The sequence below is a fragment of the Microbaculum marinum genome (genome assembly GCF_037855135.1).
Classification (GTDB): Bacteria; Pseudomonadota; Alphaproteobacteria; order Rhizobiales; family Tepidamorphaceae; genus Microbaculum; species Microbaculum marinum.
This window is the reverse complement of the sequence record NZ_JAZHOF010000006.1, coordinates 227075-282954: the sequence shown is the minus strand read 5'-3', so window position 1 is coordinate 282954 and position 55880 is coordinate 227075. Positions and strand designations below refer to the sequence as shown.

Below are 55880 nucleotides of genomic sequence, written 5' to 3'. Positions count from 1 at the left end.
TTCACGACGGCCGTCCAGGAAGGCAGCCTGTCGGGCGCCGGGCGGGTTCTCGGCCTGTCGCCGGCCTCGATCTCGCGGCACATCGCCTCGCTGGAGGCGCGGCTGCAGACCCAGCTCCTGAAGCGCTCCAGCCGCTCGCTGGCGCTGACCGAGGCCGGCGAGATCTACTATTCGCAGGTCGAACAGGTGCTGCAGCAGCTGGAGGAGGCCAACGACTCGGTCACCCAGCTCCAGTCGAAGCCGCAGGGCGTGCTGCGGGTGCATTCGCGCATGCTGGTCGGCGAACTGATGATCCTGCCGAACCTGCCGGAGTTCCTTGCCAGCTATCCCGACATCACCGTCGACCTGATGCTGTCCAACAACATCGCCTCGGTGATGGACCAGGGCACCGACGTCGACATCCGCATCGGCCGGCTGGAGGATTCCTCGCTGATCGCCCGCAAGCTGGCCTCCAGCGAGCGCGTCGTCTGCGCCTCGCCCGACTACCTGGCCAAGCACCCGCCGATCCGCGAGCCGGCCGACCTCAGGCATCACAACTGCCTGACCTACCGCACCAATCTCGGCACCCCGGTGTGGCGCTTCAAGGATGCCGCCGACCGCGTCGACGAGGTCCAGATCAAGGGCACGCTGCGCACCGACTTCGGCCACGCGCTGGTGCAGATGGCGCGCGCCGGCGTCGGCGTGGCGCTGCTGCCGGACTGGTCGATCCACCGGGACCTCACCGACGGCGCGCTGGTCCGCCTGTTCCCGGACACCCAGGTCAGCCACATCGACTTCGACAACGGCGTCTACGCGGTCTTCCCCGCCTCGCGCCAGACCTCGATCAAGCTGCGGCTGTTCGTCGACTTCATGGCCGACGTCTTCAAGCGCGAGCTGGGATAGGCGGTTGCCGCAGGTGCCGCCGGCCGCGGAGCTGATGCCGGGGAGACTGAATGCGGCGGCTTCGCCGGGTCGTTGCGTTTGGTCCCGGGTCAAGCCCGGGACGCAGGCAGTGCTGTAGGGCGGGGGCCTTGCCATACGACAGGCTTATGCCCCGGACCTGATCCGGGGCCCAGAGGGGCGGTTGCGGCATCTGCGGCCGATGCGTGGGAACGGGCGCTGACGCGCCCCCGATGCGGCGGCTGCGCCGGGGCTTTACGCTGGGTCCCGGCGCGGAGGCCGGGACGTATGCTGAGGTTGAGGTGACGATCTCGCCATACGATAGGCTTATGCCCCGACCTGATCCGGGGCCTGGCGGCGGCTGCCGCGGTAACGGAGCGTAATAGGCGGTGCGCTCCTCAGGGGTGGACGGCCGGGGGCTCGAAGGCGTAGCCGTCGGAGGTCGGGCGGACGTAGCCGCACATCGGGCCGCAGAAGTGGGCGGGCAGCAGCAGGGCACCCTCGTCGGCGGCGTGGCGGAAGATATTCGCGCGGGTCTCGGTGGCGAGGTCCCTGTTCTCGCAGTACTTGCTGCTCCAGCCGGGATAGTGGATCTGGATCGGCTGGTGCATGGCGTCGGCGATGAAGAAGGCCTCCTTGCCGTCGTCGCGCACGCGGATGCCCATCATGCCGGGGGCGTGGCCGGGAAGCGGGACGAAGTCGATGCCGGGCATCAGGGTCTCGTCGCCCTCGACGATCCGCATCATGCCGGCGTCGAGGATCGGCTTGACGCTGTCGAGATAGGGCCCCCATGAGGCTTCCGGCCGGTCGCGTGCGCCGCGCTCGGGGTCGCGGACCTCGAGTTCGGTGCGGGTCGCGACGTATTCCGCATTCGGGAACATCGGCACCCATGCGCCGTCCTGCAGCTTCGTGTTCCAGCCGACATGGTCGACGTGCAGGTGGGTCAGCAGCACCAGGTCGACGTCCTCCGGATCCACTCCGGCCGCGGCGAGGCGGGTGTCGAAACCGGTCTTCTTCATGTGGAAACGCGGCGACAGGGGCCGGTCCTTGTCGTCGCCGCCGGCGGTGTCGATGACGATCGTCTTGTCCGGCGTACGCAGGATCCAGGCATGGATCATCGTCCGGAAGCAGTTGCGCTCGGGGTTGAAGAAGTCCGGCACCAGCAGATCGCGGTGGCGGGCCAGCACGTCGTGGTCGAATTGCTCCAGGAGACTCGGATCCTCGTCGAGCACCACCTCCTCGACGCGCGATATCTGAAACTTGCCGATCTCGATCAAGAGCGTCCTCCATTTTTTCGTTGTCGGAAGTATATGGCATATTTCCGGGGTGATCGTTGCAGAAGCCGAAACGGTGGTTTGCAGGCGCGGCCCTTATCGGTCCCGGGCGGCTTGGCTAAGGTCCAAATCAACCAGAACAAAGCCCTCACGGGGGAGGAGATGGCAGTGCAAATGGCGTCCGCCCAGCCGGTCGGCCGGTGGCAACCCGACAGTGCCGCCGCCTCTGCCGCGTCGCCCTTCGCGCAGGTCGTCTCCTGAGCAGGCCGATGGGCGGCACCCTGCTCGACATTTCAGGCGTCAGCGTCGCGTTCGGCGGCATCAAGGCGCTGTCGGACGTATCGCTCGGCGTCGCGCCCAACAAGGTGACCGCCGTGATCGGCCCCAACGGCGCCGGCAAGACGACGCTGTTCAATGTCGTGTCGGGCTTCTATCCGGCCAACGAGGGGGCGGTGACCTTCGACGGCGTCGACCTGCTGGCCATGCCGGCCAACCGCCGCTCGGCGACGGGCATCGCCAGGACGTTCCAGAACATCGCGCTGTTTCCGGGCATGACGGTCGCCGAGAACATCAAGCTCGGCGCCCATCACCTGCTGCGAACCGGGCTGCTCGCCGCGGCGATCTACCTGGGACCGGCCAGGGGCGAGGAACGGGACATCACGCGGCGCATCGACGAGACGATCCTGCCGCTGCTCGATCTCGGCGAATACCGCGACCGCTCGGTGTCGGGTCTGCCCTATGGCGTGCAGAAGCGCATCGAGCTCGCCCGCGCGCTGGTCAGCCGGCCGCGGCTGCTGATGCTGGACGAGCCGTTCGCCGGCATGAACACCAACGAGAAGGCGCGGATGTCGCAGTACATCGCACGGATCGTCGCCGAATCCGATCTGACCGCGCTGCTCATCGACCACGACATGGACTCGATCATGACCATGTCGGACCACATCGTGGTGCTCAACTTCGGCCGCGTCATCGCCGCCGGCACGCCGGAGCAGGTCCAGACCGATCCCGCCGTGATCGAAGCCTATCTCGGCGAGGAATAGCGATGAGCCTGTTCCTCGAATTCAGCCTCGTCGGCCTGGCCTCGGGCGGCATCTACGTGCTCGCCGCGCTGAGCTTCGTCATCGTCTTCAAGGCAACCAACGTCTTCAACTTCGCCACCGGCGAGATGATGATGCTGGGCGCCTACCTGTTCCTGTTGTTCGACATCCAGCTCGGGCTGGGATGGGGCGCCGGTCTGCTGGCCGCCCTGGTCGGCTCGGCGCTGCTGGCGATCATCGCCGAGCGGATCGTGCTGCGGCCGCTGATCGGACGGCCGCACATCGTGCTGGTCATGGTCACCTTCGGCCTTGCCAGCGTGTTCCGCGGCTTCGCAGGGCTGATCTGGGGCCCCAACGTGCGCCAACTCACCGAGCTCCTGCCGCGCACGCCGCTGTTCCTCGGCAATATCCTGATCCCCGGCAAGCTGGCCTGGGGCTTCCTCGCCGCGGGCCTGATCAGCGGGGCGTTCATCGTCTACTACCGGTTCTCGCGGGCCGGCACCGCGATCAGGGCGACCTCGACCGACCAGGTGACGGCCGAAAGCCTCGGCATCAACATCCGCATGGTGTTCGCCATGTCGTGGGGCTTCGCAGGCGTGCTGGCCGCAGCCTCGGGGATCATCGCCGGATCGGTCAACGGGGTGACGCCGCAGCTCGGCCTGGTCGCACTGAACGTGCTGGCGGTGGTGATGCTCGCCGGCATGACCAGCGTCGGCGGCGTGGTGGTGGCCGGGCTGTTCATCGGCTGGGTGGAAACCATCGTCGGCGCCTATCTGGGCGCGGCCTGGCAGAGCTTCATCCCCTACCTGATCGTGCTCCTGGTGATGATCGTCAAGCCGACCGGCCTGTTCGGCGAGCAGCGGGTGGAGCGGATATGAGCGGCCCCGTGACCACCGCCGGCGCCGGTTCCGGACGTCCGGCGAAGGCGTTCGCGGTGTCGCCGCGGCTCGAGACGGTGTCCTGGGTGCTGCTCGGCCTCGGGCTGCTGGCGGTGCCGTTCCTCGGGTCGGTCTACGCGCTCTACATGGCCTGCCTGATCGCCATCAACGTGATCGCCACGGTCGGCCTCAACATCACCGTGGGCTACACGGGCCTCCTGTCGATCGGCCATTCAGCCTTCCTCGGCGTCGGCGCCTATGTCAGCGCGCTGATGTGGCTGCACCTGGGAACGCCGCTGGCGCTCAACATGGTCGGCGGCGCGGTGGCCGCGTTCCTGGTCGGGCTGGTCTTCGGCATCCCGGCGCTGCGCATCAAGGGCGTCTACCTGGCGATCGCGACGCTGGCGGCCCAATACATGCTGTATTTCGTGTTCCAGCAGTGGACGCCGGTGACCGGCGGCGACCGCGGCCTGTCGCTGCCCAAGATCGACGTGTTCGGCTTCGGCGACGTCGGCTTCTACTACGTCGTCATGGCCGTGGCGCTGCTGACGACGCTCGCCGCCCGCAACCTGTTCCGCACCCGCGTCGGGCGCTCGTTCATCGCGGTGCGCGAACGCGACTACGCCGCCGAGGTGCTCGGCATCAACGTGGTCTACACCAAGCTCGTCGCCTTCGGGCTCGGCGCCGCCTATGCGGGGGCGGCCGGGGCGCTTCTCGCCGCCTTCCTGCGGATCGTCAATCCCGACCAGTTCACGCTGATGGTGTCGGTGTTCTTCCTGGCCGCCGTCGTGGTCGGCGGGCGCGCCTCCACGCTCGGCTCGATCCTCGGCGCGCTGTTCATGACGATGATGCCGGAGCTGCTGCGGTTCCTGCTGGAGGCAGCCGCCGGTCCCGGCGCCGACATGGCCGGCCTGCTGTCGCCGCTGCGCGAGATCATCTTCGGGGCGCTGATCATCGGCTTCCTGATCTTCGAGCCGCGCGGCCTCGCCGGCCTGCTGCGCCGTGCCCTGGGGCATGTCGAGGAAGTGGAGGCCAAGGCCGAGCACTGACGAAACCGAAGCCAAAGAGACAACCAAGGGAGAAGCAAATGGTCAAACTACCAAGACGGCACTTCATCGCCGGGGCAGCCGGCCTGGCGCTGGCCGCCGCAGCCGGGTTCGGCCCGGCCGCGGCGCAAGACAAGGAGGCGCTGCACTACTGGATCCCGCTGCCGCTCACCGGCCCGCTGGCGGTGACCGGGCAGGCCCAGCAGGTCGGCTGGGAGCACGCCATCGACTGGATCAACAAGAACGGCGGCATCGAGGGCCATCCGATCGAGGCCGAGTTCTACGACGACGAGTACAAGGTCGAGCTCGGCGTCTCCGGCTTCAAGAAGGCGGTCGCCGACCAGGACCTGGCCTTCTCGGCCGCCAACGGCACGCCGTTCATCCGGGCGATCTCGCCGGAGAACAACGAGACCCACAAGGTGCTGATGTCGAGCACCGGCGGGGCGTCGGACCTCGTCGAGACCGACAAGTACAAGTATCACTTCCTGGTCGGCCCGACCTATTCCGACCAGGTCAAGCTGCTGTTCGACTACATCAAGGAGAACTTCAAGGGTGAGGGCGAGCCGAAGGTCGCGATCGTCTACTCGGCCTCCGAGTTCGGCCGCGATCCGCTGGAGAACGCCCGCCGGATGGCCGACGAGATGGGCATCGACATCGTCCTCGAGCAGGAGACCAAGTGGGTCGAGGTCGACGTAACCTCGCACGCCATCCGCGTCCGCCAGGCGCAGCCCGACTACGTGATCTTCCACGGCTACGCCGCCAACGTCTGGCCGGAGATCGTCAAGCTGGTCCGCGACTACGGCGTCGAGACCCAGTTCATGGGGACGCTGTTCGGCTCGCATCCCGACGTGGTCGGCACCATCGGCGACGCCGCCGACAACTATCTCGGCACGGTGTCGGTGAACCTGCTGGTCGGCGAGGCGAAGACGCCGATGATGGAGACCATCAACGAGTACCTGAAGACCTGGACCGAGAAGCCCTACACCGGCTACGCCAACATCGGCTACATGCAGAGCTGGTCGACCGCGCTGGTGCTCAAGGAGGCGATCGGCTCGGCGCTGAAGAAGGGTCTCGAACTGAACGGCGAGAACCTGATCGCCGAGATCAACGCGATCGAGGACTTCGACGCCGGCGGCGTGTTCGGCATGCCGATCAGCTTCGTCGACAACCGCATCCCCTACGGCGTGATCTATCGCTACAACACCAAGGACGGCAAGCTTTCGGTCACCGAGGCCGCGCCGTGGCAGAGGATCGACTGACGTGGCCGCGGCCCTGGAGATCGCCGACCTCAGCGTCGTCTACGGCGGCGCCAACCTGGCGCTGGAAGGCGTCACGCTCGACGTGCCCGAGGGCGGCTTCGTCGCACTGCTCGGCGCCAACGGCGCCGGCAAGTCGACGACGCTGAAGGCGATCTCCGGGCTGCTCCGCTTCGAGAACGGCCAGATCCGCAAGGGGCACATCCGCTACATGGGGGAGGACATCACCAGGATGCCCTCCCACCAGCTCGCCCGGCGCGGCATCCTGCACGTGCGCGAGGGCCGCTTCGTGTTTCCCTCCATGTCGGTCGAGGAGAACCTCGAGGCGGCGCTGTTTGCGCGCGGCAAGCGCGGTCCGGCGCTGGCCGGCGACCGCTACGAGGAGGTGTTCCACTACTTCCCCGCGCTGCGTGAGCGGCGCAGGTCGCAGGCCGGATACCTGTCCGGCGGCGAGCAGCAGATGCTGGCGATCGGCCGGGCGCTGTTCGCCCAGCCCGAGCTGCTGATGGTCGACGAGGCCTCGCTCGGCCTCGCCCCTAAGATCGCCGCGGAGATCTTCGCCATCCTGAAGCAGATCAACGGCGAACGGCGGCTGTCGATCCTGGTCGTCGAGCAGAACGTTTCGCTTGCCCTGAAGAGCGCCGAATACGGCTATGTTCTGGAAGCCGGGCAGATCACCGAGCAGGGCGACTCGGATACGCTGATGGACCGCGAGAACCTGTCCAGGCGCTATCTCGGCGGCGCCCGCAAGGACACAGAGCACTAGCTACAGAGGACTTCCCGGACGATGGAACTTGAGACCTGCCGCCTCGATGTGGCCGAGGGGATTGCGACCGTGACGCTCGCCCGGCCGCCGGTCAACGCCCAGAACCGGCGCATGCGCGACGAGATGATCTGGCTGTTCGATTCCCTGAGCGACCGCGACGACGTGCGCGTCGTCATCCTGACGGCCGAGGGCAAGGTGTTCTCGGCCGGCGCCGACATCAAGGAGCGCCGGACGCTGGTCAAGCAACCGGGCGACTATCTCGACCACAACCGGGTGACGCGCGAGTTCTTCTTCGGCGTCGCCGACTGCACCAAGCCTGTCATCGCCGCCGTCAACGGCGCGGCGATCGGGGCGGGCTGCGCGCTGATGCTGTATTGCGACATCGTGCTGATGAGCGAGGACGCCTTCATCCGGATGCCGGAGATCGACGTCGGCATGGCCGGCGGAATGCGCCTGATGACGGAGCATTTCGGCCGCTCGATGGCCCGCCAGATCTACTTCACCGGCCGCGACGTGCCGGCTGCCGAACTGTACCGGCTCGGCGTCGTCTCGGCCTGCGTTCCCGGCGGACGACTGATGGACGAGGCAATGGAAATCGCCCGGCAGATCGCCGCCAAGAGCCCGATGGTGGTCAAGCTGATCAAGCGCGGCTTCGAGGTCGCCGAGGGGCTGCCGTTCCGCGACGCCTACCGCTACGAGCAGTCGATCACTCACGACCTGTCCAAGACCGACGTGACGAAGGAAGCCCAGACGGCCTTCGTCGAAAAGCGCAAGGCCGACGTCTCAAAGGACCGGCCATGACCGCCCACCGCTGCGCGATCCTGGACGACTACCAGGACGTGGCGCTGTCGCTGGCGCCCTGGGGCGAACTCGCCGGCGAGGTCGAGATCGCCGTCTTCAACGATCAGATCGCGCCCGACCGGCTGGTCGAGACGCTGCAGCCCTTCGACATCATCGTGGCGATGCGCGAGCGCACGCCGTTCGACGCCGCGCTGCTGCGGCAGCTGCCAAACCTGCGGCTGCTGATCACGACCGGCATGCGCAATGCGGCGATCGACATGCAGGCGGCACGCGACCTCGGCATCGTGGTATCGGGAACCGGCAGCTTCGACGGCACTGCCGCCGAGCTCGCCTGGGCCCTGCTGCTGGCGGTGATGCGGAACATTCCGGCGGAAGCGGCAAACTTCCGCAATGGCGGATCGCAGTGGCAGCTCACCCTCGGCCGCGCGCTGAGGCAGAAGACGCTCGGCATCGTCGGCCTGGGCAAGCTCGGCAAGCTGGTGGCCGGCTACGGCAAGGCCTTCCAGATGGATGTCGTCGGCTGGTCGAAGAACAATTCGCCGCAACGCTGCGCGGAGATCGGCATCGGCTATGCGGAGACGCTGGACGGCCTGCTGTCGGCCGCCGACGTCGTCAGCCTGCATGTGGTGCTGAACGGCGAGACGCGCGGCATCATCGGCGCGCGCGAACTGGAGCTGATGAAGCCGGGCGCGGTGATCGTCAACGCCTCCCGCGGCCCGTTGATCGACGAGGCGGCGCTGATCGCGGCGCTGCGCTCGGGACGGCTCGGCGGCGCCGGGCTCGACGTCTACGACGAGGAACCGCTGCCCGCCGATCATCCGCTGCGCACGCTGCCCAACGTGGTCGCCACCCCCCACCTCGGCTACGTGACGCGGGAGACCTACGACGCCTACTTCTCCGACGCGCTGGACGACGTGCGGGCCTGGCTGAAGGGTGCGCCGGTGCGGGTGCTGAACGCGCCTACCGGCTGAACACCAGGCCCGGTAGCCAAGTGGTGACGCCGGGCACGAAGGAGATGATCAGCAGGCCCGCGATCAGCGGCACGAAGAACGGCAGCGATGCCTTCAGGACGTTCTCCGGCGTCGTTCCGGCCACCTTGGCACCGACGAACAGGCCGATGCCCATCGGCGGCGTGATCATGCCGATCAGCAGGTTGAAGCTCAGCATCACGCCGAACTGTACCGGCCCCATGCCGAGTTCCTGGACTACCGTAAGCAGGATCGGCGCGATGATCAGGATTGCGACCGGGCCCTCCAGGAACATGCCGACCACCAGCAGGAACAGGTTCACCAGAAGGATCCCGACGAACGGGCTGGTGATGTAGGAACTCATCAGTTCGGCTGCGTGGTGGGCGACGCGCTCGCGGGCGATGACGAAGTTCATCGCGGTGGCGATGGCAAACAGGTACATGATCACCGACGTCATCACGACGGTGTTGACCAGCGCCTCGTACAGCCGCCGCCAGGTGATCTGCCGGTAGAGCAGGCCGACGAGCAGCGCGTAGGCGGTGGCGATGGCGCCGAGTTCCGACGGCGTCGTGACGCCGAGGACCAGCGAGCCCAGGATGATCACCGGCGCGAGCAGGGCAGGGGCGCCGTGGATCGCGGTATCGACGACCTTCGAGAACACGAACGGCTCGGGCTTCGCCCATTCCACGCCGGAGATCCGGACGTAGGCGTAGACGAAGATCATCAGCGCCGCGGCGACCACCAGCCCGGCCACGACGCCGCCCAGGAAGAGCTGTCCGATCGAGGTGTTGGTGGCGAGCCCGTAGATCACCAGGATGATGCTCGGCGGGATCAGCGGCCCGATGGTGCACGACGACAGCGTCACGGCCGCGGAGAAGCCTACTGGGTAGCCGTTCTTCTTCATCGCCCGCATCTCGACGGCGCCGAGGCCGGCGAGATCGGCGAGCGCCGAGCCCGACATGCCGGCGAATATGATGCTGGCGACGATGTTGACCTGGGCCAGTCCGCCGGAGATCCAGCCGACCACGGCGCGCGCGAAGGCGAATATGCGCTCGGTGACGCCGCCGGCGTTCATCAGGTTGCCGGCCAGGATGAAGAACGGCACCGCCAGCAGCGCGAAGCCGTCGACGCCGTCGATCATCCGCGACGGGATGACGGTGGCCGGCAGGCCGATCATCAGGAAGCCGACCAGCGTGGCGATGCCGAGCGAAATCGACACCGGAACGCGGACCAGGAACAGCGCCACCGATATGACCAGCATGGTGAGCGAGATCATCGGCGCGGTGTCCCCGGGCCAGCCTCGTCGCACGAGGGTCGACGGGCCGTCGTCACCAGTCCACCTCGTCCATCGGATCGGTGACGATCGCCCGGCGCTCGATCGCCGCGACGCTGGTGATCTCGAAGCCCCGCGACATCACCCAGAGGCCGAACGCCAGGTAGTAGAGGCTGGTCACCACCATCAGCGCGGAGCCGACGGCGAGCGGCAGGGCCGGGATCAGCCCCGACATCGACAGGAGGGGCGTGCGCATTCCCATGAGCGAGGGTGCGAACCTGACGACGAGATATACGGTCGCGCCCGTAAAAAGCACGGTCAGCACCTGAGCGAACACGTAGCACGCCATCTGAACGGAGGGGGGGAAGCGCAGGCTCACGAACTCGATGAGGATGTACTGGCGCGTCTTGAAGACATAGGAGATGCCGAGGAAGTAGGCGACCATGATGGTCGTCTCGGCGACCTCCTGCGCCCACCAGATCGAGCCGCCGACCGAATAGCGCAGCAGCGCCTGGGCGCCGCTCAGCGTCGTGACGACGACCAGGGCGGCAATGGCAAGCGCAAGCTCGGCCTGGCCGACGTGCCGAAGGATCCGGCGGAAGACCGCAAGTCCCTTCGGCAGTGGCAGGTGGCCCGCATCGGCCGTCAGGCCGCTCGTCATGGCGTGCCGCTCAGTCGATGGCCTGGATGCGGCCGATCAGGCCTTCCTCGACCAGGCCGCGCGTCTCGAAATCGGCATGGGCGGGCTTCATCTTCTCGATCCAGGGCCCGATCGGCGGCTGGATGATGGAGACGCCGTATTCCTCCTGCGCCTTGGCGGAGGATTCCGTCAAAGCCTGGTTCATCAGTTCGGCGAAGACGTAGCTCGATTCCTCGACCGCCTGATCGATCGCGGCGCGCTGGCTGTCTGTCAGACTGTCCCAGGTCATCTTGCTCATCCAGGGATGCATGATCTGGAAGTACTCGTGGACGTTGGTCCAGTACGGCGCGTTCTCGAAGTGCTTCATCTCGTAGTTGTCGGTGATCGTGCCCGTCAGGCCGTCGACGACGCCGGTCGCCAGCGACGTGTAGACGTCGGGCCAGGGCACCACCTGGACGTTGGCGCCGAGCGCTTCCCAGGACTTGATCGGGATTTCGGATTCGTACATCCGCAGCTTGAAGCCTGCCAGGTCGTCGGGGCTGAAGATCGGCTTCGTGCTGACCAGGCCGCGGTCGTAGGGCCGGACCCAGTTCTTGGCGACCTCCGGGTTGGCCAGTGCCTCGCGGGCGGGGATGACGATGCCCTTGGATTGAAGCGTGTCCATGAACCCGCCGAAGATGTCGCTGCCGATGAAGGCGGCGAAGTGGTCGCGGTCGCGGAACACCAGCGGCATCGACAGGACGCCGATGCGCGGCTCGAAGGTCACCAGCAGCTCGATCACGTCGAGCTGCATGTCGATGGCGCCGGCCGCCACGCCCTGGACCATTTCCCGGGCGCCGCCGAGCTGCGAGCTCCAGAAGATCTCGACCTCCAGCTCGCCGTCGGACAGCTCGTTGATGCGCTGGGCCAGGAACCGGAAGCCGTCGGCCACGAAGTCGTTGGCGTTATTGTTGGCGCCGAGGCTGAGCGTGCGCGCCGATGCCGGCGCCGTGCCGATCAACCCGGTGGCGAAAAGCGTTGCCGCGACAACCGCCGCGGCCCTGGCGAGATATTTTCCCGGTTTCATCGAGCGTTCCTCCCAGAACACGTGTCGTGAGATGCATGCGGCGGGCGTGGCTGTTGCCTGTTGCGCCGTTCGCCGCGGCTTGCAGGCCCGAAACACGAGCCCGTCGTCGCTGGCCGGTGAGGCCTGTCCGCGTCATTCATGATCGTCGGCCGACCGTTGGCCCGCCAACGGATTCCATGCCTATTTCACTGAATGAAATTCGATCATGACGATCCTTCAGGCGTCGCGCGAAGGACTAAACTGGCGTCTCGCCGATCGCGACAGACGGCAAAGCCCGCGGCATCGGCAGCCGGCGGCTGCGGCCCCGGACCGGGATTGAGCCGGGCCAAACGGTGCCGGAACAGATCGATCCGGCGCACGCTGCCGGGATCCGCGCCAAATCCGGCGGCTTTCCGACCGGCGGTGTGGTATCGGTAACGGTCCGTGGACACGGCGACCGGCCCGGAGTGACGCGCTGCCGGCTCGCCACAAGAACAACAATGCGGCCGATCGTTCGGTAATGAATGGCAATCTTGTCTGGGAGGACAACGCCATGGAGCTATCACCAGTGACGGCACAGACGACCGATGCATCGACCGGCGTGGTCGACACCGCCCAGAGCGGATCCAAGCCCGGGCGGCCCGCCGAATCCGTCCGCTGCCGGACCAATTCCCGTCACGGCCTGACCGACCTGTCCCGCCGATCCTACCCGCCGGTGGAATCGGTGTGCCGGGCGCTCGAGATACTCAACGCGGTCAACAAGCTGCGGATCGCCTCGATCAACGGTCTCTACGAGGAGACGAAGTTTCCGAAATCGACCATCGTGCGGATGCTCGAGACGCTGATGTCGGAAGGCTATGTCGCGCGCGACAACATGTGCGGCGGCTACCGGGTGACGTCGCGGGTGCGTGAGCTCAGCTCCGGCTACGAGGGCATTTCCCGCATCATCGAGGTGGCGCGGCCGCTGGCGATCGACCTGACGCGGCGCACCAAGTGGCCGGTCGCCATCGGCGTCATGGACGGCGACGAGATCGCCATCCAGTTCTGGACCGGCGCCATCAGTCCCTGGAACACCGACTCGATCCTCGGGCTGCGCCCCGACATGGAGCACTCGGCGATGGGGCGGACCTACCTGGCGTTCTGCCCGGCGGCCGAGCGCGAACGCCACCTGGCGCGGTTCCGCGCCGACCCGGAACGCAACTTCGACGACTCCGCCGAGCGGCGCTTCCGGCTGCTGCTCGAGCAGGTGCGCTCGGAGGGCTACGCCCAGCGGGATCCGCGCACCTGGCCCTATCGTCGCACGACGTTCTGCATGCCGATCCGCGAGGGCGACACCGTCCATGCGATGATCAGCACGAGCTACTTCACCACCGCCATACCGAAGCACAAGCTGGCCGAGCAGATCATCGAGCCGTTGCGGTGCACGACGACCAAGATCGAGGAGGCCTTCGCCTTCATGAATTCGGGCGGCGACCTCGTCGACCACAGCGGCGACGAGGTGGAATTCGGTTTCTGACGGCGCGCCGGGCGAACGGGCGGAGCCTCCGGCGATCCGGCCGCGCCTGCCGGATCAGTCGTCGTCGAGGGTCGGATTGGTGGTCGGCGCGCCGCCGGCGAACCATTCCTCGAAGCGGCGATAGGTGACGAGCCAGCCCTTCTGCGGATCCTTGACCAGCCGGTCGGTCATGTAGGCGATCTGGATCGGCGGGTTGGTCGGCAGCACCGGCTTGCCGTCGGCGGCGTACAGGAACAGGAACCAGTGGCAGGTCGCCTTGTCCGATCCTTCCGGCAGGGCCTGGAAGTTCTGGACGCTGTGGACGACGGTGCGGTCGCCGCGGTCCTTGCGCCACTGGTAGAAGGCCCGGATCTTCTCCTTGCCCTCGTAGGAGGCGGCCGGCCCGACGAAGACGCCGTCATCGGTATAGTAGTCCGGCGCGTTGGCACCCCAGTTCGTGTCCACGTCGTGCCAGTAGTCGATCACCAGGGCATGCAGTTCCTGGGTCAGTGCCAGACGGTCGGCCGAAATCTTCATTCCGTTGCTCGCTGCTTGACGGGCACCCCGCAGGATGCGTCCGAGGGAAGGTCTCGGGGCTGGATGCTATAGCAGCGGCGGCGATGGTTCCCCACCGATCGGCAGCGATTTCATTGACCGAAAATGGAGCTCGGACGGTGGGTTGGCGCAGCGGGCTCCTTGTGCCGGCTAGCGTCCCGGCCGCATTATCCCAGACTCACGGGGAGAGCGGTACAGGCGGGGAAACGGTTGGAAGACGACGAGCCACCACTGGTCGACGCGCATCTGCACGTGTGGACGCGCGATCTGCCGCTGACCGACACGGCCTGGCACCGGCCGCCGACCGATGCCTCGGTCGAGCAATGCCTGGAGACCCTCGACGCGCATGGCGTGGTGTTCGCGGTGATCGCGGCGGCGAGCCTGCACGGCGAATACAACGATCACGTCCGCCGCGCGCTGAAGGCGCATCCGCGCCTGCGCGCCACCGCGACGCTCGCGCCGCGCACCGACATCTACCAGATGGAGCAGATGAAGGCGGACGGCTTCGTCGGGGTCCGGCTGATGTGGGCGCTGAGCGACGAGGCGCCGGACATCGACACCGGCGACTACCGGATGTTCCTGCGGCGGATCGCCGACCTCGGCTGGCACGTGCACCTGGTCGAGAAGGCGGACCGCACGGCCCGCGCAATCGCTGCCGTGGAAGCCTCGGGGGCGCGGCTGGTGATCGACCACATGGCGGGCTTCTTCGACGATCCCGAGGGCGTAAACGGCGAAGGCTTCAAGGCGGTGCTGGCGGCCGTCGAGCGGGGCAATACCTGGGTCAAGATGTCCTGCCGGTTCCGGTTCGCGCCGCCGGAGACGGCCGATCCCTACGCCGAGGCGCTGCTTCGCGTCGCCGGGCCGGAGCGGCTCATGTGGGGCAGCGACTGGCCGTTCGCCGACTTCGAGGGCAGGGTGACCTACGGCGACGTGCTCGCCGACCTGAAGCACCTGGTGCCCGACCTGGCGGTCCGCCGAAAGATCACCGGCGAGACGCCGCTGCGCTTCTATTTTACCTGACCTCGGCGCCGGTGCCTGACGCGCGGCGCAGGCGGACCCTGCGCAGGCCGGACCTTCCGGAGAACGCCGAGGCGAAGCCCTTCGGCAGGAACAGCAGCACCACGATCATGGCCGCGGCGATGATCATGTACCGGCCCTCGGCCAGTCCCTCGACACTGGCCAGCCCCTCGGAGAAGAACGTCAGCGCCAGCGCGGCGAAGATCGGCCCGTAGATGCTGGAGGTGCCGCCGACCAGCACCATGCTGAGGATCAGCGACAGGGTGGAGAAGCCGAACACCTCCGGCGAGGCGACGCGCAGGTAGATGGCGAACAGGCCGCCCGCGACGCCGGCGAAGAAGGCGCTGACCACCAGCACCTTGAGGCGCTGAAGCCCGATCGGGATGCCGCGCGACAGGCCGTAGTCCTCGTTGTCGCGCAGCGCCTTCAGCGACAGGCCGAAGTCGGAGCGCACGATCCACCGCATGGCGATGGTGCTGACGACCAGGATCGCAAGCGCCACGTAGTAGTAGCCGAACTTGTAGTCGCGCAGGAAATTGTAGCCGAACAGCTCGATCGTCGGCACGCGCACCAGTCCCTGGGTGCCGCCGGTCACCTCGGACTGGCTGATCACCACCTGCAGCACAAGCTGGCTGAACGCGAACGTCACAAGGACCACGTAGACACCCTGGAGCCGCACGACCGGCAGCGCGATCAGCGCGGCGGCGACCGACGCCCCGAGGCCGCCGATCACCATGGCGAGCCACGGATCGACGCCCAGCAGCTTGGCGCTGAGGCCCGTCGCGTAGACCCCGATCCCGAAGAATGCGACGTGGCCGAAGTTGAATATGCCGGCATATCCCAGGCTCAGGTCCCAGCTTGCCGCGACGATCGCGTAGATGAAGGCGATGATGAACAGGTGGCGGACGTAGGTGTCCTCCACCACCAGCGGTACTGCGAGCGCGACGACCAGCAGCACCGCGATCGCGGCGAGCTTCACCGGACTCCCGAAGGCGGTCATCGCACCACCTTGCCGAACAGGCCCTGCGGGCGGAACAGCAGCACGACGATGAGCAGCACGAAGATCATCGAAGGCGCCCAGTAGATGCCGATCACGAAGATCAGTGCGGCTTCAAGGATGCCGATGAGATAGGACGCGGCGACGGTGCCGCCGAGAGACCCGAGCCCGCCGAAGATCACGATGATCAGCGCCTTGACCAGCGGCTCGGCGCCGAAGGTCGGGGTGAGCAGCCTGACGGAGCCAAGCAGGATGCCGGTGAGCGCGGCGAGCGCTGCCGACAGCGCGAACGTGACCACGAAGAGCTGCGACACGCCGATGCCGATCAGGCGGGCCGCGTTGGCATTCTGCCCGACCGCGCGGATGCCGCGGCCGATCCGCGACCATCGCAGGAAGGCGCCGAGCGCCACCATCAGGATCGGCGCGACGACGATGATCAGCATCTCCTGGGCCGAAATGGTGGTGCCGAGAAAGTCGACCTGGCCGGGCGCGATGGGAGTGAGCTGCTTGAGGCGGGCGCCCCAGACGAGCTGGATGCCCTTCTCCAGGAAGATCATCACCGCCAGCGTCGTCATGACGGTGATCAGCAGGATGTCGCGGTTGTCGTAGAAGGGCCTCACCACCAGCCGCTCCATCAGGATGCCGACGCCGATGACGGCGGCGATCCCGACGGCGACGCCGGCCCCTATCCAGAGGCCGAGGCCCGCCGCATCGGAGACGGTCCAGGCGACATAAGCGCCGAGCGTCATCAAGACGCCATGCGCGAAGTTGAAGATGCCGAGCGTGCTCCAGACCAGCGACAGGCCGCTCGCCATCAAGGCGTAGACGGAGCCCAGCACGATGCCGCTGACCAGGATGGCGCTCAGGGTGTCCGCGGTCATCGCGCCTCGTGCCCCCCGAAATACATGTCCATGATCTCGTCGTGGTCGACGCCGCTGCGCCGGTCGATCTCGCGGATGATTTCGCCGTGGTCGACGAGGTACATCCGGTCGACGAGGGACAGCACAAAGGTGATGTCCTGCTCGACCAGCAGCAGCGGCATCCGCTGCGAGGAAATCTCGTCGATCGCCGCCGCCAGCTCGTCCTTCAGCTTCGGCGACAGGCCGAGCGTCGGCTCGTCCAGCATCAGCATGCGCGGCGCGCACATCAGGCCGACGCCGATCGACAGCATCTGGCGCTCGCCACCGGACAGCGTCTTGCACTGCTGGCGCCGGCGCTCGGCAAGGCGCGGAAAGAGCTTGAGCACGTAGTCGAGGTTCTTCGCGCGCTGCGAATGGGCCCGCCTGGTATAGGCGGCAAGCTCCAGCGTCTCGAGAATCTCCATGTCGGGAAACAGGTGGTTGGCCTGGGCGACATGAATCAGTCCGCGCTCGACGATCTGTTTGGCCGACAGGCCGCCGAGCGGCTCGCCCAGGAACCGGACCTCGCCGCGGCGCTGCGGGATGATCTTCGAGATCGCGTTGAGGAGAGTGGTCTTGCCGTGGCCGTTCGGCCCGAACAGGCCGACTCGCTCGCCGGGGCCGACATGGATCGAGATGCCCTGGAGGACGTCGTAGGCATCGTAGCCGGCCCGCAGCTCGACGACATCGAGGGCGTTTTCGGCGTCGCTCAATGCGAGACCTCCCGCTTGCCGAGATAGGCCTCGACGACCTGCGGCATCCTGACGACGTCCTTCGGAGTGCCGGAGGCGATGACCGCACCCTGGTTCAGCACCATGAGGTGTTCGGAGACGCTGAGCAGCAGCGGCAGCACATGCTCGATCAGGACGATGGTGATGCCGCGGCGGTGGACGGTGCGGATCAGGTCGGCGAGCTGGGTGACCTCGGGCCTGGTCAGGCCGGCGGCCGGCTCGTCGAGCAGCAGCACCTTCGGCCGGCCGGCGATCGCCGAGGCGATCATCAGCTGCTTGCGCTCGAACACCGAGAGCTCCGAGACCGGCCGGTCGCGCCGGTCGTCGGCCAGCGCGACGTCCTCGAGCGCCTGCATGCTGTCGCGCCGCGCGTCGGCGCCGACCGCGCCGCCGCAGTAGACGGCACTGGTATAGACGTTCTCGAAGGCGGTGAGGGTGTAGAACTCCGCGTCCTTCTGGAAGGTCCGCAGGATGCCGGCCCGGCTGATCTGGTGGGGCCGCAGCCGCTGGATCTCCTCGCCGCGCAGCAGGACGGCGCCGCTGCTCGGCGGAAACGGAATGCCGGTGATGACGTTGAACAGCGTGCTCTTGCCGCTGCCGTTCGGACCGGCGATGCCGAACACCTGGCCCTCGGTGACGGTGAAGGACACGTCGTCGACCGCGACGAGCTCCCCGAACCGCCGGGTGACGTTGCGCACTTCGAGCAGGACGGGCGAGGCGTCTGTCGCGGCCATGGCAGATATCCGGAGTGGATCGGCGGCGTTCACGGCAACGATATGTCCGCCGCGAACGCCAGCCGGGATCCGATGAGCGTCGTTACTGCATCCACGGCGGCATCTGGAACTCGCCCGTCGCGTAGCTGCCCGGGTAGAACAGCACCCGCTCGCCGTCCCAGATCTGGTAGAACTGGATCGGGATGCCGTCGTTGCCCTGTACCGCGAGGTGGGTCTCGGGATCGAACTTCAGCATTCCCGCCGCGATCTGCTTCTCGGAGGCGCCGAGCGCCTCGCCGATCTCCAGGCGCTTGGTCGGGTCACCGACCTTTTCCAGAGCGTCGGCATAGAGGTAGACCTGTTCGTAGAGTGCCGGCCCGTAGGTGCCAGGCTGGTTGCCGTATTTGTCCTCGTACTTCTTGACGACCTCCGCGGCGCGCGGGTTCTTCGGCGTGTTCAGGACGCCGCCGAGCAGGTTGTAGACGACCCCCGTCGCCTGATCCTTGGTGAGGTCGAGGAATTCGGGCACCGACGGCGCGTACTGGATGAACACCAGGCTGTCCGTCGGCTCCTCGAGGAACTGGGTCATGAACTTGGCGGCGTTGCCCGGCAGGTAGTCGGTGTTGATGATCAGGGCAGGGGCATCCTGCCGGACGCCGGCCAGGAAGGCGCGCCAGTCGCTGATCTCGCCGAACGGCAGCAGGTCCGACGAGGTCACCGTCCAGCCGGCCGCCTCGAAGTTCTTCTTCAGGCCCTCCATGATCGTCTTGGAATAGGGGTTGTCGGAGGAGATCAGCGCGACCTTCTTGTTGGGCAGCTTGAGCTTGCCGCTGCTGGCGAGTTCGTCGATCACCGGAACCATTTCGGTCTCGTAGGCATCGTAGGACGGCGTGATCGACCAGACGGTCGGGAAATCGTCCGGGCTGGGCGCGATGATGTCGCGCGTCTGCGCCGAGTTTGCGGAGATGAGGTAGGGCATCTCCTGCTCGGCCATCAGCTCGATCTCGAAGTTGCTGCCGCTGGCATAGCCGGTGACGATCGCGTTGACGTCGCGGTCTCCGGCCAGTCGCTCGAAGGCGCTGGTGACGCTGTCGGCGGCCTGGTCCTGGGTGTCGCCGACCACGACCTCCAGCTTGTAGCCTGCAACGCCGCCGGCGGCGTTGATCTCGTCGACGGCGAGCCTGGCGCCGTTGACCATCTCGGCGCCGTCGGCCGCCGCGCCGCCCGTCAGCGGCGCCAGCACGCCGATCTTGGCGACCTTGTCCTGCGCATGGGCGGGCAGGACCGCGAAAACCGATGCGGCGAACAACGCACCCTTCATCAAACCCTTGAGTTTCATCGTCTTGTTCCCCTGTTGTTGTCTGCTTCGTTCAGCGCACGCCGCACCAGTCGATGATGGCGGCGGCGATAGTCCTGGTGGTTTCCTGCAGCGCGGCGATGTCGACGTACTCGTCGTCGCCGTGGAAGCCGTCGCCGCTCGGGCCGAAGATCACCGAGTCGACGCCGGCGCCTGCGTAATGGGCGGCGTCGGTCACGGCCTCGAAACCCCTGATCTGCGGCGCCTTGCCGACCTGCCCCTTGCGCCTGACCAGCGACTTGACGATCGGATGGTCGAGCGGCGTGTCCATCGGCGGGAAGTAGAGGCCGCCCAGCGACCATTCGATCTTGATGGGGTGATCGCGCAGCCAGCGGTCCTGCTGGCAGAAATGATGGACGAAGTTCTCGAACTCGGCGCGCACCTCGTCCGGCGACTCGTTGGGCAGGAACTTGTAGTCGAGGTCGATCACCGCGACGTCCGGAATGATGGCGGGGTTGGTCATGATGATCGGCAGCCCGTCGGGGCCGAGCCCGGCGCCGGCGCGCATGACGCCCGGGCTGATCGTGTTGAGGCCGGCCGGCACGAGGGGATGGCTGGTGGTGCGGCAGCGGATGCTCTCGAAGTCGCGCAGGGCCGACAGGAAGCGGTTGGCAAGCTCGATGGCGTTGACGCTCTGCTGCAGGCGGCCGGGCTTGTCGTGCTGCGGCCAGACCTCGTTGAAGCGGAAGCCGGCATGGCCCTGGCGGCCGCGCACCGTGACGCGGACCCAGTAGAGCCCGCCTTCGCTCGGCTGGATGTCGCCCCAGGTCGGCTCGGCGACGATCGCCGCCCTGGCGAGCTTGCCCTTCGCCACCGCGTCCATCGCGCCGAAGCCGCCGGCCTCCTCGTCGACGACGGTGTGGATCGACAGGCGGCCTTCCAGCTCGATGCCGGCCTTGCGGATCGCGCGGGCGGCCGCGATGCAGGCGGCGACGCCGCTCTTCATGTCGACGGCGCCGCGGCCGTAGAGCCTGCCGTCCCTGATCTCGCCGCCGAACGGGTCGACCGTCCAGTCCGACCGCTCGCCGATCGGCACCACGTCGACATGGCCGCACAGGATCAGGCTTTTTTCCTCGCTGCCGGCAAGGTCGGAAACGAGGTTCGGCCGGCCTGGAAAGACGTCCCAGCGTTCGCTGGTGAAGCCCAGGCCCTCGACTTCCTGCTGGATGCGGTCCTGGACCTCCGCTTCCCTGTTGATGTCGGGATCGGTGACGAACTTCGGGTTGACCGAGGGAATGCGGACGAGGTCCTGCGTCAGGCCGACGTCGTAATCGGGGTCGTCGTCGAGCGCTTTCCAGGCGGCCTTTACTGCGTCTTCTGCTGCGGGCATCGGCATTCCCCTTGTTGCTGGCGGTGTCGGCCGGGCGGCACTTCGGTCAGCGTCCCGGCTCCGTTTCGGAGCCCTGCTCCAGTTCGCCGATCAGGGCGTCGGTCGTGACCTGTCGGCAGTAGCCGCGGATGGTCTTCAGGGAGTGGTCGTGCCGCTCCTGGCTGTAGGTCGCGCAGGCATCCGGCACGAGGGTGACCAGGTAGCCGAGGTCGCAGGCGTCGCGCACCGCGGATTCAACGCACTGGTCGGTGACCAGCCCGCACAGCACGATCTGCCTCACCCCGAGATTGCGCAGGATGTAGTCGATGTGGGTGGAGACGAAGACGCTGGAGGAGGTCTTCGGCAGCACGATCTCGTCGTCGCCCGGCGCAATCTCGTCGATCACCTTGCCGTCCCAGGATCCCTTCGGCACGTGGAAGCCGGTGATCTTGTAGTCGAGGCTGCGGTCGCGCCCGTCCAGCGTCAGGCTCTCGATCGTCGTGTACATCACCTCGACGCCGGCCTTCCGGCAGGCCACCTGCAGCCTGCGCATGTTGGGAACCGCGACGTTGGCGAGGCGGTCGAAGTAGTAGGCGTACTTGCCGTCGAAGTCGGAAGCAGGCGTGTCCTTGAACTCGCCGCCGTCGCGGCGGGCACAGAAGTTCTGCACGTCGATGAACAGGAGCGCCGACTGGCCGGCATCGAGAGGTACGTCGCGGGTCAACTCGCTCGCCATGGCGCCTATTCCTGCTGTTCCGGCACGGCGTCGCGGATCGCCTCGCCGATGAAGACGGCCCAGTCCGCCTGGCCGGAGGCTGTTGAGATCAGGTCGTTGCGGATCTCGATCAGGACATGCTCGATGCCGCGCCGTTCGCCGTGGATCGGGATCGCGTAGTCGGTCAGGTCGCTGCCGAAATAGGGTTCGTTGAAGGCCGCGTTCAGCTCGGGCCGCAGCGCCTTCATCGACGCCATCAGCCGGCGCGCCAGGCGGTCGTCCCGATTGAACAGGAGGCCGATCTCCCAGGGGCGCTGCAGGCCGTCGGCGGCAAGCCGGGGCGTGAAGCTGTGGATGGAGACGAGGACTGTGGCGCCGCCGTGCGGTCGCGCGTCGAGCACGTCGCTGACCGCCTCGTGGTAGACCGAGTGGATCTCCGCAAACCGCGCCCGCCGGTCCGCTTCGCTGAGGGCCGCGTTGGCGGGGACGACGACGGTGTCGCTGATCTCCGGGAAGCAGTCGGCGACGCCGTAGCTGCGGTTGCAGTCGACCACCAGCCGGCAGTAGGGCTGCGACACCAGCGGCGCATCGAGCAGCGAAGACAGTCGTCGCGATACGGCGTCGGCGCCGATGTCCCAGGCGATGTGGCGGTCGAAATCGGCCGGGGCGATGCCGAGGTCGCCGAGCGCGGCCGGCACGGCGCGACCGGCATGCTCGCACAGCAGCACCACGCGGCCGCGGCCGCCGGGATTGACGATTTCGAACGGCTCGGGATCGTCGGCCGCCAGAAGGCCTGTCGCTATCGGCGCGGTGACTGTCTCCGTGCGCAAGTCGGTCCCCCGTTGCCGCCCGCCGAAGGCGCCGTTTCCGCTCACCCGGCGGGCGAGAATCTGCGACGCTCCGCCATCGTTCCAGGCGCAAACCCTGATCAGGATTGGAACGAAAAATATCCGTCAAAGTCAATCGCATGTTTGTTGTTGATCGGATTTTTTCAGAGTGGGATAGTCGCTCGCAGCATCGGGAGGCCTCGCGGCAATGGGCGAAACCGCCGACCAGGAGAGCTTGAGGGCCGTCATTACCGACGCCATGCCGACGCTCACCGCCAGTGAGCAGAAGGTGGCGAGCGTGGTCCTTGCCGACTATCCCTACGGGGGACTGGCGACCATCCAGGAACTCGCCGCGCGGACCCGCGTCAGCGCGCCGTCGATCACCCGGTTCATTGCCAAGATCGGCTGCAGCGGCTACCAGGACTTCCAGCGCCGCCTGATCGGCGAACTGAAGCAGCGCGAGCTGTCGCCGATCGAGCTGAAGCTGACCGAAGCGCCGTCGCGCGACACCCATTTCCTGACCGACTACACCTACCGGCTGGTCGGCCAGATGAAGTACATGGCCGAGAGCATCCCGCCGCAGCAGTTCGACAAGGTCTGCGGGCTGATCGCCGACCCGTCGCGCAACATATTCATCCTGGGCGGCCGGGTGACGGACAGCATCGCGCAACTCCTGTCGGTGCATCTCCGGCAGATCCGCAGCCGGATCTACCACCTGCCGTCCGATCCGGAGATCTGGCCGGAATACGTGCTGCGGATGCGCAAGCAGGATGTGGTGATATTCTTCGACCTGCGGCGCTACCAGCCGGCCCTCGCCGAACTGGCGCAGGTCATCTCCGAGCAGCGCCAGTCGACCGTGGTGGCAATCACCGACAAGTGGCTGTCGCCGGTTGCCGGTCACAGCACGCACATCTTCGCGCTGCCGATCGAGATGGAGACGGCATGGGATACGCAGGTCTGTCTGGTGACGCTGGTGGAGGCGATGATCGTCCGTGTCTCGGAAGCCGACTGGCCGGCGACGCGCAAGCGCATCGAATCCTGGGACAAGATCCGGTTTTCGCTATCCGGCAACCGAACCATCGAGAAGGGGGACTCGCATGAAGAGTGAGGACGTCGTCTATGCCTGCACGAACGACATCGCCGGGCGGACGCGCGGCAAGGGCTATCCGGCCGCGGATTTCGACAAGCGCCTGAAACGCGGCATCGGCTGGGCCCCGACCAACGTGCAGATCACCTGTTTCGACGTGATCGCCGAGACCCCGTTCGGATCGCTCGGCGACATGGTGCTGATCCCCGACGAGGCGACGCGCGTCTCGCTGCGATCCGAAGAGATGGGCCTGGCGGAGGATTTCGTGCTCGGCGACCTCCGTCACACCGACGGAACCGCCTGGGCCTGCTGCACGCGCTCGATCCTGAAGGCTGCCCTGGCGCGCCTCGAGCAGGTCGCCGGCCTGTCGCTCAACAGCACGTTCGAGCACGAATTCCAGTTCAAGACGGGCGCCAATCCGATCGGCGGCGCCTACACCCACTCCGGCTTCCGGGCGCAGCGCGCCTTCTCCGAGGCGCTGATGGGGGCGATGCGGGCCGCCGACCTGGAGCCCGACACGATCATGAAGGAATACGGCCCGGACCAGTACGAAGTAACCATGGGACCGGCGATCGGCGTGACCTCGGCCGATCGGGCGGTCATCCTGCGCGAACTGGTCCATGCGGTCGCCGCGTCGTTCGGCACGGCGGTGACGTTCACGCCGCTACGCGATCCCGCCTCCGTCGGCAACGGTGTGCATATCCACATGAGCCTGGTCGATGCTGCCGGGGCTCCGGCGACCTACGACCCGGACGGCCCGAATGGTCTGTCGAAGCCAGCCGGCCAGTTCATCGCCGGCGTCCTGAAGTACCTCGACTCGATCCTGGCGCTGACCGCGCCGAGCGTGGTGTCCTACATACGGCTGACACCGCACAGATGGAGCGCGGCGTTCAACAATCTCGGCATGCAGGACCGCGAGGCGTCGGTACGCATCTGCCCGCTGTCGGCGATGAGCGACATCGACAAGGCGCGCCAGTTCAACTTCGAGTTTCGCGCAGCCGATGCCAGCGCCAGTCCGTACCTGCAGCTGGCCGCCCTCGTTCATGCCGGCGTGCAGGGGATCGAGGAGGATCTGGAGGTTCCAGACGTTACCGCGGAAGACCTGTCGCTGCTTGCGCCGGACGAGCTTTCGCGCCGCGGCCTGATGCGACTGCCGCAGGGACTTAGCGAAGCGCTCGAGCGGTTCGTCTCGAACCCGACCGTGACCGGCTGGTTCGGTCCGCAGTTCGTCGAGGTCTACCGTCTCCACAAGACCGGGGAGATGGCCTGCCTCGACGGCAAATCGGAGCCGGAGGTCTGCGCCGCCTACGAAGCCGCTTACTGATCCCGAAACCGCGATTGAAGCCTGCACCTTCGGCGTACCTTCCGGTCGTCTGGTCGCCGCTTCCCCTTGCCGGTATAGTTCCGGACAATCGTCACAATAAGCGGCGCAAAGCCCGCACATAGCCAAAAGACGGTGCACCCGCGCCATCACGGTTCGGGACGGATCCTGGGGAGGATGGAATGGGGGCCACGGCCGAAGAAGCCGGTATCGCAATGGGTGGCGGCGCGGCGGGAAACGTTTCAACGTCGCTGCAGAGCGAGATCGGTTCGGACCTGGGCGTGACGTGTCGCGCGAACTCGCGGCGCGGCGTCACCGACGTGTCGCACCGATCCTACCCCACCGTGGAGTCGGTGCGCCGGGCGCTCGATATCCTCAACGTGGTGAACAGGCTGCGGATCGCCTCGCTGAACAGTATCCACGAAGAGCTGAAGCTGCCGAAGTCCACCATCGTCCGACTGCTCGAGACGCTGATGACGGAAAACTACGTCGTGCGCGACAACATGTGCGGCGGCTACCGGGTCACGTCGCGCGTCCGCGAACTGAGCCAGGGCTACGACGGCATCCCCCGCGTCATCGAAGTGTCGAGGCCGCTGGCGATCAGCCTGACCCGGCGCACGAAATGGCCGAGCGGCATTGGCGTCGTCGACGGCGACAAGGTGTCCATCCGCTTCTGGACCGGCACGATCAGCCCATGGGCGTCGGAACCGGTGCTGGGGCTGAAGTCGGACCTGCAGACATCCTCGATGGGCAGGGCCTACCTGGCGTTCTGTTCCGACGAGGAGCGGGATTCGCATATCGACCGGTTCCGCCGCGACCCCGACCGCGGCTTCGGCCCCGTCGAGGAGCGCAAGTTTCGCGCGTTGCTGATGCAGGCCCGCATCGACGGCTACGCCATGCGAGAGCCCCGCACATGGCCGTATCGGCGCACCACCGTCGCCATGCCGATCCGCGAAGAGTCCGTCGTGCACGGCATGATCACGCTGAGCTTCTTCACCACCGCGGTGCCCGAGGAGTGCGTGCACGAGCAGATCATCGAGCCGCTGCGCAGCACGACCAGGAAGATCGACGACGCGCTGGCGTTCCTGAGCACCGGCGCCGCCGGTCTCGACCACCAGGTCGAGGACGTCGATCCCGAGTTCTGACAGGCTGGATCGACCCGTCACGGCGGGTTTTCGTCTGATGAAACTTCGCAGGATGCATCCTACGGGACGCGATCGGCCTGTCGTAGGTTCGCCCCGACAGAACGGGCCGGCGGCCCGCACGGGGCGCACCGACAACCGACCGCCCAGGAGGAAACATGGACGTGCTCTTGCCCACCACCGTCGTCGGCAGCCTGCCGCAGCCCAACTGGCTCGTCGACAAGGACTTCATGATGTCGAACCAGCCGCCCCGGGTGCGGCTGACCTCGGTCTGGCGGGTGGCGGAGCCGTATCTGGAGGAGGCGCAGGACGACGCGACCTACGTGGCGGTCAAGATGCAGGAGGCCGTGGGCCTCGACATCGTCTCCGACGGCGAGATCCGGCGGGAGAGCTATTTCAACAGGTTCGCCACCGCGCTGGACGGTATCGACATCGACAATCCCGCAGAGGTCGAGGGCCGCAACAAGACCCGCCAGATCGTGCCGCGGGTCGTCGGCGAGATCCGCCGCAGCCGGCCCGTGCAGGTCCGCGACATCGAGCACATGCGGGCGATCACCGACCGCCCGATCAAGATCACCGTCCCGGGCCCGTTCACGATGATGCGGCTGGCCAAGGACGAGCACTACCACGACAAGGAAGCGCTGCTGATGGCCTACGCCGCGGCGGTCAACGAGGAATTGCGCGACCTGAAGGCGGCGGGGGCCGACATAGTCCAGCTCGACGAGCCGTTCGTCGAATCCTTCGTCGAGGAGGCGGAGCGGTTCGCGGTCAAGGGGATCAACCGGTCGCTCGAGGGCATTGAAGGGACGACCGTCGTCCACGTCTGCTTCGGATACGGCCACTACGTCCACACCGAGAAGCCGAACGCCTACAGCTTCCTCGGGCCGCTGAACGAGTGCCGCGCGACGCAGATCTCGATCGAGGCGGCCCAGCCGAACCTCGACGTGACGATGCTCGACCTGCTGCCCGACAAGCAGGTGATGTACGGCGTCCTCGACCTGAAGGACCACACGGTGGAGACGCCGGAGATCGTCGCATCCCGGCTGCGCCGGGCACTGGAACGGATCGATGCGGAGCGGCTGGTGGTGGCGCCCGATTGCGGCATGAAATATCTGCCGAGCGATATCGCCTACGCCAAGCTCGCCGCCATGGTGCAGGGGCGCGACCAGGTTCGCGCGGAACTCGGCGGCTAGCCGCGATCAACTCCAGATCAAGAGGAACGGTGCATTGAAGATCGCGGTCATGGGGGCCGGCGGGGTCGGCGGGTACTATGGCGCCATGCTTGCGGCCGCGGGCAACGACGTGTCCTTCGTCGCCCGCGGCGCCCATCTCGAGGCGATGCAGCGGCGCGGCCTGACACTCATCGGGCCCGACGGCGAACGCGTCGTGCCGGTCGAGGCGACCGACGATCCCCGGCGGATCGGCGTTGCCGACGTCGTCCTTTTCGCAGTCAAGCTCTACGACACCGAGGCGGCGTCGCGCGCGATCGCGCCGCTCGTCGGCGAGGGAACCCGCGTACTGACGCTACAGAACGGCATCGACGGCGGGGAAACGCTAGCGCGCGACCATGGCCCCCACCGCATCTGGGCCGGCCCCGCCTACGTCTCGGCGAGCATCGCCGAGCCGGGCGTCATACGGCATTTCGGCGGTCCGGCGCGCGTCCGCTTCGGCACATGGGACCGGCGTCCGGATCCGCTGGCGAAGACCTTCGCCGAGGCGTGCAATGCGGCCGGGTTCGTCACGGAACTGGTCGAGGACGTACGCGAGCCGCTGTGGACTAAGTTCGTGCTGCTGGCGACCAATGGCGGCTTCAGTGCGGCGGCGCGGCTGCCGATCGCAAACATCTACAGGGATCCGCGGTTGCGGCCGCAAGCGATCGAGGCGATGCGCGAGGTCGCAGCCGTCGCCCGGGCCGAGGGCGCGCCGGTGGCAGACGACGTGGCGGAGCAATGCGTCGCCTATGCGGACAATATCGGCGAGGGCGTCCGGGCGTCGATCTGCAACGACCTGCTGCGCGGGGCGCGCATCGAGGTCGAGGGCCTGTCGGGCGTGGTCGTCCGGCTCGCCGACAAGCACGGCATGGACGTCCCCGTGCACCGGATGCTGTATGCGCTGCTCAAGCCCTACGAGAACGGGCCGGTAGACACCTGATATCCGTGGAGCGTGATCCCGTAGGCGGCCCAAGTCAGGGGCGCGGCGGGGTCGCCGCCTCGACGTCGCTCCGGGCCGGCGGCGCATCGTTGCGGAAGCGGCCGCCCCGGGCCAGATCGAGGATGCACCACAGGGTGCCGACGGTCATGCCGATCGCCAGCGCGAATTTCGAGGGATAGAGCGGGATCGCGACGATGCCGTTGGAAAACTCCCGGAAGGCGAGGCTCTCGAACGCCGCGATCCAGCCGCGCCACGCGATCAGCCCGAAGAAGATGCCGGTCAGCACCAGCGCCAGGACGTCGAGCGCCTTGCGGCCGGCGCGCGGGAACATCAGGTAGAAGAGGTCAACGGAGATGTAGGAGCGCCGCTGGTGCAGGATTCCGAGCGCCATGAAGGCGGAGAAGACCATCAGTGCCTCGGTGCCCTCCACGGTCGAATCGACCGGCCGCCCGAGGAACACCGTGCTGAGAACGTCCAGCCCGCCGAGAATGGCGATGCACAGGATGGCGAGGCCCGCGACCCAGGCGCAGACGGTCGACAGCCACTCCAGGGCGCGCTGAACCATGCTCATCTCATCATCATCTGGCCCGGCAGCCAGGTTATCAGAACGGGGAAGGCTATGAACAAGGCCAGCAGGATCACGTTGACGACGATGAACGGCCAGACGCCGCGGATGATCTCCTCGATCGTGACCCTGCCGTCGGCCGCAGCGACCGTCGCAAAAAGGTTCATGCCGATCGGCGGCGTGATGGCGCCCAACTCGATGAACACGACCACCAGGACACCGAAGTAGATCGGGTCGATCCCGGCGGCGTGGATGACCGGAAACACGAAGGGCAGGGTCAGCAGCAACATCGACAGCGTATCGATCAGGCAGCCGAGCGCGATGTAGACCAGCGACAGCGCCAGCAGCAGCAGGATCGGCGACAGCTGCAGGGCGATGGTGAAATCGACGACGTCGGTGATGACGCCGCTCAGCACCAGCATGCGCGAGTAGACGAGGCCGCCGATGACGATGAGGAACAGCATGGCCGACGTGACGGCTGCGTCGATGAACGACCGCGTCAGCACCGACCAGGTCAGCCGCCGGCGCATGGCAAGGATCGCCATCGCGCCGAAACTGCCGGCCGCGCCCGCCGCCGACGGCGAGAAGTAGCCGCCGTAGATGCCGCCCATGATGAAGGCGAACAGCAGGACGATCGACCAGGTTTCGCCGATCGACTTCCAGCGTTGCGACCAGGAGGAACGCTCGTGGTCCCTGGGGGCGACGTCCGGCCTGACCCGCACCAGGATCATGATCAGCAGGCAGTAGCCGAGCGCGGTGGCGACGCCGGGAACGATGCCGGCGATCATCAGCGCGCCGATCGACTGCTCGGTGATGATGCCGTAGATGACCATCGTCACGCTCGGCGGGATCATCGCCGCCAGCGTGCCGGCCGAGGCGATGCTCGCCCCGGCGACGGAGCGGGAATAGCCGAGCCTCAGCATCTCCGGCAGCGAGATCCGGGTGAACACCGTGGCGTTGACGACGGTCGACCCGGATATGGCGGAGAACGAGGCGGATCCGGCGATCGTCGCCAGGTAAAGGCCGCCGCGAAAATGGCCGATGAGCCGGTTCGCGGCGGTGTACAGTTCCTGCGCCATTCCGCCGTTCATGGCGAGATTGCCCATGAACAGGAACATCGGCAGGACCGAGAACGAATAGGTCGAGGTCAGCTGATAGGGCAGGCTTTCGAGCTGGATGATCGCGAACGTCCATCCGCCGACGAAATACAGCCCGACAAAGCCTGCAAGCCCCAGGCATGCCGCGACGGGCACGCCCAGGGCCAGGAGCACCAGCATGCCGCCGGTGGCCAGCATCGCGATGGTCGTACCGTCCACCGACGGGACTCCCTTCGTTCCGTCGACCGACGAGCCTGGGTCAGTTCACAGACTTCCAGACCTCGACAGTCTGCCTGGCGGCGTCGCCCTTGCCGGCTTCTTCCATCCGCTTCTGCCAGATGTCGAGGAAATCGGGCAGCTTGGCCTGGAAGGCTTCCTGGTCGGGGAACTCGATGATCTCGACGCCCTCGGCCTTCATGTTCTCGAGCGCCTTCTTTTCGAGCTCCTTGTTGGCCGTGAGGCTGTAGGCCTCGGCGTCCTTGCCGGTCTCGCTCATCAGCGTCTTGACGTCGTCGGGGAGGGAATTCCACTTGTCGAGATTGAAGAAGGTGCCGTCGGCGATGACCGTGCCGAAGGAGATCGTCGAGCCGTACTTGGCGACCTCGTAGAGCCGGTTTGCGTTCAGCAGGTCCCACGGCAGCAGCATGCAGTCGACCGTGCCGCGCTGCAGCGCCTCGTAGAACTCGCCGGGCAGAACCGTGACGGGAACCGCGCCCACCGCCTTCACCGCGATCGGAATGTATTCGCCCTGGCTGCGGATCTTCTTGTTCTCGAGATCGGCGAGCGAGCGGATCGGCGAGGTGCAGAGCAGGTGGTACTCGTTGAGCGGCTTGAAGATGACCGGCCAGATCTTGTTCGCCTTCGCCTCTTCCTGGAAGGCGGGGACCTTCTCCCACAGGGCGTTGGCGATCTCTTGCGCCTTGTCGGGCGTCGGCATCACGATCGGCAGGGCGCTGATGGCGCCGAGGAACGGCATCTGGGCGGGGTAGTAGCTGCCCGGGAAGACGGCGATGTCGAGCGCTCCGGCGCCGACCAGCTTCAACTGCTCGGCCGGCGCTCCCGCGGCGCCCGACCAGAAGTTCTCGATCTCGATCTTGCCGCCGCTGCGCTTGGCGATCTCGTCAGCGAAGAAGACGTTTGCCAGCGCCGGCCCGGCCGTCGCGGGAACGAGGTTGTTCTCGCGCAGCTTCATCTCGGGATAGTCCTGCGCATGGGCGGCTCCGGCGGACAGAGCCAGGCAAAGCGCGGTCGACAGGATGTATCGGGTGTTCATGTTCTTCCTCCCTGGTTTGGCCTCTTGTTCGGCCTTTGTCTGGCGCTGACCCGGACACCGGGTCCGGAACGCGCCTTATCGATTGTATTTGCGGTCGATGCCGTTTGTCAGTTCAGGTTTATCGCTGCGCCCCCATCACGTTGAGGATGGCGCCGGTCACGAGCGAGGCCTTGTCGGACAGCATCCAGACGATCGCCTCGGCGACTTCTTCCGGCCGCCCGGCGCGGCCGAGCGGGGTCTTCGAGGCGAATTCCTTCAGCCGGTCCGCCTGGCCGGACTTGGCGTGGATTGGCGTGTCGACCATGCCGGGCCTGATCGCGTTGACGCGGATGCCGTCGCGCACGACCTCCGCGGCGATGCCCATCGTCATCGTGTCGACGGCCGCCTTCGAGCCGCCGTAGTGGATGAACCGGCTGGGCGAGCCGGTCAGCGCGCCGATCGAGGAGATGTTGACGATGGCGCCGCCCTTGCCGCCGTGCTTGGTCGACATCCGCTTCACCGCTTCGCGGCAGGCGATCAGCACGCCGGCGGTGTTGACGGCGAGGATCTCCATCGTCTCCTGGAAGGTATAGTCTTCAATCGCCCGCAGCTTCGGGGTGTTGATGCCGGCGTTGTTGACGAGACCGGTCAAGGGCCCGAAGGCCTTGTCGGTCTCCTCGAACAGCCGGACGATGTCGGCCTCGACGCCCATGTCGGCGCGGACCGCGATCGCCCGTCCGCCCGCGGCCTCGACGTCGGCGACCACGCCTTCGGCGGCCTCCTTCGAGGACTTGTAGTTGACGACGACATCTGCGCCGGCGGCGCCGAGCAGACGGGCGGTGGACGCCCCGATCCCGGTGCTCGCGCCCGTCACGATTACGACTTCGGCCATTTCCGCCCCTTCGAATGCTGTTTTCGCGCCGGTCCGCGGCCGTTTCGCCGCAAACCGTCACGGCGATGCGCCAAAATCGGCATCGAACCCTTGCATTGGATCATAATATCAAGTTCGGGCCAGCAGAGGCCGTTCGGCGGTCCTGGCCGCCGATTTGCATAGAAATTTCAACTGACGAAATGTTCCCAGTTCGCGCCGGGGCAATCACGTGGGCTCGGCTGGGGGGCTCGCCCGCGATCCCGGTATTGGTCCATAAATGCAAGTTCACAGGAAACAGACGACGGCCGCGGCCCGCCGGGCCCACGCCGCTCCAGAGCCGCGAGAAGTCGGCCGAAACGCACGGGAAGGGAATGACCATGGATCCGGTCCAGACCCTGCTGATCAAGCAGGACATCCACGAGCGGCTGCTCGCCTACTGGCGCAATGTCGACGACGACGCCGGTCGCCAGGCCGGCAGCTTCTGGACGGAGGACGCCGTGTGGGAGGCGCCCGCCCGCACCTTCAACGGCCGCGAAGAGATCCAGGGCTTCTTCGACTGGCGTCTGACCCGCGGCGACCGGCTGGCGCTGCATACGGTCGCCAACTTCGTGGCCGAGGTCCAGGACGAACGTTCCGCGACCTCGACCTGGTATCTGCTGCTCTACGCCGCCGACGGCACGCCGCCGAAACCGTCCGAGCCTCCGGTCCAGGTCGCGGCGATCAGCGACACGTGGGTGCACGACGGCGATGGGCCATGGCTTTGCTCCCACAGGACGTTCAAAGTGCTGTTCGAGGGGGGCGGCGCACTCTCCGGCCCGGCGGCCGGAGGCGAGAGAAAGTAGGGTCACACGGCCCGGAACGAAGGCCTCCCGGACACATGATCGCACCACCAGACACGCAGATTCCCGGCGTCTACCATCGCCGTATCGGCGATATCGTCGTCACCGCCCTCAGCGACGGATATTTCGTTACGGAGAGGGAGATGACCCGCAATCTTCCCGAGGCCGAACGCAATCAGGCGCTGGCCGCCGCGTTCCGGGATACGCTGGCATTCTCCGTGAACGCCTTTCTGATCTATTCGAAAGGCCGCCTGGCGTTGCTGGAAACCGGTTCCGGCAAGTACCTCGGGCCGACGCTCGGCCATCTGCCCGCCAACCTCGAGGCGGCCGGCGTCGCCCCGGACGACATCGATACCGTGCTCCTCACCCACATGCATCCCGACCATTCCGCCGGACTGACGGACATGGAGACGGGAAGGCGGCATTTCGGAAACGCCGAACTGGTCGTGCACGAGAACGAGCCGCGTCACTGGTTCGACGACGAGCCGATGAGCCGGGCGAGCGACCTCTACAAGCAGCTGCATTTCCAGATGACCCGGGAGCAGGTGCAGCCCTACCTGGACCGGATGCGGACCTTCGTCGACGGCGAGGTGTTTCCCGGCGTCCGGGCGATCCCGAGTGCCGGCCACACGCCGGGCCATACCTCGTACCTGATCGAGTCCGGAAAGGACCGGCTGCTGATCTGGGGAGACACGATTCACATTCCCGAGGTCCAGTTCGCACGGCCCGAGATCACCATGGTGCCGGACACCGATCCCGACGCCGCGGCGGCGACGAGGCGGCGCATTCTCGAGATGGCGGCGCAGGAGCAGTTCCTCGTCACCGGCATGCACATGCATTTCCCGGGCTTCGGCCACGTGTCGAAGGAGGGAGACGCGTACCGGTTCCATCCGGAAGCCTGGCGCCTGCCCTTCTGAGGCAATCGCTGCGGTCTTCCGTCAGACGACCACGGCGGCGCCGGTTTCGGCGGGGCCGACGGCGGCCCGGAACGCGGCAAACAGCTCGCGGCCGATGCCTTCGTGGCTGGCGGACAGATCCGGTCGCGCCGGCTCGCGCGCTGCGAACTCCGCCGCGTCGACCTTCGCTTCGAGGATACCCGCCTGCGCGTCCAGTCGTATGACGTCGCCGTCGCGGAGCCGCGCGATCGGTCCTCCGTCTGCGGCCTCCGGGCTGAGGTGGATCGCCGCCGGCACCTTGCCGGAGGCGCCCGACATGCGGCCGTCGGTCACCAGCGCGATCCGGTGGCCGCGGTCGAGCGCGACACCGAGCGACGGCGTCAGCGAATGCAGTTCCGGCATGCCGTTCGCCTTCGGCCCCTGGAAGCGCACGACGACGATCACGTCGCGATCCAGTTCGCCCGCCCTGAACGCCTCCTTCACCGACTCCTGATCGTGGAACACCCGCACCGGCGCCTCGACGACACGATGCTCGGGCTTGACGGCGGACACCTTGATCACCGCGCGGCCGAGATTGCCGCCTAGCAGGCGCAGTCCGCCGGTCGGCTGGAAGGGGCTGGACGCAGGGCGCAGAATGTTCTCGCTGCCGCTCCCGGCGGCGCCGCCGCGCCAGACCAGCGCGTCGTTTTCCAGCATCGGCTCCTCGGTGTAGCGCCTCAGACCCGGGCCGGCGATGGTGCTGACGTCCTCGTGAAGCAGGCCGGCGTCGAGCAGTTCGCCGATCATGAAACCGAGCCCGCCGGCGGCGTGGAAATGGTTCACGTCGGCGAGACCGTTCGGATAGACCCGCGCCATCAGCGGCGTGACCTCGGAAATCTCCTCCATGTCCTGCCAGTCGATCTCGATGCCGGCGGCGCGCGCCATCGCGACGAGATGCAGGACGAGGTTGGTCGATCCGCCGGTCGCGTTGAGCCCGACCATGCCGTTGACGAAGGCGCGCTCGTCCAGCACCTCGCAAGCCGGCGTGAACTCGTTGCCCTTCGCCGTGATCGCCAGCGCCCGTCGTGCGGCTTCGGCGGTCAAGGCGTCGCGCAGCGGGGTGTTCGGATTGACGAAGCTCGCGCCGGGCAGGTGCAGGCCCATGAACTCCATCAGCATCTGGTTGGTGTTGGCGGTGCCGTAGAAGGTGCAGGTGCCGGGTCCGTGGTAGGAGGCCATCTCGGCGCGCAGCAGTTCGTCGCGGCCGATCTCGCCGGCCGCGTATTTCTGCCGGATCCTCGACTTTTCGTCGTTCGGCAGCCCTGAGGTCATCGGACCGGCGGGCGCGAAGATCGCCGGCAGGTGCCCGAAGGTCGCCGCCGCGATGACGAGCCCGGGCACGATCTTGTCGCAGACGCCGAGGAAGATCGCCGCATCGTAGCAATTGTGGCTGAGCGAAACGCCGGCGGCGAGCGCGATGACGTCGCGCGAGAACAGGCTGAGTTCCATGCCGGGCTGGCCCTGGGTGACGCCGTCGCACATCGCAGGCACGCCGCCGGCCACCTGGGCGGTGCCGCCGGCGGCGCGGGCGGCCTGCCGGATCAGGTCGGGAAATCTCTCGAACGGCTGATGCGCGGAGAGCATGTCGTTGTAGGCGGTGACGATCGCGACGTTGCCGCCGCGGCCCTCAGCAATCTGCGCCTTGTCGGCGCCGCTGGCGGCGGTGACGTGGGCGAGATTGCCGCAGGACAGGTGGGCGCGTGCCGGTCCGGCGTCGATGGCGCGGCGGCAGCGATCCATGTAGGCGCGGCGCCGTTCGCGGGACCGGCTTCGGATACGGTCGGTGACGGCCGTGACGGTCGGGTGCATTGCGGCCTCCTTCGGGGGTCAGTCGGCGTAGTGGACGGTGCAGTCCTCCAGTACGGCAAGCACCGGCGCCTGGCGCACGTCGCCGAGCGACAGGGCGCGCTCGAGCGCGGCGCGCTTGTCGGCCCCGGCGATCATCAGGTGGCGCTCGCCGGCGCCCTGCAGGACCGGCGCCGACAGGGTGATGCGGGGTTCCTCGGCGCCCGGCGCGGTGATCAAGACGGCGGGCGGCGCGTCGGCGGCCAGCGCCGCATCGAGTCCGACCGCGCCTGGAAAGAGCGACGCCGTATGCATGTCCGTGCCCATGCCGAGCACCGCGATATCGAGCGGCAGCGCCAGATTGTTCAGGGAGGCGGCGATCGCCTCCAGCCCGTCCGCCGGCTCGGGCGCCGGCGCGTACAGCGGCACGAATACCGCCGCCGCCGCAGCGCCGCGGAACAGCGTTTCGGCCAACAGGTGCTGGTTTGAGCGCGGCGAGGAGGGCGGCACCTGGCGTTCGTCGGTCAGCGTGACCACGACGTCCTCCCAGTGGAGGTCGGCCTCGCCGAGGCGGGTAAGCATCGGCCCGGGCGTCGAGCCACCCGACAGCGCGATGGCAGCGCGGCCGGTCGTGGCGACCAGATCCGCCAGACGCGCGGCGAGATATGCCGCCAGCCCGTCGGTCAGCGCCTCCCGGGAGGGGTATTCGATGAGCCGGGGATGAGTCATACCGCGATCTCCCGCCACCGGCGCCCGTCCCGGTGCATCAGCATCAACGCATCCTCCGGTCCGGAAGATCCCTGGTCGTAGGAAATCGGCCGGTCGCCGCGCTCGTCCCACAAGGCGATGATCGGGTCGATCCATGCCCAAGCGGCCTCCACCTCGTCGCCGCGCATGAACAGCGTCTGGTCGCCCCGGACCACATCCATCACAAGCCGCTCGTAGGCATCGGGCATTCGCAGTTTCGTCGCGCCGAGCGTGTCGGCGAATGTCATGTCGAGTTCCGCCGATGTGAGCCGCATGCCGCCGGGCCCCGGCTCCTTGATGGTCATGCCTAGCGTGATGCCCTCGTCCGGCTGAAGGCGGATCGCCAGGACGTTGTTGCCTGCACGGCCGCTGGCCGGCGGGAAGATCGAGTGCGGCGCCTCCTTGAAGACGACCGCGATCTCGGAGACGCGGGTGCGGAGTCGTTTGCCCGTGCGCAGGTAGAAGGGCACGCCGGACCAGCGCCAGTTTGCGACCTCGGCCTTCAGGGCCACGAAACTCTCCGTGCGGCTGCCGGGATGGCCGACGTCCTCGGTGTAGGAGGGCGAGCCGTTGGTGCGGGCGTACTGGCCGCGCACGACCGACTCGGGATCGGTCAGCGGGGCAAGCGCCCGCAGCACCTTCAGCTTCTCGTCGCGCACCTCGTCGGGCTCAAGCCGCGCCGGCGGCTCCATGGCGATCAGGCACAGCAACTGCAGGAGATGGTTCTGCGCCATGTCGCGCATCGCGCCCATCTCGTCGTAGTAGGCGCCGCGGCCCTCGACGCCGACCTTTTCGGCGACGGTGATCTGGACATGATCGACGTGGCGGGCATTCCACAGCGGCTCGAACAGAGCGTTGGCGAAGCGCAGCGCCATCAGGTTCTGGACCGTCTCCTTGCCGAGATAATGGTCGATCCGGTAGATCTGCCGCTCTTCGAAATGGCCGGAAAAGCAGTCGTTCAGCTCCTGTGCGGACGCAAGGTCGTGGCCGAGCGGCTTCTCGATGACGATGCGGCTGTCGGAGTCCGACAGGCCGGCGCGATGGACCTTTTCCGCGATGATGCCGAAATGGCGGGGCGCCACCGAAAGATAGAACACGCGAGGACGCCCGTCAGCAGGCGGCAGCGCCTTCGCCAGTGCGTCCCAGCCGTCGTCCGACTCCACGTCGACCTGGACATAGCCGATCGACCGGAGGAAGCGGTCCCGGGTCTTTTCGTCGAGCGCTGCCGCCTCGACGAACTCGTCCAGCGCGCGGCTTGCGATATCGCGATACCCCTCGTCGTCGAGGTCCCGTCTGGCGGCCGCAATGATTCGCGCGCCCTCGGGCATCTGACCGTCGTGCAAGCGGTGATAGAGCGCCGGGATCAGCTTGCGCCGGGCGAGATCGCCGGTGGCGCCGAAGACAACGAGGTCGAAGGGGTCAACGGGTACGACACGTGCGACCATTCAGCAGCTTTCCCGGGCAAAGAGTTCGATGTCGGCGGTGGCCGGTTGCGGCGCCGCGGCGGGGCGAGGGTGGCCGGCGAGGCCACAGGCCATCGGACATTCCCGGCCGACCGGTCGGGTAACAGGTGGCCTGTGCGCCATCGCCGCCAATCCCGGTGGCCTCTGCCGGCCAGACAGGACAGTTAGTGCATTGCAGAGATTATCAACATCGCGATGACGAACAAGGTCCGGCAACCACGGCCCGTCAAGCAACGCCCGCCAAGGCTACCGGACCGCCGCACCAGTCACGCCACCGGGGGCATTGCCTGTGAGCGATCAGTTCGATGCCGCGTAGCGCCTGGCCAGCGTCGACATGCCGACCGCCAGGATCAGGATGCCGCCCTTGAAGATCGGCTGGAAATGGGTCGGCGCGCCGAGGATCGCCAGGCCGTTGAAGCCGACGGCGAGGATCAGCACCCCGACCAGCGTGCCGACGATGTGGAACTCGCCTTCGCGCAGCGTGGCGGAGCCAAGGAACACCGCGGCGAAGGCGTCGAGCAGGTAGCCGTCGGCGGTGCCCAGCGTGCCGCTGCCGAGCAGCGACGACAACAGCGTGCCGGTGAGCGCGGAGCAGAAGCCAGCCGTGGCGAAGGCGAACATCTTGATACGGTCGACGCGGATGCCCGACAGCCTGGCCGCCTCGATGTTGCTGCCGACGGCCTGCATCTTCTGGCCGATGTCGGTCTTGTTGAGCACGATCCAGAGGACGATCAGCACCCCGAGCATGAAGAACACCGGGTTCGGGATGCCGAACAGCACGCGGCCGAGGGAGATGTTGGTGAAGGCGCGCGGGATGCCGGTGGCGATGGGGAAGGCGGAGTAGGTGAAGCCGACGCCGGTCAGGATGGTGCCGAGGCCGAGCGTCGCGATCACGGCATTGATGCGCACCTTCGTCACCAGGGTGCCGTTGACCAGTCCGAGACCCACGCCGATCGCCAGGGAGCAGGCGATGGCGAGCCAGATCGGCATGCCCTGGTAGGACATGAAGCCGACGACGATCAGACCGACGAAGCTCGCCACGTAGCCGATGCTGAGATCGAACTCGCCGACCACGAGCGTGTAGGTGAGGCCCGCCGCGATGATCGCCGTCAGCGACGCCTGGCTGAGAATGTTGAGGAAGTTCGCACGCGAGAAGAACGTGTCCGGCGCGTTGATCGAAAAGATCAGCACCATCATCACGAGCCCGAAGATGGTCCCGTAGCGCGACAGGAACATCAGGCCGAGACGCTTCCAGTCCAGCGGTCCCCGCGAAGACGCGGTGTCAAGGTCCGCGTCGCTGCGCGCAGTCATGCCGTCTCTCCTTTGCCGCTATCGACGTCGTGATAGCTGAGTTCGATGATGTTCGGTTCGGTGATGTCGGAGCCGGTCAGTTCGCCGGTGATCCGCCCCTCGCGCATGACCAGCACGCGGTCGGCGAGGATCGCCAGTTCCTCGACGTCGGACGATATCACGACGATGCCGACGCCGGACCGCGCCAACTCGCGGATCGCGTCGTGGATCTCCTCGCGGGCGCCGACGTCGACGCCGCGCGAGGGCTCGTCGAGGATCAGCAGGCGGATGCCGGAATTGAGCCAGCGGGCGATCAGCGCCTTCTGCTGGTTGCCGCCCGACAGGGAGGCGATCCTGGTGGCGGTGCCCGGAGTCTTGATGCTGAGCCGCTTGACCATGCGCTCGGCCTGGCGGCGGCCCTTGGCGGCCGACAGGAAGGGCAGGCCGGCGACGTAGCGGAGGTTGTCGAGCGAGGCGATGTTGATGTTGTAGCCGACGGACCGCTGCAGCATCAGTCCCTGCGCCCGGCGCTCTTCCGGCACCAGCGCGACCCCGGCGCCGATCGCGCCGGCCTCGTCGGACGGGGAGTACGGCGCGCCGTCGAGCTCGAAACGGCCGGAGTCGGGGCGCCGCACGCCGGCGATCAGATGGGCGAGTTCGGTCCGCCCCGCACCGATCAAGCCGCCGAGGGCCAGCACCTCGCCATCGTAGACATCGAAACTGACGCCCTTGACCGCCTGCTTCCAGGCAACGTCGCGAACCGACAGGATCGGCGTGCCGGTCCTGTCGACGGTGATGTGTTCGCGGTCCTCGGGCGAGCGGATGTCATGGCCGATGATGGCCCGAACGAGCCCCTTCTTGTCGAGGTGCCCCCGCATTGCCTCGTCGACGATCCGCCCGTCGCGCAGCACCGTGATCCTGTCGCAGAGGTCCAGCACTTCCTCCAGCCTGTGCGACACGTAGAGGATCGCGACGCCGTTGGCGGCCAGATCGCGGATGACCGAGAACAGCTGCTCGCTCTCCTGGCCGGACAGCGATGCCGTCGGTTCGTCCATGGCGATCATGCTGGCGTTGCGGGAGATCGCCTTGGCGATCATCACCAGCCAGCGTTCGGCAACGGTCAGCTCGGATACGCGCGTCTCGAGGGGAAAGTGGATGCCGATCCGCTCGGCGGCGGCCCGCGCCTGCACGCTGGAGCGCTTCCAGTCGATCAGCCCGAACCGCGTGACCTTCGGCGCGCCGAGCAGCATGTTCTGCAGCGCGCTGAAGTGGGGAATGACGTTGAGTTCCTGATGGATGAAGGCAAGGCCGGCGTGTTCGGAGGCCTGCGGCGAGCCCTGCCGCAGCTCCTCTCCGTCGATCCTGATCTCGCCCCGGTCGGCGACCGTGACGCCGGCGAGACATCTGATCAGCGTGGACTTTCCGGCTCCGTTCGCGCCGACGAGGCCGTGGACGTGGCTCCGCTCGACGTCGAGATCGGCCTCCCAGAGCGCGACCTCCCCGGCAAACGACTTGGTCAGTCCACGGATCTGCATCCACGGTTCGGGGGACCCGCCGGCCGCGGATCCCCCGTCAGTGAACGCGTCGGTCTCGGCGACGCTTGCTGACATTACTTCGCAGGATGCTCCGCCATGAACTCGTCGACGTTCTCGGAGCTGACGACGACGCCGGGAATGGTGATCACCTTCGGCTCCCAGGAGTCACCCGCCTCGATGGCCTCTAGGATGGTCTCGAAGACCTGCTTGCCTTCCTCGTAGGCAGGCTGCCACACCGTGGCGGTCATGTCGCCGTCCTTGACGAGCTGCAGTGCCTGCGGGCTGCCGTTGATCGACACCGTCTTGACGTCGGTGCGGCCGGCCTGACGCAGGGCTGCGACGGCACCGGTCATCGGCTCGTCCCAGCACGACCAGATGCCGAGCGGCTTGTCGCCGCCGGCGGGATGACGGGTCAGCCAGGCGGAGGCGAGGGCGTTGCCGTTCTGGACCTGGCCCGGAACGGTGATCTCGCTGTAGGTGATATCGAGACCGGGCTTGCCCTCGACGCCCTTGTCGAAGGCGACGCCGCGGTCGATGCAGAGCTTGCCGGGGTGAAAGGTGAGGGCCAGGATGTTGGCCTCGTCGCCGACCTGCTCGAGCAGGTAGTTGACCGAGTCCTCGCCGACCTGCTCGCCGCTGGTGGTCACGACGATGCCGTCGACGATCTCGCCGCCCCAGGTGGCGACGGGAATGTCGGCCTGGCGTGCGGCCTGCAGACCGGAGCCGATGGCGCTGCTTGCGAAGGCGAGGACGAAGATCGCATCGACGCCCTGCACCGCGAACGAGCTCATCGCGGCGTTGGCCTGGTCGGCGCTCGCCTGGGTGTCGGTCACCTTGACCTCCCAGCCGGCCTTCGTCGCGGCGTCAGTGGCGCCGGCGATGACGTCGATGTTCAGCGCGTCGTTGGCCAGAAGGGCGACGATGCCCAGAGTCTTGGGATCCTGCGCCTGGGCAGGAATGGCGGTGGTGAGCGCGCAGGCGAATGCTGCGGCATACACAAGTTTACGCATGAAAGTCCTCCTTCGGGTGATGCGGCTCCTCCGCGGAGCAACATTTGCTATTGGTTTGTTTGGCGCTCCGGCCGGACGGCGAGCGATCCGGCGCAGTCCCGCCGGATCCGGCCTTTCCATGTCCGCTACGCCGACGGCTCCATTCCCAGCCTGCCTCGGTAGAGCATTCGTCTCCGCCAATCCTCGTATCCGGCCAAATCTCTGACATTCGTCGGCGCGAGAGCAGCCGAAACACGCACTGCCACGCGACCGCACAGCCACCGGAAATACGGTCGCCGCGACCGATCGTGATACCGGTATCATGAAATAATTGGTCCATCGTGGCAATAGGTCTCGGCACTCGCGCGGCGACGGCCGGGGCAGACGCGTGCATTCGGGCAGGGGACTGCGAGCGGCAGCCCGTCAGCAAGCCTGGAGTGGAAAGCATTATCCTTGAATTACAAGTAGTTGAGCGATTTCAAACTTTGAATCTCGCTGGATCCGGAAGCGAAAGGATCTGGCGCCCCGAGCCGCCGTCGCGATGGAAAGGGAGGCGAGCCGCGACCTCCGGGCCCGTCCGTGCGCCGGCGCCCGTGTCGCAGAGGAGCGCGAGGGCTTGTTATCGGTATCAGATACGATCTACAAGTGGCGCGACGGCTACGGACGACGTGGCAAAGCCGCCGGAACCGTTCGGCGCCCGCACCCCGGACGGATGCGGCGAACCGCCGACCGGCCGGCTCACGCGGACCGGCCGTACGGGACGACAGCGGTGCGAGCAGGGAGTGCAGACGCGATGCAGGTCACATACGATTTCACGGGCAAGAACGTTCTTCTCATAGGCGGCACCACCGGCATCGGCCGGGCGACCGCGCGCGCCTTCGCGGAGGCCGGCGCCAACCTCTTCGTATCCGGGCTTGGTGCCGAATTCGGCGACAGCCTTGGCGAAGAGATCGGGGCGACGGGTGTCGAGTTCGAGTTCCGCGAGACCGATGTGCGCGACGGCGCGGCCATGAAGAGGCTCCACGAAGAGGCCTTCGAACGCTTCGGCCGCATCGATATCGCGTTCAACAATGCCGGCGTGTCTGGAAAGACCGCACCCGTGCACGAACTGGACGACAGCGACTACGACCTGCTGATGGACGTCAATCTCAGGGGCATCTTCCAGGGCTTGCGGCTTCAGGTGCCGCACATGATCGCTCATGGCGGCGGGGCGATCGTGAACACCTCATCACTGTTCGGCGTGATGGGATTCGCAACCACGGCGGTCTACTGCGCGAGCAAGTGGGGCGTCATCGGCCTGACCAACTCGGTCGCGCTGGAAGTCGCCCGCAAGAACATCCGGGTCAATGCGATCGCCCCGGGCTCCGTCATGACGCCGCTGATTCAGAACATGTTCGGCGGCGAGCAGGCGGCCAGGGACACGGTGCTGCCGATGATCCCGATGGGCCGCATCAGCGATCCGTCGGAGATCGCCCAGCTTGTGCTGTTCCTCTCGTCCGACGCGGCATCTTTCATCACCGGCCAGGCCGTCGTCATCGACGGCGGCGGCTTCGTGGCGGGCGCCGACCAGCTCTGACTGCTGAGGGCTGCGGACGCCGGCCCTCACCTTTCCCCGACAGAGCGGGCCGGGTCAGCTGACCCGGCTCGTCTCGCCGTCGGCCAGCGCGATTTCCACGACCTGAAGTCCGGCGTCCGTCTTGCGGGAGGGGAACATGGTGTGCAGGCGGTCCTCGTGGATCGGAATCACCCGGCGGGCTTCGCCGCCGACCGATTTCAGCATTTCCGCGCTCGAGAATATCAGGTTGTGCTGGCTGCCGACGGCCAGCCCGATCGGCACGATCTGCGGATCTTCCGGGTCGAGCCCGGTCAGGTTGTCGTAGGTGTAGATCAGGTCGCCAGCGAAGATCCACTTGTCGGCGCTGTCGCGAGCCCCGTCGTTGCGGATCGTCACGTACATGCTGCCGTAGGTGTGCGTATCTTCCGCCAGGTTCACGTCAATGCCCGGCAGTACGTCCTCGCGGTCGCCATCGATCAGTTCCATGCGGCCTTCCCTGGCCGCGTCCACCGCCTTGACGATGTCGGCGGGATCGCCGCCCCCGACCAGGAACCGGTATTCGGAACCCAGAGTCAGCGCCCAGACCCACTTATCCAGTTCCCGCTTCTGCAGATAGAACGTGGCGTTGGGAAAATGATCGATTGCGCCCATGTGATCGAAATGGGCGTGGGTGACGAAGACCTTCGTGATGTCTTCCGGCGCGACGCCGCATTCGGCCAGCACTTCACGGGGCCCGTGATAGTTCGAGACGCCATAGGCTTCGGCCAGCGTCTTTCCGAAATTCACGTGATCGTAGCCGGTGTCGATCAGGATCGTTTCGCCCTTGCCCTTCAGGAGCGCGTAGGCATAGGGCAGCTTTCGGATGCCCTGATGCTGGGGACCGTACATCATCACGCTGAACGGAAATTTCTCGACCGCCGCGTATTCGAGAACCCAGATTGAATAGTCGGACATGTGTTCCTCCGGAGGTGCGTATGTTCTTAGCGGGGCGTCGCCGCGGTCGCGGCGTGCGCATGGGCGGCGCAGCATGCCTGCCCGAAATCGACCATTTCGAAACCGGGCAATAGGCGGGCGGTTGCCCGCAGGTGTCCGGTCGCGGACCAGAGCGCGCGGGACAGGGTGTCGCGCTCGCCGTCGCTGGCGTCCGCCGCGGCGCAGGCGTCGGCGGCGGCGAACGCCCATTGCGTCGATTCCGCTGCCCTGGACAGGTGGTGGTGGTGATGCGCCGCCAGCGCCGGAACGGGAAGCGCCAGCAGGTCGTCATGGGCACGACCTGCCGCCTGGCGCGCCAGCAGAAGGGAGCCGTCGGGGCGGGCTGCAGGCTTGCCGCCGGTCATCAGCATCAGCGAATAGCCGGCGACCTGGGTGAGCACCTGCTGCAGCAGTTCCTGGACCGGCTGCGCGGCTTCGATGTAGCTCAGCACCGACGGGTCGATGCGGCGCTCGGCTGACGATTCCATGCGTGTCTCCCAGGTCCTGCGGCCCGCTACCCGTACGCTCCGCTTATAGATATCTTTGATACCGGTAACAACATCTTAGGCGCCTCGACCTGACCCCTGCTTGTCGGGCCCTGCTTGTCGGATACGAGTCGAAGCGCCTATACCGGTCATTGCGGTGGAGGAAACAGACATGCCCAAGCAATCCTCGACACGGAAGGGGCAGTTCGCGACTAGTGCCCGGATGCGCGATGTCGCCAAGCGGGCCGGCGTGTCCACCATGACGGTGTCGCGGGCCCTGAACGAGCCCAGCAAGGTGTCCGAGGAGATGCGCGAGCGCGTGTTGAGCGCGGTGAAGGAAATCGGCTACCTGCCGAACCACCTGGCGAGCAGCCTCTCCTCGAACCGGTCGACCACGATCGGCCTCATCGTCCCCAGCATCGACAACTCGATCTACACGCAGACCGTCAAGGGCCTGTCGGATGTCATACGGCAGTCGGGCTTCCAGCTGATGATCGCGGAATCCGGTTATGATCCCAACGAGGAAGAGGAACTCATTACCGCGTTCCTGACCCACAGGGTCAGCGGACTGGTGCTGCACAGCGCCGAGCACACGCCGCAAGCCGTTGCCAAGATAGCGAAATCCGGTGTCCCTGTGGTCGAGAACGGCAATATTCCGGAAAAGCCCATCGACATGGTGGTCAGCTACTCGAACTGGGATGCGGCCTACACGATGACCATGCATCTGGGACGGCTGGGCTACAAGCACATCGCATTCGCCAGTCTATATTCGGTCCACAACGACCGTTCGCGCGACAGGCTGAAGGGCTACCGGGCCGCGCTCGAGCAACTGGGCCTCGACTACGATCCTCGGCTCGTGATCGAAACGTCACGTGGCCTGAGTTCCGGCGCGGAGGTGGTGGCGCGTGTGGTCCACAGCGTGCCGGAGGTCGATGCCCTGTTCTGCGCCGGCGACGTTCTGGCGGTGGGCGCGCTGTTCGAATGCCAGAAGCGCGGTTGGGCAGTGCCGGGACGGATCGCCATCGCCAGTTTCGACGACGTCGAACTGCTGCGCCACCTCTCCCCCTCGGTGACGACCCTGCGGCTGCCGCGCTATGATATCGGCGAGCGCTCCGCACGCATGCTGCTGAGCCGCATCATGGACGGCGCGGAACATTTCAGAGGCAGCATCGTCGACCTGAAGTTCGAGGTCATCCAGCGCGAAAGCGCCTGAGTTCCCAACACTTTTGCACCAGCTGAACGCGGTTGCGCCGGCTTGGGGCGGTCACTATAGTTCCACTCTCTGTTACCGGTATCATGAATTGCCGCTGGGCGGCGGGACCGGTGAACCTCTAGCGGAGGCGCGTCGGGTTTGGTCACTTGCGGGCGGGACGTCGTATCATGACTGCAGCCGGGGAACCGGAGGCGATGGTCGCTTCGGTATCGGGTCGACCGTTGAGCGGCCGTCGCGCCCTGCTGACGGGTTCGGTCGGCGGCCTCGGCCTGGCGATGGCCGGCGAACTCGCACGGGCCGGTTGCGACCTCATGCTCAACGGCATCGATCCGTCTGCCGACGTTGAGCCCCGGTACCGGGAGTTGGCGGAGGAAGCCGGGGTCCGGATAGTCTATCAGCAGGCGGATCTGTCCCGGGAGAGCGGTGTCCGACGCCTCGTCGACGCGGCGACGGCCGAACTCGGCGGGATCGACATTCTCGTCAACAACGCGGTCGTGCGCCATTTCGCGCCGATCGTCGACTTTCCCGCCGAGCAGTGGGACGCAGCGCTGGCCGTCAACCTGTCCGCAGCTTTTCATGCCATCCGGCTGACGCTGCCGGGGATGCGCGAGAGGAACTTCGGGCGGATCTTCAACATCACCTCGGTCTACGGGCTGCGCGGAACGCCGGACCGGGTCGGATACGTGACGACCAAATCCGCACTGCTCGGCCTGACGCGCAGCGTGGCCTTGGAGAACCTCGACTGCGACGTCACCTGCCACAGCATCTGTCCGGGTTCGGTGCTGACGCCTGGAACCGACGAACGCGTCGTCGAGATAATGGACAACGAGCGGATCGACCGTGCCGCGGCCGAACGGGCCTTCCTGGCGGGCAAGCAGCCGGGTGGGCAATTCGTCTCGCCGGAGAGCGTGGGTACGCTGCTGGTCTTCCTGTGCGGGCCGATCGCCCGTGACATGACCGGCGCATTGCTTCCGGTGGAGGCCGGGTGGCTGGCGAGTTGAGGACAGCCGCAGCCGCAGCGATCGAGTACCGGGGGTGCCCCGGCACCGCCTCACAAGGGGAGGAGTTTCATGTCCGACACCTACGAACTCTACGCCATACGCTACGGGCACTTTCACAGGAATGCGGCCGCCAATTTCGTCGGTGGCGATCCACATGACGGCCCGATGCCGCTCGACTATTTCGTCTGGGCGATCGTGGGGGAGTCGCGCACGTTCATCTTCGATACCGGCTTCGACGAAAAGGTGGCCGTCAGGCGCCAGCGCGAGTTGCTTCGTCCGGTCGGCGAAGGCCTGAAGATGATCGGCATCGATCCCGACACCGTCGAGGACGTGATCCTATCGCACATGCATTTCGATCATTGCGGCAACCACGAGCTCTTCCCGAAGGCGCGCTACCACTTGCAGGACGTCGAGATGGCCTACTGCACGGGGCGGTGCATGTGCTATGCGTATCTGCGCCATCCGTTCGACTACGACGACGTGGCCAACATGCTGGCCAAGCTTTATGCTGATCGGGTCGTCTTTCACGACGGCAGCTCGGAGATCGCGCCGAACCTCACCGTGCACCGCGTCGGAGGCCACTCCAAGGGGCTTCAGGTCATTCGTGTCCTGACGCGGCGCGGATGGGTGGTGCTGGGGTCGGATGCCTCGCACTTCTATGCGAATTTCGAGCAGTACCGGCCTTTCCCGGTGCTCGAGAGCGCATCCGACATGCTCCAGAGCTACGACACGATGCGGCGCCTGGCGACTTCACTCCAGCACATCGTGCCGGGCCATGATCCGCTCGTTCTGGAACGGTACCCTGCCGCGCTTCGGGGTGTGGACGATATCGTGCGGCTCGACCTCGAGCCGGTTGCAGGGTCGACCTGAACGACCTGCCTGCCGCCGCCGCCGTTACCGGACGCCGTGCCGCCGCGACCTGGGTGGAACGTCTGCCTTTCTCTCGCGTTTCTCCGACAACTTGCGGCTGCGCCCCAGCGGCCGCCTTCGGGTATGTCGGCGGGAGACCCAGTTCATGGCGAAATCGAAATCCTCAAGCAAGACTTCCAAATCCCGCTCAGCGGGAAAAATGGACTCGGTCACTCTGGCCGACCAGAAAATACTTCGTGGAACCGGCGGAGAGACGCATCAGGTCGCAACCGGCGACGTCCCTGTGCTCACCACCCAGCAGGGCGTGCCAGTCGCGGATGACCAGAACTCGCTAAAGGCGGGCTCGCGAGGGCCCACTTTGCTGGAAGACCAGCACTTTCGCGAGAAGATCTTCCATTTCGACCACGAGCGCATTCCCGAGCGCGTCGTCCATGCCCGGGGCTTCGGGGTGCACGGCTATTTCGAGAACTACGAGTCCCTTGCGGACATCACATCCGCCGACCTGTTCCAGCGGCCCGGCGAGAAGACCGAGGTGTTCGTTCGTTTCTCCACGGTAGCGGGCAACAAGGGCTCCGCTGACGTGGCGCGCGACGTTCGCGGTTTCGCGGTCAAGCTCTACACCAAGGAGGGCAACTGGGACATCGTCGGCAACAACATCCCGGTCTTCTTCATCCAGGACGCGATCAAGTTTCCGGATCTGATCCATGCCGCCAAGCAGGAGCCGGATCGCGGCTTCCCGCAGGCGCAGACCGCCCACGACAACTTCTGGGACTTCATCTCGCTGACGCCGGAATCGATCAACATGGCGCTCTGGATCATGTCCGACCGGACGATCCCGCGCTCGTTCCGTTTCATGGAGGGTTTCGGCGTCCATACCTTCCGCATGATCAACGCGGAGGGCAAGTCGACCTTCGTCAAGTTCCACTGGAAGCCCAAGCAGGGCCTGCAGTCGGTTGTGTGGAACGAGGCGCTCAAGCTGAACGGCGCCGACCCTGACTTCCACCGGCGCGACCTTTGGGACGCGATCCAGATGGGCGACTATCCGGAATGGGAACTGGGGCTGCAGTTGTTCGACGAGGAATTCGCCGAGAAGTTCGAGTTCGACGTCCTTGATCCAACCAAGATCATTCCCGAAGAGGACGTGCCGGTACGCCCCGTCGGGCGCATGGTGCTGAACCGGACGGTCGACAACTTCTTCGCCGAGACCGAGCAGGTTGCATTTCATACCGGCAACGTGGTTCCCGGGATCGACTTCTCCAACGACCCGCTGCTGCAGGGCCGGAACTTCTCATACCTGGACACGCAGCTAAAGCGTCTCGGCAGCCCCAACTTCACTCATCTTCCGGTGAACGCACCGCGCTGCCCGTTCCATCATTTCCAGCAGGACGGCCACATGGCGTTCCACAACCCCAAGGGCCGGGCGAACTACGAGCCCAATTCCTGGGGAGAGCAGGGAGGTCCGCGCGAGGCCCCGGAGGCCGGATTCAACTCCTATCCCGAGCACATCGACGCTCCGAAACAGCGCGTGCGATCCGAGACGTTCGCCGATCACTACAGCCAGGCGCGGCAGTTCTACCTGTCCCAGACGGAAGTCGAGCGCGAGCACATCGCGTCGGCTTTCACCTTCGAGCTGTCGAAGGTCGAAACGCCGGAGATCCGGGCACGGGTGGTCTCCCACCTCCTCAACGTCGACAAGGGACTGGCTGAGACGGTCGCCGAGAAGCTGAGGCTGAAGCCGATGCCGCAGCCTGCCGACGCTGCCATGCCGACCATCGAGCTCAAGGAGTCGCCGAAGCTCTCCATCATTCTCAACGGTCCCGACAGCTTCAAGGGACGCAAGCTCGGGGTACTCGTCTCCGATGGCGCGCCAATCGATCTGCTCAAGGCGCTCAAGTCGGCGGTCGAGAAGGAAGGTGCGATGATCGAATTCATCGCTCCCCATGTCGGCGGCGTCGAGGCGGACGACGGTACATGGGTCGAGGCAAAGCAGATGGTCGATGGCGGACCGTCGGTCCTCTACGACGCCGTCGCGGTGCTGACCTCGCCCGAAGGCGCCGAAGAACTGGCCAAAGAACCGACCGCGAAGGACTTCGTCAGCGATGCGTTCGCGCATTGCAAGTTCGTCGCCTATTCGGCTGCCGCCACCGCGCTGTTCGATGCGGCCCGCTGCGATCCGGATGGCGGCTTTGTGGAACTGAAGAAGACAGGCGATGCCGCTGCGTTCGTCAAGACGTGCCGGGATCTGCGCTTCTGGGAGCGGAGCGCCTAGGCGCCCCAGCCAGCGCTACCTGCCGAACAGCAGGTCGGGAATGAAGAGCACGATCTGAGGAACGAAAATCAGCAGGAGCGTCACCAGGGCGACCGCGACGAACAAGGGCATGGATTCCCGGGTGTAGTCGCCGACGGGACATTTCAGGATCGAACACACCGCGTACATCGCCGCTCCCACCGGAGGCGTGAAGTTGCCGATGGTGGCGGCGACGATGAACACGATCCCGAAATGTACCGGGTCGCCGCCCAGCTCGCGAACGAGGGGAAGGAAGATCGGCGTCAGCATGATGATCAGGACCGTGGCATCGATGAAGAAGCCGATCGCCAGGATGAACAGCGCGATCAGCACCATCGCCACATAGAGGTTCTCGGTTGCGCCGAGTATCCAGCCCGAGACCACGTCCGGCACCCGCTCCAGCACGATGCCGTAGCTGAAGATCGCCGACAGCGCGATCAGGAACATCACGGCGCCGACGTCCGCCAGGCTGCCCTCCAGCGCCGCCACGAACCCCTCCGACTTCATCTCGCGGTAGATGAGGACGCCGATGAACACGGCGTAGACGACGGCGAAGGCTCCTATCTCCGATGGCGTGAACACGCCCATCCGCAGGCCGAGCAGCAGGAACACCGGGAACAGCAGCGCCCAGAGACCTCCGCGCAGTGCGGTCGCGGTCTCCCGCAGCGATGGTCCGTGCCGCCGTTCGGGCTGGTAGCCCCGCCGCCGGGCCGTCAACCAGACGGACACCGACAGGGCAAGCCAGAGCAGCGCCGCCGGAACGAAGCCGGCCGCAAAGAGCTGGCCGATGGAAACCTGGCCGATGGTCCCGTAAAGGATCATGCCGATTCCGGGGGGGATGATCGGGGTGAGAACGGCCCCGAAGGACAGAACGCCCGCCGTGAAGCCCCGCGTGAAGCCGCGGCCGACCATCTGCTCGCCGAGCATGCGGGACTGCATGGCGGCATCGGCGATCGCCGACCCGGACACCCCGCCCATCAGCGCCGATAGCGCCAGCGACACCTGTGCAAGCCCGCCCTTCAGCCGCCCGGTCAGCACCGATGCGAGCGTCAGCAGCCGATCGGTGATCCCCGACCGGTTCATGAAGTTGCCCGCCATGATGAAAAGCGGGACCGCCAAGAGGGCGAAGTTCTGGGTCTGCGAGACTGTTACCTGAACAGGGATGGTGAACGGCAGCTCCGGGTGCTGGAGGAAGAAGAGGGCGCCCGAAATGCCGATGGCGAATGCGACCGGCATCCCCATCAGGAGCAGAACCACGAAAGCGATGGTGACGATCAGCATCCGCGCGTCACCGCGATGTCGGCGATGCGCCGAGCAAGCCGTCCTCGCGCAGCGCCGTCCGCACCTTCAGCACGGTCGTCAACAGCAGCAGCGCGCCGCCCACGACGATGCTCATCGTGACCCATGAGTAGCTGACGCCCGGGATACCCTGAAAGCTGCGGGCACGGCTGACCCAGGACAGCCACGCGCCTGCATAGATCACGTAGGCCAGGAAGACGCCGATGATCAGATGGTTGGCGTAGACGAGCGCCCGCCGGACGCCCGGCGAGGCCAGCGAGGGAACGATGTCTATCGTCATCAGTGCGCCCCGACGCCACGCGATGTCGGCGCACAGGAAGCAGGCCCAGGCGAAGAAACAGGTGGACAGGTCGATCGTCCAGTTGAGCGGATGGTGCAGCATCCGCGCCACGCCGCCGGTGAAGATCAGCGCCACCATGAGCAGCAAAAAGGTTCCGGCGAGGACCGCCTCGACTTTCAGGGCGAAAGCATAGAGTGCGCGCATACGCAGTCCCCGCCGGTCAGGTTCCGGCAAGTTCCCCTTACTTGCCGAGCTCGGCCTGCACCTTGTTCTTGGCGTCCGTGAGGCCGAGAACCTCGTAAGCCTTTTCGCCCGCCTGGCGGAAGGCGTCCATGTCCACGTCGTCGACGATGGTCATTCCCCTCTCCGCCACCGTCGCCTTAGCCTTCTCGACGGCGTCTGCGATCGTGGCAGACGTCTCCTGTCCGGCGGTGCGGCATTCCTCCACGAGCGCGGTCTGGTAGTCCTCGGGGAGTTTGTCGAACCAGTCGGAGCTGACCACCTGGAAGTTGACCAGCAGAATGTGCCCCGTTTCGTTGGCGTATTCGAGCACCTCGTGCATGTTGGCCGCGGTGATGTTGGGATAGACCAGTTCGGCGCCGTCCACGGCCTTCTGCTGCAGGCCCGGATAGATGTCGGTGAAGTTCATCGCCACCGGCTCGGCGCCCAGGGCCCTGATCGATTCCTGCCAGATCGGCGCGGGCGGCGTGCGGATGCGCTGCCCGGACAGGTCTTCGGGCGTCCGGATCGGCGTGTTGGTGAAGAAGTGCCGGAAGCCCTGCACCCAATCGAAGCAGACGACCTTGATGCCGTGCTCTTCGGCAAGCTCCTGCTGCCACTCCTGCATGGTCGGGGAATCGGCAAGCGAAAAGGCTTCTTCCATCGACGAGACGAAGTAGGGCCCATTGACCACGGCAATTCCGGGGACATAGTTGCCCAGGCGTGCGGAATCGGTGTTCTGACCGATGTTGGCGCCCTGCCGGATCTGCTCGATGATGTCCTCCTCGACGCCCAACTGGGCGCTGTGGAACACTTCGATCTTGAGGCCGCCGTCGGTGCGTTCGGCCACGCGTTCCGCCCAGTTCGTGAAGCCCTGGTGGTAGGGCTCGCTGGGGCCGAGCACGTGGTTGAAGCGCAGCGTGTAGGTATCCTGCGCCAGTGCGGTCGTGCTCATGAGGGCCAGCGCCCCCGCGGCCACGCACCCCGGTATCAATCGGCTTTTCCGTCCCTTCATCTGCTGTCTCCTTCAGTTGGCTTTTTTGTTGCACTTTCAGGCGTCCGGCCGAGCTGCCCCGCCGCAAAGGGCAGGGCCAGGTCGAAACGTTCGGCGAGACGTTCGAAATCGGCGATCGTCACCGGATCCAGCGGAATCCCCTGGACCGCGCGCCGCTCCGCCTCGGCCCATTCGCGGTCTCCCGGCGCCATGACGGAGCAGCCGTCGCGGGCGGGCGAGGCGCGCAGGCGATCCAGATAGCGCGTCAAACCCTCGTCGAACGTCGACTTGTCGACGAAGGCATCCGGCCTGATCGCCATGACGAAGGCGCCCAGGTTGCGAGGTGTGGTCAGGTCGGGACCCGCCATCCGCGGCAGGTCGAAACTGAGTGTGGCGCCGGTGAGAACGGCACTGAATATCTCGAGAAGGCCGGCGAGGCCGGCACCCTTGAAGCCGAATTCCCCGCCGATCGGCGCAAGCATCTCCGCTTCATCTGCGTCCAGCGTGTCGCGTCCTTCCGGAGTTGACGCCACACCGGCAGGAAGCGGCTGGCGGAGGCTCCGGTACAGCCTGATGCGGTTGTAGGGAATGGCGCTGGTCGCCATGTCGAGCAGCCAGGGACGTCCCTCGCGAACGGGGACCCCGCACGCGATCGGGTTGGTGCCATGGAAGCGGGACGCGCCGTCGTGCAGGCGCACGACCGCGTCGGCATTGCAGGTGGCGAGACCGATATACCCGGCCTCGGCGGCGGCCAGTGCGTAGGCGCCGGCCGGTCCGAAATGAGAGCTGCGCGTTACCGCGACGGCGCCGATGCCCATCTGTCCGGCCAGGCCGATCGCATGCTCCATCGCCTTGTATGTGGCAAGCGCGCCGTGAGCGTCATCCGCGTCGAGGGTCGCCACGGCGCCGAAGCCGGAGGTGATCCGGATGTTAGGACGCGGATTGAGACGGCCGGCGATCAGCACGGCGGCATAGTGCGAGAGGAGGCGCACGCCGTGAGAATCGACGCCGAGGCTCGAGGCATGCATCATCGCCCGCGTCGCTGCGTCGACCGTCGCCTCGTCGGCGCCTGCGGCGGCAAGTGCAGCCCTGCAGAAGGCGTGCAGGTCGGCCTCAGAAACCCTCAGGGCGCCATCGCCGGACTGATCCTTGGGGATGGCCGTCATAGGGTCTGGCCCCCGTCGACGACGAGGAGCTGCCCTGTCATGAAGGCAGACTCGTCGCTTGCCAGGTAGACCGCGGCGGATGCCATTTCCTCGGCTGTGCCGAGCCGGCCCACCGGCTGCCGGTCCATGAACATCCGGCGCGTCGCGTCCGGATCGTCGGTCGCCTCGATCCGCTGCTGCAGCGAGGGGGAATCCGTGGTTCCCGGGCACAGCGCGTTCACCCGCACGCCCGTCCTGACCGTATCGCGCGCGACCGCCTTCGTCAGGCCGATCAGAGCCGCCTTGCTGGCTCCGTAGGCGACACGCCGGTTCACGCCCGTGATGCTGGAGGCGACGGAGGCTACGTTGACGATGGCGCCGCCGCCATTCTCGATCATCGCGGGGAGGACGGCGCGAATGGTCCGGAAGCACGAGGTGACGTTCTGGTCGAGGCTGCGCGCCCAGGCGTCCTCGTCGCATTCCAGGATGGTCCCGTCGTGCACCCAGCCCGCGCAATTGACGAGGACGTCGATCCGCCCCGCGTCGGAAATCGCCCGCCGGACGGCCTCGCCGTCGGTCACGTCGAGTTCGACTGGCAGGATGGCGGGACTGGCTTCGGGAAGATCGGCGAGTTTGGCTGCCGTGCGGCTAGCGGCCAGCACATCGGCGCCTTCGGCCGCGCAGGAAATTGCGATCGCCCGCCCGATACCCTGTCCGGCACCGGTGACAAATGCGCGCTTGCCGGCAAGCCGACCTGCCATGTCCGCGTCTTCCTCCCTGCCGCGTCCGGCGCCCTTGCAGACGCTGCCGCGAATAATGTCTTTTGTGTACACTATACGTAACTGGAGGAATGTACAATGGGGCCGACTGCAATGGCGAACACGACAGGCACGCGCGCCTCATGTAGTCGGACATGCAGCCGGCCTCGGCGCAGACACCAACCGGGAGGATCCAGATGGCATTCAACATGAGCGATTTTTCGCTGGCCGGCCGCACTACGCTGGTCATCGGCGGTTCTAGCGGTATCGGACGGGAGATCGCGCTGGGATTCCGGGAGGCCGGGGCGACCGTGCTGATCGCCGGACGGCGTCGCGAGGCGCTCGACGCCGTCGCGGGCAAACTTGGCGGGAGCGCGTCTGCCCGCATCGCCTACTCCGCGGATGCGCGGTCAGTGTCGGCGCTGGCCACGCTGGCCGAGACGGTAGAAGCCGAACACGGTCCCGTCCACGTGCTCGTCAACTGCCAGGGCACCACGGCTATCAAGCCGGCGCTCGACCTCAGCGAAGCCGAGTATGACAATATCGTCGACACCAACCTGAAGAGCGTGTTCTTCGCCTGCACCCAGTTCGGCCGCCGAATGTGCGAGCGCGGCGGAGGCAGCATCATCAACATCAGTTCGCTCGCCGCCCACACGGGGTGGGCGAACGCAGCCGCCTATTGCGCGAGCAAGTTCGGCGTTGCGGGAATCACGCAGAGCTTCGCGGCGGAGTGGGGAGAGAAGGGGGTGCGCGTCAACGCGATCGCCCCGGGCTTCTTCCTGACAGACCTCAACCGCGAACGGATGCCGGAGGAGCGAAAGGCCGAGGCCCGCCGCCGCTGTGCCATGAAGCGGATGGGCGAACTGCCCGAACTGGTCGGCGCAGCCGTCTATCTGGCCTCCGACGCTGCGCGCTTCGTAAGCGGCGCGACACTGCGGGTGGATGGCGGCTACCTGTCGTCCGGAATATGACTTTGGTCCGGGCAGGGATAAGATAGCGGGCGATGGCGTCTTCGCGAACCATTGAGCCGGACGGGCAGGCGGATCCGGACCCACGCAGCCGCACGGTGCGCCGGCGGGAGGCTGCCGACCGGGATTTCTCCGGCCCGGCGCCGCGCCTGTACGAACGCGTGTTCCGCATCCTGGCAGGCCAGATCGAGGCGGGCGAGATAGCGGGCGGCGCGCGTCTGGGCGAGACGGCCGTCGCGGAGCGCTTCGGCATAAGCCGCGCGCCCGCGCGACAGGCGCTCGAGGAA

Annotated in this window: 54 protein-coding genes (2 of these 54 running past the window's edge); 24 read left to right on the top strand and 30 right to left on the bottom strand. The window is 66.6% G+C overall.

The window, feature by feature from the left end:
- Positions 1-882 carry the 3' portion of a LysR family transcriptional regulator gene (locus tag V3328_RS16085; protein WP_340330704.1) on the top strand. It extends 18 nt beyond the left edge of the window, so the window shows 882 of its 900 coding nt (coding positions 19-900); its start codon lies off the left edge, out of view; it ends in the stop codon at positions 880-882.
- A 395-nt stretch (positions 883-1277) separates the two neighbouring features.
- Here the strand turns inward: V3328_RS16085 and V3328_RS16080 are convergent, their stop codons facing one another.
- Positions 1278-2156, bottom strand: coding sequence for an MBL fold metallo-hydrolase (locus V3328_RS16080; RefSeq protein ID WP_340330703.1), 879 nt, complete (start codon positions 2154-2156; stop codon positions 1278-1280).
- Positions 2157-2422: 266 nt separating this feature from the next.
- On the opposite strand from V3328_RS16080, the gene V3328_RS16075 reads away from it, so the two are divergent.
- The 7 genes from V3328_RS16075 to V3328_RS16045 are packed head-to-tail and all read left to right on the top strand — an operon-like array spanning position 2423 to position 8908.
- Positions 2423-3193, top strand: a complete 771-nt coding sequence (locus V3328_RS16075; protein ID WP_340330702.1) for an ABC transporter ATP-binding protein — start codon at positions 2423-2425, stop codon at positions 3191-3193.
- Between the two features lie 2 nt (positions 3194-3195).
- Positions 3196-4068 carry a branched-chain amino acid ABC transporter permease gene (locus V3328_RS16070; RefSeq protein ID WP_340330701.1) on the top strand — a complete coding sequence of 291 codons (873 nt, stop codon included), beginning with the start codon at positions 3196-3198 and terminating at the stop codon, positions 4066-4068.
- Positions 4065-5117 carry a branched-chain amino acid ABC transporter permease gene (locus tag V3328_RS16065; protein ID WP_340330700.1) on the top strand — a complete coding sequence of 351 codons (1053 nt, stop codon included), beginning with the start codon at positions 4065-4067 and terminating at the stop codon, positions 5115-5117. The genes V3328_RS16070 and V3328_RS16065 overlap by 4 nt, the downstream gene beginning before the upstream one ends.
- 38 nt (positions 5118-5155) lie before the next feature.
- A complete protein-coding gene (locus V3328_RS16060; RefSeq protein ID WP_340330699.1) occupies positions 5156-6373 on the top strand; it encodes an ABC transporter substrate-binding protein in 1218 nt (405 codons plus the stop codon).
- A gap of 1 nt (position 6374) precedes the next feature.
- Positions 6375-7136: an ABC transporter ATP-binding protein gene (locus V3328_RS16055; protein WP_340330698.1), complete on the top strand. Its 762-nt coding sequence runs from the start codon at positions 6375-6377 to the stop codon at positions 7134-7136.
- A gap of 21 nt (positions 7137-7157) precedes the next feature.
- A complete protein-coding gene (locus V3328_RS16050; protein WP_340330697.1) occupies positions 7158-7937 on the top strand; it encodes an enoyl-CoA hydratase/isomerase family protein in 780 nt (259 codons plus the stop codon).
- Positions 7934-8908, top strand: coding sequence for a D-2-hydroxyacid dehydrogenase family protein (locus tag V3328_RS16045; protein WP_340330696.1), 975 nt, complete (start codon positions 7934-7936; stop codon positions 8906-8908). Before V3328_RS16050 ends, V3328_RS16045 begins: the two co-directional genes overlap by 4 nt.
- Here the strand turns inward: V3328_RS16045 and V3328_RS16040 are convergent.
- Genes V3328_RS16040 through V3328_RS16030 form a run of 3 tightly spaced genes read right to left on the bottom strand, consistent with a single transcriptional unit; the run spans position 8898 to position 11884 of the window.
- On the bottom strand, positions 8898-10181 hold the full coding sequence (locus V3328_RS16040) for a TRAP transporter large permease (RefSeq protein WP_340330695.1): 1284 nt from the start codon (positions 10179-10181) through the stop codon (positions 8898-8900). The two genes, V3328_RS16045 and V3328_RS16040, sit on opposite strands and share 11 nt — an antisense overlap.
- 52 nt (positions 10182-10233) lie before the next feature.
- On the bottom strand, positions 10234-10839 hold the full coding sequence (locus V3328_RS16035) for a TRAP transporter small permease (protein WP_340330694.1): 606 nt from the start codon (positions 10837-10839) through the stop codon (positions 10234-10236).
- 10 nt (positions 10840-10849) lie between these two features.
- Positions 10850-11884: a TRAP transporter substrate-binding protein gene (locus V3328_RS16030; protein ID WP_340330693.1), complete on the bottom strand. Its 1035-nt coding sequence runs from the start codon at positions 11882-11884 to the stop codon at positions 10850-10852.
- Positions 11885-12416: 532 nt separating this feature from the next.
- Here V3328_RS16030 and V3328_RS16025 point away from each other — a divergent pair.
- On the top strand, positions 12417-13379 hold the full coding sequence (locus V3328_RS16025; RefSeq protein WP_340330692.1) for an IclR family transcriptional regulator domain-containing protein: 963 nt from the start codon (positions 12417-12419) through the stop codon (positions 13377-13379).
- Positions 13380-13433: 54 nt separating this feature from the next.
- On the opposite strand, the gene V3328_RS16020 is transcribed toward V3328_RS16025, so the two are convergent.
- On the bottom strand, positions 13434-13895 hold the full coding sequence (locus V3328_RS16020) for a nuclear transport factor 2 family protein (RefSeq protein ID WP_340330691.1): 462 nt from the start codon (positions 13893-13895) through the stop codon (positions 13434-13436).
- Between the two features lie 228 nt (positions 13896-14123).
- On the opposite strand from V3328_RS16020, the gene V3328_RS16015 reads away from it, so the two are divergent.
- On the top strand, positions 14124-14933 hold the full coding sequence (locus V3328_RS16015; protein WP_340330690.1) for an amidohydrolase family protein: 810 nt from the start codon (positions 14124-14126) through the stop codon (positions 14931-14933).
- On the opposite strand, the gene V3328_RS16010 is transcribed toward V3328_RS16015, so the two are convergent.
- The 8 genes from V3328_RS16010 to V3328_RS15975 all read right to left on the bottom strand — a co-directional run bounded on the left by V3328_RS16010 (position 14926) and on the right by V3328_RS15975 (position 22481).
- Entirely contained in the window at positions 14926-15930 is a 1005-nt protein-coding gene (locus tag V3328_RS16010) for a branched-chain amino acid ABC transporter permease (RefSeq protein ID WP_340330689.1), read from the bottom strand. The two genes, V3328_RS16015 and V3328_RS16010, sit on opposite strands and share 8 nt — an antisense overlap.
- The gene (locus tag V3328_RS16005) at positions 15927-16808 is read right to left on the bottom strand and encodes a branched-chain amino acid ABC transporter permease (protein ID WP_340330688.1); all 882 of its coding nucleotides are present in this window, start codon (positions 16806-16808) and stop codon (positions 15927-15929) included. Before V3328_RS16005 ends, V3328_RS16010 begins: the two co-directional genes overlap by 4 nt.
- A complete protein-coding gene (locus V3328_RS16000; RefSeq protein WP_340330687.1) occupies positions 16805-17539 on the bottom strand; it encodes an ABC transporter ATP-binding protein in 735 nt (244 codons plus the stop codon). Before V3328_RS16000 ends, V3328_RS16005 begins: the two co-directional genes overlap by 4 nt.
- Positions 17536-18291 carry an ABC transporter ATP-binding protein gene (locus V3328_RS15995; protein ID WP_340330686.1) on the bottom strand — a complete coding sequence of 252 codons (756 nt, stop codon included), beginning with the start codon at positions 18289-18291 and terminating at the stop codon, positions 17536-17538. Before V3328_RS15995 ends, V3328_RS16000 begins: the two co-directional genes overlap by 4 nt.
- Before the next feature lie 82 nt (positions 18292-18373).
- On the bottom strand, positions 18374-19609 hold the full coding sequence (locus tag V3328_RS15990; RefSeq protein WP_340330685.1) for an ABC transporter substrate-binding protein: 1236 nt from the start codon (positions 19607-19609) through the stop codon (positions 18374-18376).
- Positions 19610-19640: 31 nt separating this feature from the next.
- Positions 19641-20957 carry a M20 family metallopeptidase gene (locus V3328_RS15985; protein WP_340330684.1) on the bottom strand — a complete coding sequence of 439 codons (1317 nt, stop codon included), beginning with the start codon at positions 20955-20957 and terminating at the stop codon, positions 19641-19643.
- Between the two features lie 46 nt (positions 20958-21003).
- Positions 21004-21672 carry a cysteine hydrolase family protein gene (locus tag V3328_RS15980; RefSeq protein ID WP_340330683.1) on the bottom strand — a complete coding sequence of 223 codons (669 nt, stop codon included), beginning with the start codon at positions 21670-21672 and terminating at the stop codon, positions 21004-21006.
- Positions 21673-21677: 5 nt separating this feature from the next.
- Complete coding sequence (locus V3328_RS15975; RefSeq protein ID WP_340330682.1) at positions 21678-22481, bottom strand: N-formylglutamate amidohydrolase; 804 nt, start codon at positions 22479-22481, stop codon at positions 21678-21680.
- A 205-nt stretch (positions 22482-22686) separates the two neighbouring features.
- Between V3328_RS15975 and V3328_RS15970 the strand changes: the two genes are divergently transcribed.
- From V3328_RS15970 to V3328_RS15950, 5 genes are all read left to right on the top strand, one after another.
- Positions 22687-23586: a MurR/RpiR family transcriptional regulator gene (locus V3328_RS15970; RefSeq protein WP_340330681.1), complete on the top strand. Its 900-nt coding sequence runs from the start codon at positions 22687-22689 to the stop codon at positions 23584-23586.
- Entirely contained in the window at positions 23576-24889 is a 1314-nt protein-coding gene (locus V3328_RS15965) for a type I glutamate--ammonia ligase (protein ID WP_340330680.1), read from the top strand. The genes V3328_RS15970 and V3328_RS15965 overlap by 11 nt, the downstream gene beginning before the upstream one ends.
- Before the next feature lie 179 nt (positions 24890-25068).
- On the top strand, positions 25069-26031 hold the full coding sequence (locus V3328_RS15960; protein ID WP_340330679.1) for a helix-turn-helix domain-containing protein: 963 nt from the start codon (positions 25069-25071) through the stop codon (positions 26029-26031).
- A 155-nt stretch (positions 26032-26186) separates the two neighbouring features.
- Positions 26187-27221 carry a uroporphyrinogen decarboxylase family protein gene (locus V3328_RS15955; RefSeq protein ID WP_340330678.1) on the top strand — a complete coding sequence of 345 codons (1035 nt, stop codon included), beginning with the start codon at positions 26187-26189 and terminating at the stop codon, positions 27219-27221.
- A gap of 34 nt (positions 27222-27255) precedes the next feature.
- Complete coding sequence (locus V3328_RS15950) at positions 27256-28179, top strand: 2-dehydropantoate 2-reductase (RefSeq protein WP_340330677.1); 924 nt, start codon at positions 27256-27258, stop codon at positions 28177-28179.
- Between the two features lie 34 nt (positions 28180-28213).
- Here V3328_RS15950 and V3328_RS15945 read toward each other — a convergent pair whose 3' ends face one another.
- The 4 genes from V3328_RS15945 to V3328_RS15930 form a co-directional block, all read right to left on the bottom strand.
- On the bottom strand, positions 28214-28750 hold the full coding sequence (locus V3328_RS15945) for a TRAP transporter small permease (RefSeq protein WP_340330676.1): 537 nt from the start codon (positions 28748-28750) through the stop codon (positions 28214-28216).
- The gene (locus tag V3328_RS15940; protein WP_340330675.1) at positions 28747-30060 is read right to left on the bottom strand and encodes a TRAP transporter large permease; all 1314 of its coding nucleotides are present in this window, start codon (positions 30058-30060) and stop codon (positions 28747-28749) included. Before V3328_RS15940 ends, V3328_RS15945 begins: the two co-directional genes overlap by 4 nt.
- A 40-nt stretch (positions 30061-30100) precedes the next feature.
- Complete coding sequence (gene dctP, locus V3328_RS15935) at positions 30101-31114, bottom strand: TRAP transporter substrate-binding protein DctP (protein WP_340330674.1); 1014 nt, start codon at positions 31112-31114, stop codon at positions 30101-30103.
- A gap of 118 nt (positions 31115-31232) precedes the next feature.
- Positions 31233-31985 carry an SDR family oxidoreductase gene (locus V3328_RS15930; RefSeq protein ID WP_340330673.1) on the bottom strand — a complete coding sequence of 251 codons (753 nt, stop codon included), beginning with the start codon at positions 31983-31985 and terminating at the stop codon, positions 31233-31235.
- A 350-nt stretch (positions 31986-32335) separates the two neighbouring features.
- Between V3328_RS15930 and V3328_RS15925 the strand changes: the two genes are divergently transcribed.
- Together V3328_RS15925 and V3328_RS15920 are read left to right on the top strand one after the other, a co-directional pair.
- On the top strand, positions 32336-32806 hold the full coding sequence (locus V3328_RS15925; protein ID WP_340330672.1) for a nuclear transport factor 2 family protein: 471 nt from the start codon (positions 32336-32338) through the stop codon (positions 32804-32806).
- A 35-nt stretch (positions 32807-32841) separates the two neighbouring features.
- Entirely contained in the window at positions 32842-33720 is an 879-nt protein-coding gene (locus V3328_RS15920; protein ID WP_340330671.1) for an MBL fold metallo-hydrolase, read from the top strand.
- A gap of 21 nt (positions 33721-33741) precedes the next feature.
- On the opposite strand, the gene edd is transcribed toward V3328_RS15920, so the two are convergent.
- The 6 genes from edd to V3328_RS15890 form a co-directional block, all read right to left on the bottom strand.
- Complete coding sequence (gene edd, locus V3328_RS15915) at positions 33742-35547, bottom strand: phosphogluconate dehydratase (RefSeq protein WP_340330670.1); 1806 nt, start codon at positions 35545-35547, stop codon at positions 33742-33744.
- 18 nt (positions 35548-35565) lie between these two features.
- Positions 35566-36252: a 6-phosphogluconolactonase gene (gene pgl / locus V3328_RS15910; protein ID WP_340330669.1), complete on the bottom strand. Its 687-nt coding sequence runs from the start codon at positions 36250-36252 to the stop codon at positions 35566-35568.
- Positions 36249-37715, bottom strand: a complete 1467-nt coding sequence (zwf, locus tag V3328_RS15905; protein ID WP_340330668.1) for a glucose-6-phosphate dehydrogenase — start codon at positions 37713-37715, stop codon at positions 36249-36251. Before zwf ends, pgl begins: the two co-directional genes overlap by 4 nt.
- Positions 37716-38030: 315 nt before the next feature.
- Complete coding sequence (locus V3328_RS15900; RefSeq protein WP_340330667.1) at positions 38031-39044, bottom strand: ABC transporter permease; 1014 nt, start codon at positions 39042-39044, stop codon at positions 38031-38033.
- Entirely contained in the window at positions 39041-40558 is a 1518-nt protein-coding gene (locus V3328_RS15895) for a sugar ABC transporter ATP-binding protein (RefSeq protein ID WP_340330666.1), read from the bottom strand. The genes V3328_RS15900 and V3328_RS15895 overlap by 4 nt, the downstream gene beginning before the upstream one ends.
- 74 nt (positions 40559-40632) lie before the next feature.
- Positions 40633-41568 carry a sugar ABC transporter substrate-binding protein gene (locus tag V3328_RS15890; RefSeq protein WP_340330665.1) on the bottom strand — a complete coding sequence of 312 codons (936 nt, stop codon included), beginning with the start codon at positions 41566-41568 and terminating at the stop codon, positions 40633-40635.
- Positions 41569-42340: 772 nt separating this feature from the next.
- Between V3328_RS15890 and V3328_RS15885 the strand changes: the two genes are divergently transcribed.
- Positions 42341-43123 carry an SDR family NAD(P)-dependent oxidoreductase gene (locus V3328_RS15885; protein WP_340330664.1) on the top strand — a complete coding sequence of 261 codons (783 nt, stop codon included), beginning with the start codon at positions 42341-42343 and terminating at the stop codon, positions 43121-43123.
- Positions 43124-43177: 54 nt separating this feature from the next.
- Here the strand turns inward: V3328_RS15885 and V3328_RS15880 are convergent, their stop codons facing one another.
- Positions 43178-44056, bottom strand: coding sequence for an N-acyl homoserine lactonase family protein (locus V3328_RS15880; RefSeq protein ID WP_340330663.1), 879 nt, complete (start codon positions 44054-44056; stop codon positions 43178-43180).
- 26 nt (positions 44057-44082) lie between these two features.
- The gene (locus V3328_RS15875; protein ID WP_340330662.1) at positions 44083-44562 is read right to left on the bottom strand and encodes a hypothetical protein; all 480 of its coding nucleotides are present in this window, start codon (positions 44560-44562) and stop codon (positions 44083-44085) included.
- Positions 44563-44731: 169 nt separating this feature from the next.
- Here V3328_RS15875 and V3328_RS15870 point away from each other — a divergent pair, with 169 nt between their 5' ends.
- From V3328_RS15870 to V3328_RS15855, 4 genes are all read left to right on the top strand, one after another.
- Positions 44732-45772 carry a LacI family DNA-binding transcriptional regulator gene (locus V3328_RS15870; protein ID WP_340330661.1) on the top strand — a complete coding sequence of 347 codons (1041 nt, stop codon included), beginning with the start codon at positions 44732-44734 and terminating at the stop codon, positions 45770-45772.
- 167 nt (positions 45773-45939) lie between these two features.
- Positions 45940-46773 (top strand): SDR family NAD(P)-dependent oxidoreductase, encoded by an 834-nt coding sequence (locus tag V3328_RS15865; protein WP_340330660.1) that lies wholly within the window; start codon positions 45940-45942, stop codon positions 46771-46773.
- 69 nt (positions 46774-46842) lie between these two features.
- Positions 46843-47643, top strand: coding sequence for an N-acyl homoserine lactonase family protein (locus tag V3328_RS15860; RefSeq protein ID WP_340330659.1), 801 nt, complete (start codon positions 46843-46845; stop codon positions 47641-47643).
- A 145-nt stretch (positions 47644-47788) separates the two neighbouring features.
- A complete protein-coding gene (locus V3328_RS15855; protein ID WP_378759051.1) occupies positions 47789-49912 on the top strand; it encodes a catalase in 2124 nt (707 codons plus the stop codon).
- A 15-nt stretch (positions 49913-49927) separates the two neighbouring features.
- On the opposite strand, the gene V3328_RS15850 is transcribed toward V3328_RS15855, so the two are convergent.
- From V3328_RS15850 to V3328_RS15830, 5 genes are read right to left on the bottom strand one after another with little or no spacing between them, the layout of a single operon-like run.
- Positions 49928-51211 (bottom strand): TRAP transporter large permease, encoded by a 1284-nt coding sequence (locus V3328_RS15850; RefSeq protein WP_340330657.1) that lies wholly within the window; start codon positions 51209-51211, stop codon positions 49928-49930.
- 7 nt (positions 51212-51218) lie between these two features.
- Positions 51219-51713: a TRAP transporter small permease gene (locus V3328_RS15845; protein WP_340330656.1), complete on the bottom strand. Its 495-nt coding sequence runs from the start codon at positions 51711-51713 to the stop codon at positions 51219-51221.
- 37 nt (positions 51714-51750) lie between these two features.
- A complete protein-coding gene (locus V3328_RS15840) occupies positions 51751-52743 on the bottom strand; it encodes a C4-dicarboxylate TRAP transporter substrate-binding protein (RefSeq protein WP_340330655.1) in 993 nt (330 codons plus the stop codon).
- Positions 52740-53888: an Ldh family oxidoreductase gene (locus V3328_RS15835; protein ID WP_340330654.1), complete on the bottom strand. Its 1149-nt coding sequence runs from the start codon at positions 53886-53888 to the stop codon at positions 52740-52742. Before V3328_RS15835 ends, V3328_RS15840 begins: the two co-directional genes overlap by 4 nt.
- Positions 53885-54628, bottom strand: a complete 744-nt coding sequence (locus V3328_RS15830) for an SDR family oxidoreductase (RefSeq protein ID WP_340330653.1) — start codon at positions 54626-54628, stop codon at positions 53885-53887. The genes V3328_RS15835 and V3328_RS15830 overlap by 4 nt, the downstream gene beginning before the upstream one ends.
- A gap of 194 nt (positions 54629-54822) precedes the next feature.
- Here V3328_RS15830 and V3328_RS15825 point away from each other — a divergent pair, with 194 nt between their 5' ends.
- Both V3328_RS15825 and V3328_RS15820 read left to right on the top strand, forming a co-directional pair.
- Positions 54823-55596, top strand: coding sequence for an SDR family NAD(P)-dependent oxidoreductase (locus V3328_RS15825; protein WP_340330652.1), 774 nt, complete (start codon positions 54823-54825; stop codon positions 55594-55596).
- Positions 55597-55628: 32 nt separating this feature from the next.
- A protein-coding gene (locus V3328_RS15820) for a GntR family transcriptional regulator (protein WP_340330651.1) crosses the window boundary here: on the top strand, positions 55629-55880 show its start. 813 nt of this gene lie beyond the right edge of the window; the window shows 252 of its 1065 coding nt (coding positions 1-252); its start codon is at positions 55629-55631; the stop codon falls past the right edge of the window.

What these genes read in the sequence shown, in the direction of transcription:
- V3328_RS15900 (WP_340330667.1), bottom strand. Translation starts at nt 39,044, where the DNA reads ATGACTGCGCGCAGCGACGCGGACCTTGACACCGCGTCTTCGCGGGGA.
- V3328_RS15960 (WP_340330679.1), top strand. Translation starts at nt 25,069, where the DNA reads ATGGGGGCCACGGCCGAAGAAGCCGGTATCGCAATGGGTGGCGGCGCG.
- V3328_RS15855 (WP_378759051.1), top strand. Translation starts at nt 47,789, where the DNA reads ATGGCGAAATCGAAATCCTCAAGCAAGACTTCCAAATCCCGCTCAGCG.
- V3328_RS16035 (WP_340330694.1), bottom strand. Translation starts at nt 10,839, where the DNA reads ATGACGAGCGGCCTGACGGCCGATGCGGGCCACCTGCCACTGCCGAAG.
- V3328_RS15890 (WP_340330665.1), bottom strand. Translation starts at nt 41,568, where the DNA reads ATGCGTAAACTTGTGTATGCCGCAGCATTCGCCTGCGCGCTCACCACC.
- V3328_RS16030 (WP_340330693.1), bottom strand. Translation starts at nt 11,884, where the DNA reads ATGAAACCGGGAAAATATCTCGCCAGGGCCGCGGCGGTTGTCGCGGCA.
- V3328_RS15930 (WP_340330673.1), bottom strand. Translation starts at nt 31,985, where the DNA reads ATGGCCGAAGTCGTAATCGTGACGGGCGCGAGCACCGGGATCGGGGCG.
- V3328_RS15825 (WP_340330652.1), top strand. Translation starts at nt 54,823, where the DNA reads ATGGCATTCAACATGAGCGATTTTTCGCTGGCCGGCCGCACTACGCTG.
- V3328_RS16060 (WP_340330699.1), top strand. Translation starts at nt 5,156, where the DNA reads ATGGTCAAACTACCAAGACGGCACTTCATCGCCGGGGCAGCCGGCCTG.
- V3328_RS15850 (WP_340330657.1), bottom strand. Translation starts at nt 51,211, where the DNA reads ATGCTGATCGTCACCATCGCTTTCGTGGTTCTGCTCCTGATGGGGATG.
- V3328_RS15860 (WP_340330659.1), top strand. Translation starts at nt 46,843, where the DNA reads ATGTCCGACACCTACGAACTCTACGCCATACGCTACGGGCACTTTCAC.
- V3328_RS15970 (WP_340330681.1), top strand. Translation starts at nt 22,687, where the DNA reads ATGGGCGAAACCGCCGACCAGGAGAGCTTGAGGGCCGTCATTACCGAC.
- V3328_RS15980 (WP_340330683.1), bottom strand. Translation starts at nt 21,672, where the DNA reads ATGGCGAGCGAGTTGACCCGCGACGTACCTCTCGATGCCGGCCAGTCG.
- V3328_RS15955 (WP_340330678.1), top strand. Translation starts at nt 26,187, where the DNA reads ATGGACGTGCTCTTGCCCACCACCGTCGTCGGCAGCCTGCCGCAGCCC.
- pgl (WP_340330669.1), bottom strand. Translation starts at nt 36,252, where the DNA reads ATGACTCATCCCCGGCTCATCGAATACCCCTCCCGGGAGGCGCTGACC.
- V3328_RS15965 (WP_340330680.1), top strand. Translation starts at nt 23,576, where the DNA reads ATGAAGAGTGAGGACGTCGTCTATGCCTGCACGAACGACATCGCCGGG.
- V3328_RS15875 (WP_340330662.1), bottom strand. Translation starts at nt 44,562, where the DNA reads ATGGAATCGTCAGCCGAGCGCCGCATCGACCCGTCGGTGCTGAGCTAC.
- V3328_RS16020 (WP_340330691.1), bottom strand. Translation starts at nt 13,895, where the DNA reads ATGAAGATTTCGGCCGACCGTCTGGCACTGACCCAGGAACTGCATGCC.
- V3328_RS16045 (WP_340330696.1), top strand. Translation starts at nt 7,934, where the DNA reads ATGACCGCCCACCGCTGCGCGATCCTGGACGACTACCAGGACGTGGCG.
- V3328_RS15835 (WP_340330654.1), bottom strand. Translation starts at nt 53,888, where the DNA reads ATGACGGCCATCCCCAAGGATCAGTCCGGCGATGGCGCCCTGAGGGTT.
- V3328_RS15985 (WP_340330684.1), bottom strand. Translation starts at nt 20,957, where the DNA reads ATGCCCGCAGCAGAAGACGCAGTAAAGGCCGCCTGGAAAGCGCTCGAC.
- edd (WP_340330670.1), bottom strand. Translation starts at nt 35,547, where the DNA reads ATGCACCCGACCGTCACGGCCGTCACCGACCGTATCCGAAGCCGGTCC.
- V3328_RS16075 (WP_340330702.1), top strand. Translation starts at nt 2,423, where the DNA reads ATGGGCGGCACCCTGCTCGACATTTCAGGCGTCAGCGTCGCGTTCGGC.
- V3328_RS15945 (WP_340330676.1), bottom strand. Translation starts at nt 28,750, where the DNA reads ATGAGCATGGTTCAGCGCGCCCTGGAGTGGCTGTCGACCGTCTGCGCC.
- V3328_RS15885 (WP_340330664.1), top strand. Translation starts at nt 42,341, where the DNA reads ATGCAGGTCACATACGATTTCACGGGCAAGAACGTTCTTCTCATAGGC.
- V3328_RS16065 (WP_340330700.1), top strand. Translation starts at nt 4,065, where the DNA reads ATGAGCGGCCCCGTGACCACCGCCGGCGCCGGTTCCGGACGTCCGGCG.
- V3328_RS16070 (WP_340330701.1), top strand. Translation starts at nt 3,196, where the DNA reads ATGAGCCTGTTCCTCGAATTCAGCCTCGTCGGCCTGGCCTCGGGCGGC.
- V3328_RS16040 (WP_340330695.1), bottom strand. Translation starts at nt 10,181, where the DNA reads ATGATCTCGCTCACCATGCTGGTCATATCGGTGGCGCTGTTCCTGGTC.
- V3328_RS15995 (WP_340330686.1), bottom strand. Translation starts at nt 18,291, where the DNA reads ATGGCCGCGACAGACGCCTCGCCCGTCCTGCTCGAAGTGCGCAACGTC.
- V3328_RS15990 (WP_340330685.1), bottom strand. Translation starts at nt 19,609, where the DNA reads ATGAAACTCAAGGGTTTGATGAAGGGTGCGTTGTTCGCCGCATCGGTT.
- V3328_RS16050 (WP_340330697.1), top strand. Translation starts at nt 7,158, where the DNA reads ATGGAACTTGAGACCTGCCGCCTCGATGTGGCCGAGGGGATTGCGACC.
- V3328_RS15870 (WP_340330661.1), top strand. Translation starts at nt 44,732, where the DNA reads ATGCCCAAGCAATCCTCGACACGGAAGGGGCAGTTCGCGACTAGTGCC.
- V3328_RS15925 (WP_340330672.1), top strand. Translation starts at nt 32,336, where the DNA reads ATGACCATGGATCCGGTCCAGACCCTGCTGATCAAGCAGGACATCCAC.
- zwf (WP_340330668.1), bottom strand. Translation starts at nt 37,715, where the DNA reads ATGGTCGCACGTGTCGTACCCGTTGACCCCTTCGACCTCGTTGTCTTC.
- dctP (WP_340330674.1), bottom strand. Translation starts at nt 31,114, where the DNA reads ATGAACACCCGATACATCCTGTCGACCGCGCTTTGCCTGGCTCTGTCC.
- V3328_RS15865 (WP_340330660.1), top strand. Translation starts at nt 45,940, where the DNA reads ATGACTGCAGCCGGGGAACCGGAGGCGATGGTCGCTTCGGTATCGGGT.
- V3328_RS15880 (WP_340330663.1), bottom strand. Translation starts at nt 44,056, where the DNA reads ATGTCCGACTATTCAATCTGGGTTCTCGAATACGCGGCGGTCGAGAAA.
- V3328_RS16025 (WP_340330692.1), top strand. Translation starts at nt 12,417, where the DNA reads ATGGAGCTATCACCAGTGACGGCACAGACGACCGATGCATCGACCGGC.
- V3328_RS15840 (WP_340330655.1), bottom strand. Translation starts at nt 52,743, where the DNA reads ATGAAGGGACGGAAAAGCCGATTGATACCGGGGTGCGTGGCCGCGGGG.
- V3328_RS15845 (WP_340330656.1), bottom strand. Translation starts at nt 51,713, where the DNA reads ATGCGCGCACTCTATGCTTTCGCCCTGAAAGTCGAGGCGGTCCTCGCC.
- V3328_RS15895 (WP_340330666.1), bottom strand. Translation starts at nt 40,558, where the DNA reads ATGCAGATCCGTGGACTGACCAAGTCGTTTGCCGGGGAGGTCGCGCTC.
- V3328_RS15830 (WP_340330653.1), bottom strand. Translation starts at nt 54,628, where the DNA reads ATGGCAGGTCGGCTTGCCGGCAAGCGCGCATTTGTCACCGGTGCCGGA.
- V3328_RS15920 (WP_340330671.1), top strand. Translation starts at nt 32,842, where the DNA reads ATGATCGCACCACCAGACACGCAGATTCCCGGCGTCTACCATCGCCGT.
- V3328_RS16005 (WP_340330688.1), bottom strand. Translation starts at nt 16,808, where the DNA reads ATGACCGCGGACACCCTGAGCGCCATCCTGGTCAGCGGCATCGTGCTG.
- V3328_RS16010 (WP_340330689.1), bottom strand. Translation starts at nt 15,930, where the DNA reads ATGACCGCCTTCGGGAGTCCGGTGAAGCTCGCCGCGATCGCGGTGCTG.